The organism is Megasphaera sp. MJR8396C (assembly GCF_001546855.1).
In the GTDB taxonomy this organism is placed as follows: Bacteria; Bacillota; Negativicutes; order Veillonellales; family Megasphaeraceae; genus Megasphaera.
Genome location: NZ_KQ958201.1, coordinates 9189 through 63923, shown reverse-complemented (window position 1 = coordinate 63923; position 54735 = coordinate 9189). Strand labels below are relative to the sequence as shown.

Genomic DNA, 54735 nt, shown 5'->3' with positions numbered 1-54735 from the left:
CCAGCCAGATCGTAACACGTAAAGTCGAAATTCTCGAATAAGCGAGAGACTTATATAGGGGGATACCTTGGGCGGCGCCTGCCGCTCAGGGTATTTTCCGTATCTGAATTTTTGTAGATTCATTCATACCGAGAGGGGTCCTAATTTTGACATCACCATAAGTAAGGAGTGTGTAACCATGACCGCAACGTTAAGACATTATGTCCGTGAAGCACAAAGAGGCGATGAGACCGCTGTTGAAATCCTTTTTGACCAGTTTAGGCCTTTATTTAGAAAACATCTGGGACAATATGCTCGTCACTATCGATATTCTGAAGATCTTCAATCATCGATACACAGTGCGGCCTTTCTTTGCATCATGGACTTTGACTTAGAAAAGCCGGGAACGGTGCAGCAAGCCATGCAAATGAGCATTCATAATTTTCTAGAACGGGAATCATATCATATGGAAAAATATAATTCAAACATACAAAAAAACGTGGAAGACGAAAACGGTGGCTTAACCGATTTGCCGGAAGGCTGTATGGCACCGATTGCGCAATGTCCGGAGCATCAATACAATGCGGCTGAGCGCCAGGAGCAAGTGTGGGATGCCTTATATTCGTTGAGCGAAAAAGAACGAAACTGCATCATCTGGCATCATATGCACGGGCACTCTTATCGAAAAATAGCCAGAAAATATCACCTTAGTGAGGCGACTATCCGACGAATTGTCGGTGCGGGAATGGAACGATTAGCCCATATCATTGCGAAAAATCCGATATTGGCAGACTGAAAATATAGCGATTAAAATAATTGATCCTATCGATATATATTTTTTTATAACAAAACAAGGCATGCGTAAAGACAACTCACGAGTGAGATTGTTTCTATGTGTGCCTTGTTTTTTTGACGAATAATTGGTGACGCGATAGAGGGATTTCTTTTAAGAAGATAAGTGACTCACATGACTGGTGATATCACAAAATGATGATTATTTAATCATAAACCATACAAATAGTTAACTGAATATAAAATATAATTAACTTAATGTGAATTAATAAACTGAAATATATACTTAATTCACGAAATATGATATAATTAGTTTACATGATGTGAAGAAAGGAGCGGCGACATGGGAGATTCTTTTGCAGAACGGCTTCGAAAACAACGAAAAGAAAATCATCTTACCCAGGCCGACTTGGCGGCAAAAATTGGTGTATCCAAAGCCGCCGTGGCCATGTGGGAAAAGGGTACCCGTATGCCTGATTCTGGCAGGCTCGTACGGATAGCGGATTTATTTGATAAACGCCTCGATTATATGATGGGGAGAACCGATGATGAATCTTCCTTAACGGATGAAGACACGAAACCACAAAAATGGGAGCTCGAGGATCAATTCGTAGCTATTATCAAGATGTACCTCTCGCTGGACAATTTTGGACGTTCTGCTATTGAGAATCTGGTACGGTCAGAATGTCTTCGTTGTCATAACCAGCAAACGATTAAAGATGCTTCGGATATAAAAATATCCTTGCAGATCCGATGATGATGAAACCTTCAGGGGCATCGTTAAAATAGAAAATACAGCTTTACATGAACGGAAGATAAAGATCACCTCCTATCGGAAGTGGAATTTTACAGCAAGAGAGGTAACGAGTAATGGGAAAACAATTGACTGAGGATGAAGTGCGCGATAAGGCACGGGATATTCTTGGCTTTGCGGATAAAAAAGGTGTTCGAGCGGGTGTTGGTCAGCTTACGACATTCAATCAACTTGGGTTTACCGGTGTGGCCGATAAGCCCGACGGATGGTACCTGCCTGATAATCATGCAGATACGGCTGTTGTGCTTGAGACGAAATCCTCAAAGATTGCGCTTGGTGAAAAACAAGTGAACGAAGTTCTGAAGAACGTCAGAATCCTTGAGGAACAGTATAATCATGTCGTAGGCATTCTGTATAATGGTGACGATGTGCGCGTGTTTAAGGGGACTCAAGAATATGAGGGGGAAGGTACGAAAGAACTTCAAAATATTGAGTACTATGCGGCTCTGTTTACGGTTGACCACATCGACAAAGAATATATATACTCGCTAACAGCGAAAATTAACAACTGCCTTCATTTTGAATTTGGTATCAAAAATCTATATCACCGAATGATTTTTACTGCTTGCGCCCTTGTCGCGAGACGATATGATGCTCTGATGGTCAAGGGGATGGACTATCAGATGTTTACGAACGCCATTCAGTCCTCGCTGAATAAGGCCTTAATTCGGGATAAAAGTCAGAATCAGAAACTGGAATTACTTCTCGACGTGTTTTCTGAAATTCGTATGAATCTCAACGTCAATAGTGAAGATGAAAAAGCTCAACAGCATGTTAAAGATTTGATTGGGCAGTTCATCGATTGGGTAACTGCGATTTCCGATTGCCTTAATTCTGATGCATGGCGCGGTGAGGATGTCATGGGCATTTTCTTCAATGAGTTCAATCGCTACAAGAAGAAGTCCGAAGCTGGGCAGATTTTTACGCCCGAACATATAACGGATTTCATGTATCGGATTCTTGAAGTCAATAAGGACGACAAGGTACTGGACGCTACCTGCGGTTCAGGAGGCTTCTTAGTCAAGGCTATGGCCAACATGATCTTTGAGGCCGGCGGAGCACAAACCAACAAGGCGAAAAAAATCAAGCAATCTCAACTCTACGGCATCGAGTTTGACCGTGAAATTTATGCCCTTGCTTGTGCAAACATGCTAATTCACAAGGATGGCAAGACCAACCTTGAGCAGTTGGACGCAAGAACCGAAGAGGCCGGCAAATGGATTGCGAAACAAGGTATTACTAAAGTTTTGATGAATCCGCCATACGAGAAAAAGTACGGCTGCATGAAGATTGTCGAGAATGTATTGGACAATGTGCCTGAGCATACGATGTGCGCATTCATTATGCCGGACAAGAAGCTTGAAAAGACATCGAAGGGGCAAATAAAGCGAATTCTATCACATCACCGCTTAAAGAAGGTTATAAAACTGCCGGAAGACCTGTTCTTCAATGTCGGCGTCACGACCTCTATTTTCGTATTCGAGTCGGGAATTCCTCAAGAAGGAAAGGATTTGTTTGCTTGCTACATGGAATCGGACGGATTGGCAACGGTCAAGAACAAGGGACGTCATGACATCTATGGAAAATGGTCTGATATTGAGGATTATTGGGTGGATATCGTCGAGAAACAGTCCGGCGACGAGACGTGCCAATGGGTAAAGTCTGGCGAACACCTGTCCTATCAGGTCCCGCAAAAACCATTCGAGATATTCGAGGAAGACTTTAGGAAGACGGCAATGGATTATCTGATGTTCCAAAAAGGGATTGACGCCAAGGCCTTTGGCGATAAATTGCTAGAGACTGCTATGTATTCGAGTTGTATTAGTGAAGGTGATGGAGACGTAATGATAAGCCTGAAGAAGGTCGGTGATGACAGTGGCGAAGATTAATACGAGCAAATGGAAAAAGTTCGAGATTGGACATTTGTTTGAAATAGGTCGTCCTGTATCTCGCAGCCAAGCAGCATATGAAGAGGGGGATATCCCATTTGTGGCATCTGGAAACTTCAATAATGGAGTTGTGAAATATTGCGAGTCAAAAAATGGAGAAGTTCTTGATGAGAAAAATTGTATCACGGTCAGTCCTCTTGATGGTTCGGCTTTTTACCAATCGGTTGATTTTCTGGGGAGGGGTGGAGCCGGTTCTGCCATTCTTATACTTCGGAACAAACATATTAATGAGAGAAACGGTTTGTTTTTGTCAACAGCAATCCGATCTTCTTTGACAAAATACACTTACTCTGATCAATTAAATTCACAGACGATATCTTCTGAAACTATTAAACTCCCCGTCGATTCTCATGGAGATCCTGATTGGGACTACATGGCTTCCTTCATGGCGGACGTCATGAAGGAAGCTGAGGCTTGCCTTGAGCATCTGAGGCTTGTCGATAAGAAGAAGACGGTTGTTGATATATCGCAGTGGAAAGAGTTTGAAATTGGCAAATTGTTTCCTAAGATAATGAAGCCGCCTGTACTTCATGAAAGACAGGTTGTAGAGGATGCTGGTGGAATCCCTTATGTTGTAAGAACAAAATTTGATAATGGTATTAAGTACCGGGTTCAGCAAAACGATGAAATGAAGCCAAGTCCGGCAGGAGTTATTTCATTTGGAGCAGAGAATTCAGCTTTTTTTTATCAGCAAGAAAAGTTTGTATCCGGTCGTGATATTTATTACATAGATACAAGCGCTCTGAATGAAGGAGCTTGCCGGTTTTTGACTGCCTGTTTGCAACCAATAGCTCGCAAATATTCCTACAATTATGGATTATTCCCCGATTTATTAAGGTCTGAGAAAATTAAACTTCCTATTGATAGTGAAGGAAATCCTGATTGGGCCTACATGGATTCATATATGAAGGATGTCATGCAGGTTACAGAATCACACGTGGATGCCATGAGCAAAGCAATTCTTTAGGATGATTATTAAATGCAAGTGAAACGAAAATAAACGCAGAAAATATGAATACGCTTGTAAATAGCAAAATAAAACCGCAGAAAGCCATTGATACGACTTTCTGCGGTTTTATCGATATGGAAATATTCAAGATTTTTTGTGCATTATCAAGATTTTTAACTATGCAAATTCTTCCAGGCCTTCGGCACCGGGATGAGGAAGGCGAAAATGGAGCCGATGATGGCGCAGATCCAGAGGATTTGCAGGGCTGTTGTGAGGCCCCACTGGTCGGCACCCCAGCCGACGAGGGGCGAGACGAGGCCGCCGATGGTCGTCGTTAAGCCTAAGGTGACGCCTGAGGCGAAGCCGACGTTTTTCCCGAGGTAGGTCTGTCCTAAGACGACGATGGGGCTGTAGGCAGCAAAGAGGGAGAAGGCGACGGGCAGGAGCAGGATGGTCGCCGTGACGATGTCAGTGCTGTTGACAAAGAAGAAGGTCGACGGGATCATGAGCAGCATGGCGCCGCGGAGGACGCGGATGAAGCCGAAGCGGTCGGCTAAGATGCCGCCGAGGAAGGTGATGACGACGCCCATGGAAAAGAGGATTGACAAGGCCAGGCTCCCTGTCGTCGGGGCGGCATGGAGGACGTTGATCCAAAAGAGGGGGATGAAGGCGTTGCAGACCGTAAAGCCGATGGAGCGGACGAAGATGACGACCGACAGGCGGCTGAAGGGACCCCATTCGTTTTCTTTGACTTCGCCGGGATGGGCTTTTTGTTCTTCTCGTTTTGCTTCTTGGACGAGAGACAGGATATGGGGCATGCGGTGATAGATGATGAGGGCCAGGATGGTATTGACGACGCCGAAGATGGCAAGACCTCGGATATCGAAGGCATAGGCGCAGGCACCGGCGACGATCGGTCCTACGGCAAAACCGGCGTTGCCGCCGACGGAAAAGGCTCCCAGGGCTTTTCCTTTTTGGTCACCGGCGATGTTGTTGACCATGCGGGCTGCTTCGGGATGGTAGATGGAGGAACCGAAGCCGCTGAACATGGAGAAGAGGAAGATGAGCCAGTAGTTTTGGGTAAAACCTAAGAGGGTCAGGCAGATCCCGCAGAGGATGGGTCCTAAGGGGACGAACCAGGGTTTTGAAATCTTATCGGAGTAATATCCGAAGATCGGCTGCGACACCGAGGATAAGAGCATGTTGGCAAATATGAGGGTCGCGCCGGCCTGGTAACTTAAGTTGCAGGTCGTGATGAAGTAGGGCAGGAGGGCCGGGATAGCGCCTTGTGCCCAGTCTACGGAAAAATGGCCCATGGTAAAGAGATAGACATAGGGACTTTGTTTTTTCATGAAGGTCTTCCTTTCGTTTTTTTTTCGATATTATTATAACATAGATTGTTTTCTTTTTTTTGACGGGATATAATAGAATATATTTATCGTTAAAGGAGTTGTTTGTATGGCATCGAAAGAAATGTACGCCCTCGGTTCGCAGGCTTCGGTCATCCGCGACCTCTTTGCCTATGGCCAGGAACAGGCAGCCGTCGTCGGCAAGGAAAACGTCTTTGATTTTAGTATTGGCAATCCGACCGTTCCGGCACCGGCTTGCGTTCGGCAGGCTATTGAAGATATCTTGCGTGAACGCGAATCAGCAGCTATTCACGGCTATACGGCAGCCGCCGGCGATGCACCGGTCCGCCAAGGCTTGGCCGATTTCATGAATAAAACCTACGGTGCCGATGTACGGGCCGATAATTTCTATATGACCTGCGGGGCAGCGGCTTCTTTGGTCATCAGCCTCAAGGCCATCGTTGAAGACCCTTCCGACGAAGTCATCTTGGTCGCTCCTTTCTTCCCGGAATACACGGTTTTCGTGCAGAATGCCGGTGCTAAATCGGTTATTTTGCCGCCTGATACGGAGCATTTCCAGATTTCTCTCGATGCCATGGAAAAGGCGATTACGCCGCACACGCGGGCCGTCATCGTCAATTCGCCCAATAATCCGTCAGGCGTCGTCTATTCGGCAGACACCTATGAAAAGTTGGCCGCTCTCCTTGAACGTAAATCGAAGGAAATCGGTCATCCGATCTATCTTATTTCTGACGAACCGTATCGCGAAATCATTTACGACGGCCTTCCGATTCTGTATGTCCCGAAGTTTTACCGCGACACCATCGTCTGCTATTCTTACAGTAAATCCCTGAGTCTTCCGGGTGAACGCATTGGCTACATCCTCGTTCCCGACTGCGTAACTGGGTCTAAAGAGGTATATACGGCGGTCTGCGGGGCCGGGCGTTTCATGGGCTTTGTCTGTGCGCCTCATCTTTTCCAGGACGTCATCTTGAAGTGCATGGGCCAGACCAGCGACGTCAATGTCTATGACCAGAACCGGAAACTATTATATAATGGTTTAAAAGAGATGGGCTATGACTGCGTCTATCCGAGCGGTGCTTTTTACCTTTTCGTCAAATCGCCGGAACCGGATGCCAAGGCTTTTTCGGACAAGGCTAAAAAGCTCAATCTCCTCATCGTACCGGCTGACAGCTTCGGCTGCCCGGGCTACGTCCGTATTTCCTACTGCGTCGATCCCGACATGATCCGGCGGTCCTTTGCGGCATTCGAAAAACTTATGGCGCAGTATAAATAAAATGTAAAGGATTTGGAATAATTTTCTTGACACGTTCTGTATCTGTGGTATACTAAACAAGTCGTTAGGAAATGGGCCTATAGCTCAGCTGGTTAGAGCGCACGCCTGATAAGCGTGAGGTCGGTGGTTCGAGTCCACCTAGGCCCACCATTTCTTTATGACTGACAATTGGGGAAGGCAAGGTATCCCATACATGGGCCTATAGCTCAGCTGGTTAGAGCGCACGCCTGATAAGCGTGAGGTCGGTGGTTCGAGTCCACCTAGGCCCACCACACAGACCATCGTTTGGAATTATTCCGGAACGATGGTTTTTTTTGAATCATGGGAAGGAGGGACTTAATGACTGAATGTGAACGGCAGCTCCAGGAAATGGCCTTGTCCATTCAGGAGGCAAGGCGGGAAGCCGGCTGCGATATAAAGAAAGCCGTGCCGGAACCGTCTCTCGATGCCATCCCCAACCTTGGCGGCGAAGCCCGGTCCGGTGACTGCCTGGTCAGTATGCTGGCCAGCGGCAGTAAAGGCAATTCGGCTTATATTCGCTGTGGTAAGACAAATATCCTCATCGATGCCGGTATCAGCTGCCGCCGTATTGAGCAGGGCCTCAAGCGTTACGGATGCAGCCTCGGCGACCTCGATGCCGTATTTATTACTCACGAACACTCGGACCACGTCGGCGGCATTACGACCCTTTTAAAGCGGACCGACATGCCGGTCTATACGACGGCTGAAACGTGGCAGGCCATGGGTCGCAAGACCGAGGGCTTTGATCATCGCTTCGTCCGCTTGACGCGGCGCGTGGCCTTGAAAGATATCGAAGTGACGCCTTTTGCCATCTCTCACGATGCAGCTCGGCCCGTCGGCTACAGCCTGCGTCACGGCGATGCTAAAATCACTTTGGCGACGGATTTGGGCTTTATTAGTCCAGATGTAGCGGCGGCGGCAGCCTATGCCGATATCCTCGTGTTAGAAGCCAATCACGATGAAGAAATGGTCCGAAACGGCCCGTACCCCTATGCGCTCCAGCAGCGAATCTTAGGGCGTTGGGGACATTTATCCAACAAGACGGCGGCGTCCTTCTTGGCGTCGCTTCCGACCAAGGGCCTCATGCGGGTCCTCTTGGCTCATCGCAGTGAGAAGAACAATACACCATCACTCGCGCTTCATACGATGCGCACGGTCCTCTCTCAGTACGGCCGTGTCGTCGGTCAAGATATTTTATTGCGGCTGGCCTGCCAGGACGGCAGCGTCCGCTTTCAGGAAAGGAGTAGTGACTAACTATGCAGCACAAACGAATCCTTACGGCCGTCGTTGCCGTAATCCTCATCGCCGGCGGTGTCTTTGGCGGCTTTAAGCTCCGCGATACCTTTTTTTCACCGACCGGGACCTACCAGGGGACGACGAACCAGCTTGAAGAACCTAAAAAGTCTGAATCCATTTCGAGTGCCCGCAATACGGCTGTCGTTCAGGCGGCTAAGAAAGTAAGCCCGGCTGTCGTCGGTATCACGACCAAGGTCTATAACCGCGACATGTTCAACCGTAAAGTCTTGGTTGGCGAAGGCGTCGGCTCCGGCGTCATCTTTGACAAGGCCGGTTACATCGTTACCAACAACCACGTCGTCGGCACGGCCAAGACGGTCATCGTTTCCTTAGCGGACGGTCAGAGTACGGAAGGTACCGTCGTCGGCCGCGATGCTAAGACGGACTTAGCCGTCGTAAAAATCAATATGGACAACCTGCCCGTTGCTGAATTTGGCGACAGCGACTCCCTGCAGGTCGGCGAACCGGCTATTGCTATCGGCAACCCCTTGGGCCTTGAATTCCAGGGAACGGTTACGGTCGGCGTCATCAGCTCCCTCAATCGTACTATCGGTGCTGAAGGCCAGAGCATGAAGCTCATTCAGACCGATGCGGCGATCAACCCCGGCAACTCCGGCGGTGCCCTGGTCGATGCGGATGGTAAGGTCATCGGCATCAACAGTGCCAAAATTTCTCAGGAAGGCGTCGAAGGCTTAGGCTTTGCCATCCCAATCAATGCGGCTCGTCCGATTTTACAGGACCTCATCACCAACGGCAAAGTCGTCCGCCCGTACCTCGGTCTCTACGGCCTTGACCAGCAGATGGCAGCTCGCTTCGGCATGCAGCTCAATGCCCAGGGTATCTACGTCTACCGCGTCGTTCCTGGTGGTCCTCTCGATCAGGCCGGACTCCAGCACGGTGACGTCATCGTTAAGTTAGACGGCACGGATGTCAAAGACTTTGCAAGCCTCCAGAGCGTCATGGATAAACTCAAAGTCGGTGACTCGGTCAGCATCGATTACACCCGTAACGGCATGAACCGCGAAGCGACGGTCGTCCTCCAGGAAAGCCCGCAGACCGATTCGTCTGACGACGACCAGAGTAACTGATGAAGTACCATCTTATCACTATCGGTAAAATTAAGGAGAAATACCTGACGGCCGGCATCGATGAGTTTTTGAAGCGCCTTCGGCCTTACGGTGAGGTCACGGTAACCGTCCTGCCCGAAGAAAAGATGCCCGACAACCCATCGCCGGCCCAAAAGGCCCAGGTCCTCGACAAAGAAGGGGAAAAGATGCTGCGCCACGTCCATGAAGGATCGCACCTCATGGCTCTCGACGTAGGCGGAAAACTCGTCTCGTCGGAAGAACTGGCGGCGTCCTTTTCGGACCTTGCCCTCTACGGCTGCAGTGAAATCTCCTTCATCATTGGCGGACCCTTCGGCCTCAGCGACATCGTTCGCAGAAAAGCCGATAAATGCATCTCCTTTGGCCGCATTACCCTGACCCATCAGATGATACGCCTGATCCTGATCGAGCAGATCTACCGGGCTATTAAAATCTCCCGGCACGAACCGTATCACCTGTAAAAGCTTCTGAAAGTCAAACATCCCTCACTACCGTAATGGACAGTGAGGGATGTTTTTTATGTAAAACCCTTGCAGATAATATCTGATAAATGCAAACAAAAACATGATGAAAAGCGTCTTCCATGAAGACAGACAATGGTCGTTAAATCTCCATAGGATGCGGAAAGTGGATTGTACGAGAATGGATACGCCGAGTATCTGCGAAAGATACGTAAATTGATATTTTGACGGGATGATCCTGTTTCAAACACATTACCGGACAACTCATACGACTCCTCAAACTGTATATAATCTTCGGGATTCATCGCTTTTTCCCCAGCTCTGATGTCGCATCATTTCGACAGTCTCCGGGGCGTGGTTGTATGGTGACTTATAAAAATGAGCGCCCGTAGGAATACAAAGCTACCTATGAGCGCTCACCGATTATCAATGATTATTTTGCCAGTTCAATTCGTACCTCGTAACTGCCGCTCAAATTTTTAAGAACGGACAGTTCGCTATCTACTTTTCCGAGATTGACTTGATAACCGTAACTGTCGGAATTTTCCTCATTATCAAAGAGGATGGTGAACCAGTTGCCGTCCGTGGCAAAATCAATGTCACCGTTCAACCAACCGTTATGTTCGTCCTTCGGATCGTAAGGAAGCGCGTTACCCATAACGCCGCATACGTCAAATGAGTAACGGTTTACTCGTACTTTATAAGGCAGCATTTTAATCAAGGCTTTTGCTGCTTTGCTGTCATTCAACGTGGCGGGGACAAGGATGTCTCCAAAATAGATGTTTACCTTTGTGCCGTTTTCCAGCACCCTTGTTGCGATTTGTGGATTCTCTGTTTGAGATACCGCATTGTCTCTTGCATACTGCATTGTGTTTTTCCTTTCTCCATAAAATCCTTTAGTATTCCTTCCTTTTGCAACATGTTGTACCAGGGCGATTTGTTGACCTATTTCAGTAGTCTGTCAGGCCAAGGCACAGTACAAAAGAGAACCTATAATTTTTATTTCCTTCGCCTTTAGCGGCTTCTTCTAGGACGCGCTGAAGTCAGCATATGGGCTGCCTCCACATTATTTCAATGCGTCCTCAAAGAATTTCCGCAGCTTGTTAAAGGGAATTTTATCCATTCTATCATACAAGTCTACATGATCTGCTCCCGGTACAATTACCAGTTCCTTCGGCTCATTTGCCGCAGCATACACATCTTCAGAATAATAGCGGGAATGTGCGTTTTCGCCGGCAATCAACATGATTGGGCGGGGCGAAATTTCTTTGATATTCTCCATCAGTGAGAAATTAAAGAAGGAAAACGGGGTGGTCTGCGTCCAAGCCGCCGCCGAATTTATTGCGTTCTTATGGTAGCCGCGCTCTGTGCAGTAATAGTCGAAAAATGCCTTGGAAACGGGATCAATATCTTCCGGAAGAGTATCTGGAAATAACTTGCTGACTTTAACTACATTGCCGTTTTCATCAAATCCAAGCTCATGTGCGCCCACATCGAAAGAACCGTTCTCAGCATCAATCCAACGCTGTCTGCTTAAAAATTCTTTGATTTTTTGCCTGTCTTCTGCGGTGTAACTATCCTTGTAGCCTTTAGAAATGCTTCGGCACATATCATACATGGATGCCGTTGCTACCGCTTTAATTCTGGTGTCGGACGTAGCTGCCGTAATCGCCATGCCGGATAAGCCGCAGATTGCCATTGCGCCAATTCGCTCACGATTCACATAGGGAAGCAGCCCTACAAAATCTACAGCCGCACTGAAATCTTCCGTAAAGATTTCAGGGGAAGCCACATTTCGGACTTCTCCGCCACTCTCGCCGGTAAAGGACGGGTCAAAGGCAATCGACACAAAACCCATATTGGCAAACTCCTGTGCATATAGGCCGGAGGATTGTTCCTTGACGGCTCCGAACGGTCCGGATACGATAATTGCCGCGTTCTGTTTATCTTCATAGCCTTCCGGCAGATAAAGGTCACCACAAAGCTCAATACCGAATCGGTTCTTAAAATGAACCTTCTCGCATTTGATTTTTGGGTAGATTTCAAAAACTTTTCCATTTATATTAGCCATAATGTTACCCTCCAATCAATACAGACCATTCTTTTTCAACCATGCTTCGATTTTTGCCTTTGCATCTGCACCGCCATCCTCGTAGAGATTCAGGCTGTCAAGCATTTCTGTCCCTTTGACAAGTTTTTGAATGTTGGAGACGGTATGGCCCAGACCGCCTCCTCCGTTGGTGCAGAACAATGCGATCTTTTTACCAGAGAAATCATTCTCCGAAAGGAATGTAGCGACCGATGGGGCAATCGTATTGAACCAGTTGGGAGTTCCCAACAAGATGGTGTCATAGGAAGCAAAATCGGAAACCTGCTCCGCCAATGCCGGGCGGTAATCTTCACGGGTTTCTTTGCGGGCCTGGCGTTCGGTAGTATCATAGTCGCTGGAATAGGCATCTAGAGGCCGGATTTCAAAGAGTGTTCCTCCGGTCAGATCCTGGATTTGCTGGGCAATGCCCTTGGTGTGTCCTGTGTAGGAAAAATATGCAATCAAAGTGTTCATAAATAGTCCTCCTGTTATTTTGAATTTAATTTATTTGTTATCGCTTAAAAGCGTTGATTTGATTGAATACCGAAGACGCTGCGCCTGATGCCGTGAGCTGTTTGCTCATGTGATCATAGGGACGGTTTATTCTCATGGATTTTCCCTTGAAAATGTTCATCTCGGTATTTCTGTTTCTCAAGCTTGCTGAGCTTGACACTACCAAAAATTAGATTGGCAGGATTGTCGAACATTGACATTCATGTTCATGGCGAATGTTTTTTGAAATAGTTATATCTGTTATTTTTTCATTGTGTAGACCAGATAATCAAGGCAGTCAATCATGTGTTGGTTAGTATGAACCTGATCCAAGAGTACCGCTCTGTGCAATGCAAGTAGTCGGTATTGCTCCTGCCGCCGGCCTGCCTTTTGCAATTCCATATATTTTTGGATTGTAGCCTCATCGAAGCCTGCGTCTTTCAGATTACGAAGAAGCCTTGTTCTCTCTGGTATTTCGTTCACTTCAGCACCTCCTTCATGCTTTAATTGTAGTTGCAAAACCTAGAAATAGCAAATAGTTAAATTAAAAACCGTGATTTGCTTTACGGGCATATCATGAACGAGTATAATATGAATGTAAGGAGGGGTATTATGGAAATTAGAGTGCTTCGCTATTTTCTGGCAATTGCCAGGGAGGGCAGTATCACAAATGCTGCTAATTTTCTTCATGTAACACAACCCACGCTTTCCCGGCAAATACGCGATTTGGAAGAAGAATTAGGGCAAAAATTTTTTACGCGCGGCAGCCACAACATGACTTTGACGGCTGAGGGAATGATATTGAGGAAACGGGCCGAAGAAATCATTTCAATGGTTGATAAAACGGAGGCGGAATTTTCCTCTATGGAAAACCTGGTTGGCGGTGATATTTATATCGGTGGCGGCGAAACAGACGCGATTAAATTGATAGCGAAAATAGCAAAAGAGCTTCGGGCTAGCTATCCAGACATTCATTACCATCTATATAGTGGAAATTCAGAAGATGTAACCGATCGTCTTGATAAGGGCCTGTTGGATTTTGGAATCTTAATCCAACCTGCGGATATTTCAAAGTATGACTACATTAATATTCCGGCAAAAGATACATGGGGTGTTGTCATGAGGAAGGACAGTCCTCTTGCCAGCAAAGAAGCAATCCGAAAAGAAGATTTACTGAATGTCCCGCTGATCTGTTCCAGGCAGGTAATTTCCGGGGAACGACGCGGAAATGAATTTGCGGAATGGTTTGGTAAAGAGTTTGACCAGTTGGATATAGTGACTACCTTTAATCTGGTTTATAATGCTGCTATTATGGTTGAAGCCGGAATCGGTTATGCCGTGACCATTGATAAAATAGCGAATACCGCTGAAAGCAGCAACCTTTGTTTCAGGCCATTAGAACCGAGATTAGATTCCGGATTAAATATTATCTGGAAGAAATATCAGGTATTCTCATCAGCGGCAAGGTTATTTTTAGAGCAGCTAAGGGAGACGTTTGCAGAGGCTTAGTCACGACTGTCAATATCGTGTCTTTGGGCTATTAAAATCTCCCGGTACGAACCGTATCACCTGTAAAAGCTTCTGAAAGTCAAACATCCCTCACGACCGTAATGGGCAGTGAGGGATGTTTTTGCGTTAAAAATCGTTTCCTGTTTCTCAACTATGTGCATACGAATGGGACTCACATAGAGCCTATTGAAAAAAATTCTTCGCGACAACAAAAGTATAGAGTGACTAAACCATAGCTCCATGCTGAGTGGTTGTTGCAATTTTTGCAACAACCACTTTTTTCTTTGAATATGGAAAAAGATAAAAAATAAGGGACATGTCGTAACATGTCCCATCCAAAACCATATATAATATGATTTTCAAGTTAGTTATAGTATAAGATAGGACGAGTTAGTTGTCAATAGGTGGGAAAAAATATTGAACAAGTTTTAGCGTAAAGATGTAAGCGTGCTTGATATAATCATTTTTTGAAAAGTATTCGGGATGCTCTGTCATTCTCCGGCAAAATAAATCGTATAATTCTCTACGTCGCTTCTTTTGCAACCCTTCGCTTTTCACAAAGTTATGATACCAATACAATAAAACTGCAAAGTCATGTATAGGGATAATTTGCAAATAATTTTTTCTGGATGAACGCCGAATAGTAGGTATTTGAGAGACAATATTACTGATATCGTTTATAGTTCGCTTAGGGGGAGCTGTCTCTTTATTTTCTGATAATCTTAATTTGTAAATTAAACAATTGCTATGAGCGGCAGCGTTACGCATATTTCTTATGGGATTTAATAAGCTACGTTTTGGTAGCTTTCGCTTTGGGTATAGCTCTGTATATTTTTTATATAAATTACATAACTCACCAAAACTAATCAGTTCAAAGAGAGCCCATACAGGAAAACTAAGATTATCACGATGTTTTTCAATCAAGTCATGCGCATAACTTGATTGAGATTGATTTAAAATTTTTTGACGACAACGGTAATTTTTATCAAATTCTTTGATAATCGTGTAGCCGTTTTCATCTGAATTTTGCTCAATATCACGTAACAGCATAACTTTAATCTGATGTTCTATATCAAGGCTCATTTGTAAAATTAAATAACGTAAATGCATATCAATAATCGATAATTCTTTAAGATATGCAAAGTCTAAATTTTCATATTTTCCTGAGTTGGTCCCTCGTTGATATTTAACATAATTTCCCCTATATGAAGCAAGTTTAAAATAATAATTATGTTCTTGGAGAAAATGTTTGGCATCGTCTTCGTTGACAATGCTAAATGTGATTCCTTTATCTTTCATATGCTGAATGAGCTCATCAACGGATAGTTTCTTTTTTCGACATAAAATAGAATTAATAACCGATTGGTCTTCTTTAGAAAGTGATTGAAACTTATTCCATAGATTATCTGCGGTTAAATTTATCATAAACTACTCCTCGCAAATCGAAAGTACTTCCTGTCATATTAGGCTTAGTCGCATCGGCACGGCTCATGATCAATTCAGCCGCTGTCTGTCCAATTATACCATATATCAGCTTATTTTGCGTTTCGGCAAAGACGTGTTGAGTTGCTGTATATGTTTTGTCGTAATATTCTGACGGGGAAAATCACTCGCGGAGTTTTGGTAAATTTTCTTTTCACTGGCCCGAATATCGCGGATGTGGGCGAGAAGTTCATAGAAGTAGTCCGGTCGGCCATCTGGATTTTTTAAACGTTTATCATCTAAAATAAAGCCTTTTTGCAGGTATTCTTTTAACGTTGTATTGGCCTATCTGCGAAATTGCGTGCTGCGGGGAGCGCGAATACGGAAACCGATAGCTAAAGTGGCTTCAAGATTAAAAATGTTTTTTGTAATTATTGATATCTTGTTCAGTTATAAAATAATATTTTACAACTGAACCCTTATCCAGCTCATATTCCTTATAGCATCGTAGTGAATGGTGGGGAATAATTTTTATTAAGGGGGTCAAAAAGGGGTCAAAGGCACCTGACTTTTGGAGGTCAAATAAAAATAGCCACCGCACAAATGCGATGGCTATCAGCTTTTTTTATGGTGGACCATCAGGGGATCGAACCCTGGACACCCTGATTAAGAGTCAGGTGCTCTGCCAGCTGAGCTAATGGTCCATGTCTTAAGTTGTCGGTGCTGACCTCGTGAGCACATTTGTTATAATACACCAAATGTAAAATAATTGCAAGCTTTTTTTTTCGTGAATTTTTCCGGAGGTTGCTGACACGTCGGTTGGGATGCGTAAAAAAGGGTGCAGGGCACGACGGCTGTATCAGAAAAATTTGTCCGTCGTCACGGCCTGGTAGCGTTATTCTGTAAGCGGGCTTAAAGGGTGTCTTGGCGCAGGCAGGATAATTCATTTCTATATAGAACTATATAATTATCAATAGTAATGTGACGGACAGGCTTCGATATTCAATCATAAGACGGGCATGGGACACCTGACAGTCCTTGGCTTTGGTGTTGAAAGATGTTTGATTACCGTAGTATAAAGAGTATGAAAGGGTGACGTTGATGGCAATTTTGGATAATGAGGCAGGTTTATTCAGTCAGGCCAGTGAGAAATTGTATGAAGGTGCTTTTGACGAGGCGTTACGATTGTATGCCACATCCATGCACGATGAGGATGTGTATGGTTCTATGAAGGGCTATTGTGCCATGGGGATCACCTTTTACTTGAAAGGCGATATTCCCATGGCTATCAAGTGTTATACCGTTTGCAGTCGCTTTGCTGTCTTGCAGTTTCCCGAACTCTTGCAAGATTATCAGGCCATGCTGAAAGGGGATGCCGAGGCCAAAGAGCGCTTGCTTACCCGCTGTTTTTATTTGGCCGGCGATTGGGGCTGGAGTGCGTCTCGGGCGCGGATGGCTGAAAAGAATGAGTCCCCTGATGACGATCATGAACGACTGTATCGGGATCTTGTGATGGGAAGACGGGGTGAAGACTCGTTATCACAAGACGAGAAGCTCCAATATGGCCAACGTATGCTGGAGTGCCGGAAGATCGGCTACGACTTTATGTTTGACGATTTTCAAAAAATGATCGATGATCGGGAAAGTACAACGGCGGAAATGAAAGCCTGGATCGCTGAGATTTTTGAGGTCGTTAAAAAACTAGTCATTGCGGCCCATACGAGTGATTCCGACGATGAAGCGAAGGCGCCTGCCCCTTGAGGTCGTAGAAGGAAGGGGATGCAGCGTTTTCTGATTTGTGAGGTTGATTGTTGAGACGGAGAGGCATATGACGAAGGGCTGGAATCGTGGCAAGAAAATGGAGATGGCCGAAAAGGCCGTTAAGACCGTGGCCGGTGTATCTGTCGGGGCCGGGAAAGCCAGTGTTGATTTACTAAAAAATACACGGGGCGTCTTGTATCGAAAGAAGGATTTTGAAGCCTTGCTGGCAGAGATTGAACAGCAGGCGGAAGCCTATGCCAAGGTGCAGGAGGCCTTGAAACGGGTGGAATTATCCGGTGAAACGCGAAAGACTTTATTCCTCGATTCACTGGGCCTTGCGACAGGCAGTCTCCTGAGCCGTTTCCTGGGCTGGCATGTGCCAAAAGATGTGCAGCAGGCCTATGAAATGGCTTATCCGCAAAAGGCGGCGGCCATGGATTTTAAAGAGGCTGTGCACCAATTGGATGATGACCAGCTTAGCGGATTTATCAGCGGCGTCAAGGGAAAACTCTTTGAAATCAAGTATACGGACTATCTAAACGACGGACGTCTGCCTCCCGGCTACCATGCAGAAATGGCTCAGTCGGCGACCGAGCCGGGGTGGGATATTGCCATTCGAGACGGCCAGGGGAATGTCGATGAGGTGCTGCAGCTCAAGGCGACGGAATCGGCCGAATACATCGGTCATGCCTTGGAACGATATCCCTACATCGATGTCGTATCGACGGAGGAAGTATATAGCGAAGTGACCATGGGCGACATGGCAGAACACGTCATCAACAGTGGCATATCGAACGAAGAACTGACGCAGTACGTCCAGGATACAGTCATGGCCGGCGCCGATGTGGGTCATGAAAGTTTCCTGCCATCCATCATTCCCTATGCCATTATCGCCTACTCTGTGGCTAAACAGAAGGAACTGTCGGATTACAAGAAAGGGAAAGAATTCGGTCGTCGCTCGCTGCTTTCCTATGTGTGCCATGTGCTGGGCATTACCGTCGGGGCTTTTACCCATACGTGGTGGCTCATTCCCGTGACGTCTGTCGGCCTTCGCATTGCCAATCATCACGGCGCTAAAAAGTACGAGGCCTATCAGGCCTTAGCTCGCTATGCCAAATATAATCGCCGCGTCCTTCACCGTTATACCAAGGAACCGCGGTGGCGCAGGATTCTGGGTGATTCGCTGTCGTTTTAGAAGCAGGCCTTGAATCAGGCAGGGCCACATCAACTTTATAATATACAATATCTTAAGTACATGGTGATCATCGTCTGCGTGATGGATTTATGGCGCCATGTACTTATTTTTTATTGTTTTTACGGATTCTTGATTTTGTCAATAAGGCGATTGTATAATAATAGTGGCAAATAATATCTGTTATTGATTTAATATATGGTGACTTAAGTGTGAAAGTGAGCGATGTGCATGATTAGTTATAATGGCAAAGGCGGCCTCGATACGCTGGCAGTCGGCCTCGATAAGAGGCTGCTCAAGCTGCGACAGCTGCCTCAGGATGACGTCGTCCTGATCCGGGCCTATGTAGAAAAACACCCGGAACTTTTACAGTATACGTCTCTCCACGTATTTCATTGCCTGTCGAACGGGGAGCCGAAAACGTATTTTCTCATCGGCCTGGAAGGCAAACCGGTCCGGTATTCGACGTATGAAGATTTTCGTATGGCTCAGCGCCTGATGGCAGCGGCCATGAAAGAAGGCGTCCGCGAACTGGCTATCATGGCCGATACGTTGGACATGGATATGGCGTCCCTTCTCGACGGGCTCTTGTACCGCAATTATGAATTTACTCATTATAAAAGCGATAAACACAGCCGTACTGTCGGCAGTATCAATATTCTGTCGCACAGCATGAGGCCGCAGGAATTTAATTCCATGTGCTATCGCTACACGTCGATGTATGAAGGCGTCTATGAAGCCCGCGATTTGATCAATATGCCGTCCAACGATTTGACGCCCAGAAAGTTTGCCGATATCGTAGCCGATACGCTGAAGGGCGACCACATTCTCATCGAATCGCTCAATAAATGGGCGCTGGAAAAACGGCATATGGGCGGTATCGTCGCCGTCGGTAAAGGCAGCATGAATCCGCCCCAACTGGTATCGATTGCCTACCAGGGCGACCCCAATAGTCGGGAAGTGCTGGGCATCGTCGGAAAAGGCGTCACCTATGACAGCGGCGGCCTGTCCTTAAAGAGCCATAAGGGCTTGGAATTTATGAAAGACGATATGGCCGGGGCGGCAGCTGCCGTCGGCGTCATTCGGGCCCTCATGCTCCTGCGCTATCCGGTCAATGTGCTGGCCGTCTTGCCCCTGGTGGAAAATATTCCTTCCGGCATGGCCTATCACGTCGACGATATTTTGACCATGTATAATGGAAAGACCGTTGAAGTCAAAAATACCGATGCCGAAGGGCGGCTGATTTTGGCCGATGCCTTGACCTATGCCCAGGAAAAAGGGGCGACGCGCCTCATCGACCTGGCGACCTTGACCGGAGCCTGTGTGACGGCACTGGGAACGGTCCGGACGGGCATGGTCGGCAACGACCAGGAATGGATGAACCGCTTCTTTAAAGTCGCGACGGAAGCCCATGAAAAGATTTGGCAGCTGCCGTCTGATGAAGAATATGAAAGCCTGCTCAAAAGCAGCGTAGCCGACATGAAGAACGTCGGCGGCCCGGAAGCAGGGGCGATTACGGCCGGTCTCTTCTTAAAGCAGTTTGTAAACGAGGGAACGCCGTGGATCCACCTCGACATCGCTGGTCCTGCTTTTCGGGAAAAGGCCGATGAAACGGGATTTATCGGCGCCACCGGCGTCGGCATTAAATCGATTCTGCACTTACTGCAGGGAGGTGTACAGTGATAGTCGATCTGCATATGCATACGACCTGCTCTGACGGTGTCTATACGCCGGAACAGTTAACCCAGATGGCCGTCGATGCCGGACTCGACGTCATCGCTATTTCGGACCACGATACGGTAGCTGCCTATGACGGAAGTCATAAGTTTGCTGCTGGTGTCCGCATCATTCCGGCCATTGAAATAAGCTCTGAATGCGACGGCGAAGATGTCCATATCTTAGGCTATGGCATCGATACGACGGACGAAGCCATGCTTTCCTACTGCCGTGAATTTAAGCAGCGGCGCTTCGACCGGGCCATGCAAATCGTCGACCGCTGCCTGGAAAACGGCTATGAAATCGACCGCAAGGTCGTCGAAGACATGGTCCATAAAGGCGGCACCGTCGGCCGTCCCCATATTGCCCGCATGCTCGTCGAAAAGGGGTATTTCCCCGATGTAAAGACGGTCTTCGATAAAGTCCTCTATCACGGCGGTCCGCTCTACGTGCCCTATACGCGCCGGACCATCGATGAATGTGTGGCCCTCATCCGAAAAGTAGGCGGCATCGCCGTCTTAGCCCATCCGGGACTGTTGAAACGGACACTGGATGAAGTCCTGACCCATGATTTCGACGGCGTGGAAGTCTATCATCCGAAGAACCGCGGCCGTTTCGAAGAATTTTTGAAACTGGCCCAAGACCGCCATTGGTACATCAGCGGCGGCTCCGATTTTCATGGAACCATCGGCCGTTTCCCGGAAAAACTTGGTATCTTTACCGTTGATTCCGAAAAGGTACAGGCTTTGTTGTCTCACGCAACCTAATAAGGCAGGTGATACAGATGGAAGTTGTCGGTTTTATTGGCGCCAGCGGAACGGGGAAGAGCCATCACGCCCTGGTCGTCGCTTACGATCATGAGATTCAGACGATCATCGATGACGGACTCCTCATCGATCACAACCGTATCGTCGCCGGCCGGTCGGCCAAGGATGAAACGAACCGCCTGAAGGCCGTGCGCCGCGCCGTATTCAATAACCCGGACGATGCCGCTGCCATGAAGGCGGCCTTAGCCAAGGCGGCTCCTGAAAAACTGCTCATCCTGGGGACTTCGCGGCACATGATCCACCGTATCTGCGAGTCCCTCAATCTTCCCGAGCCGTCACGGTTCATCCGCATCGAAGACGTCTCAAGCTCATCAGAGATCGAAAAGGCTCAAAATATCCGCATTAAAGAAGGCAAGCACATCATCCCCGTGCCGACGATGGAGTTGAAACCCCATTTTCGCGGCTATCTTCTCGATTCGATCCGGTCTTTCTTTTACGATAACAACGGCAAGAAATTGTCGCCCTTTGAGCGTTCCGTCGTTCGTCCCGTCTTCAGTTATTATGGGAAGCTGACTTTTTCCAACGACGTCCTCGAAAGCCTGGTCCGCCATGCTCTGAGCCAGAGTGAAGGCGTGACCAAGATCAACCGACTGAAGGTGGCCATCAATTATAATTCGACGCGCAATGGCCTGGCAATCATCCTGTCGCTGACCATTGCCTACGGTCAGAATATTAAGAAACTCATGAGCCGTATCCGCCGCGATATTCAGCACGAAGTGGAATATACGACGGGCATGGCTGTCGAAATCCTCAAGATTACCGTGCGCGACATTTCGCCGCAGCCTTCGGAATTGCAAGAGGAATCATAAATTGTACGACCTGAAAGGGGCTGCCATTGGCGGCTCCTTTTTCTTGACAGTCTGAATCGGCGGACGGTATAATAAGGTGAAGCATGTGACTGACGGAAGTGGAGTTACCACGGGGAGCATGATTCATAACAGCCGACCGTCTGGGCGAAACGTTCCAGAAGTGTCGGTATTTTTTATTTTGGGTCATAATTCAGGAGGAATCACAATGAACGAACTGAAATTAAAATACGGCTGCAACCCTAACCAGTCGTCGTCCCGGGTCTATATGAAGGATGGCAGTGCCCTTCCTTTTACGGTCCTCTGCGGCCGTCCCGGCTATATTAATTTGCTCGACGCCTTAAACAGCTATCAGTTGGTCAAGGAACTGAAAGAAGCGACGGGCCTTCCGGCAGCGGCTTCCTTCAAGCACGTCAGCCCGGCCGGTGCCGCTGTGGCCTCGGATATGAGTGATACCCTGAAGAAAATATATTGGGTCGACGATCTGCCACTGTCGCCGTTGGCTACGGCCTATGCCTGCGCCCGCGGTGCCGACCGCATGAGTTCTTATGGCGATTTCGTAGCCCTCTCCGACGTTTGCGACGTCGAAACGGCAACCCTCTTGAAACGAGAAGTATCGGACGGCGTCATTGCTCCGGGATACAGCGATGAAGCCCTGGCTATTTTAAAGACCAAGAAGAAGGGCAATTACTGCGTCCTTCAAATCGATGCCGATTACAAACCTCAGCCTGTCGAATCGAAGGAAGTCTACGGCGTCACCTTTGAACAGGAACGGAATGAAGCCAAGATCACGGCCGATTTGCTGACGAAAATCCCGACGAAGAACAAGGATATTCCGGCGGCAGCTCAGCGCGACTTGATCATCGCCCTCATCACCTTGAAATACACCCAGTCCAATTCCGTCTGCTACGTAAAAGACGGCATGACCATCGGTGTCGGTGCCGGTCAACAGTCCCGCGTCCACTGCACGCGCCTGGCTGGCAATAAGGCCGATGTATGGTGGCTCCGTCAGAACCCGAAAGTCCTGAGCCTGCCCTTCCGCGACGACGTCCGTCGTCCGAACCGGGACAACGCCATCGACGTCTACATTTCCGATGATTATGAAGACGTATTGGCCGACGGCATCTGGCAGGATCTCTTTACGGAAAAACCGCAGCCCCTTACGCGGGAAGAAAAGAAGGCCTGGATTGCTCAGCTTCACGGCGTAGCCCTTGGCAGCGACGCCTTCTTCCCCTTTGGCGACAACATCGAACGGGCTCATCGCAGCGGCGTCGACTATATCGCCCAGGCCGGCGGCTCGATCCGCGACGACAATGTCATCGAAACGTGCGATAAATATGGAATTGCCATGGCCATGACCGGCCTGCGCCTGTTCCATCATTAAAAAACTAATTACGCTTGCGGCAGAAGTAAGATAGGGGGTGTTCGCAGGCTCGGAGGGCCCGTGGTGACGGTGAGGAATCGGCACCATGGGCCCTCGTTGTATGTAAAATTCTTGCTCGATGATGAGAAAGGGGCATCGGCTTTTCTTCAGATAATTTTGCCAAGGTCCCTCTGTTGGCGATATAATGGACATATATTATATAGATACATAAGGAGGCATTCTATGGAACAATATAGATCGGTCTGTCCCTATGACTGTCCCGACGCCTGCGGTCTCGTGGTCAGTGTAGAAAACGGGCGCGTCATCTCCGTAAAGGGCGACGAAACCCATCCTTTCACGCAGGGGACCATGTGTCCCAAGATGGCGCACTATGAACGGACGGTCCATTCGCCGCGGCGGCTTATGACGCCGCTAAAGCGGACGGGTCCTAAGGGGAGGGGGGAATTTGAGCCCATTTCCTGGGATCAGGCTTTAAGGGAAATCGCAGCTTCGTGGAAAAAAATCATGGCCGAGAAGGGACCGGAAGCTATTTTACCTTATTCCTATGCTGGCACCATGGGCATCGTCCAGCACGACGCTCTGCACGGGTTATTTTACTACTTAGGGGCATCGGAACTCGATCGGACCATTTGCGCCCCGGCCAAAGGGCAGGGCTACAAAGACGTCATGGGAGGCACCTTGCCGACGGCGCCTCAGGAAGCGCAGCACAGCGACTGTATCTTCTTGTGGAGCATTCACATGATGGCCACCAACATCCACTTCAAACACGACGTCGATGCGGCTAGAGCTAACGGCGCTGCCATTTGGTGCATCGATACTTATCGAACCAAGACGGCGGACCTGGCCGATCACTTCGTAGCCATCCGTCCCGGCACCGACGGGGCTTTGGCCTTGGGGATGATGTACGTCCTGGTCCGTGACGGCTTGACCGATGAAGCTTTCCTTTCTGCCAACGTTCTTGGTTGGGAAGAAATGAAAGAAAAAGTCATTCCTCGCTGTACGCCGGAAGAAACGGAAAAGATTACCGGCGTCCCGTGTGCTGTCGTCGAAGAATTGGCCCATGCCTACGGTAAGGCCAGAGCGCCTTTCATCCGCCTGGGAAGCGGCCAGTCCCGCTACCGCAACGGAGCCATGACGTCGCGGCTCATCACTTGCCTGCCGGCCCTGGTCGGTGCCTGGGGAAAACGCGGCGGTGGAATTCTTACTTCGGCCGCAGCTTCTAAGGCTTATGACAAAGATATCGTTACTCGGCCGGACTGGAAACAGAAGGGGACCCGCCTGGTCAATATGTGCTGCATTGGACAAGCCCTGACGGAAGACGACCGTATCAAGAGTCTCTTCGTCTATTCGTCAAATCCGGCCTGCACGGCACCGGACCAGAACGCCGTCCTCAAAGGGCTTTCGAGGGAAGACCTATTCACTGTCGTCCACGAACGCTTCATGACCGATACGGCCCGCTACGCCGACATCGTCCTGCCGGCGACGACGTCCCTTGAACACGATGACGCTTATTATTCGTATGGCAACTATACGATTCAGTGCGGCTATGCCCTCATCGATCCCATCGGCGAAAGCCGGTCCAACTGGCGTGTGGCCTGCGACCTGGCCAAGGCTCTCGGCATTACCGATCCCTTTTACGATCAGTCGGAACGGGATCTCGTCGATAAGCTCGTCGATTCAACGGTCAAATGGCCGCTGCCCGTCGATCAGGACTGTCTGCGGTCGGGACGCCCCACGGCCCTTCCCCTGCCGGAGGACTATCAGACTTCCTTTGCGACGCCGTCAGGCAAGATTGAAATCCGAAACGATGCGCTTACGCCGGCCCTTCCCGACTATATGCCCCTTGATCCCGATGAGGGGAAACTGGCCTTCGTCAACGGTGCCGATATGCGCATCCTCGACTCGTCCTTTAATGAACGGGATGAACTGACGGCCAGCCATACCATGGACCTCTTCGTTCATCCCGATGATGCCGACTTTTACGGTCTTTCTGACGGCGACAGCGTGACCCTTGCCAATAAAAGGGGACAGGCCGACTTTACCGTACGCGTTACTGACCGCACCGTACCGGGCCAGGTCGTCAGCGAAGGCGTGTGGTGGCGTGAACGGGTCAAAGGCGGCGGGGCCTCGGTCAATGTCCTGACCAGCCAGCGTTTGACCGATGAAGGGCGGGGCAGTACCTTTTATGACGTCCGCGTCAATCTGACAAGTAAAAATACTTGACAGAGTACACCGATTCCGGTATACTATCAAAGTACGCTGTTTGAAAGGCGGTGAAGCCATGCTTGAAGACGTAGTACGCATGGGACGGCTCCTCGATTTGTATGGGCCGTTATTGACGGAAAAGCAACAGACCTGTATGGCATTGTATTTCGATATGGACCTGTCCTTGAGTGAAGTCGGAGAAGAACTGCGGATTTCCCGCCAAGGCGCTTACGACATGCTCAAGCGTGCTTCCCAGCTGCTGGAAAGCTATGAACAGCGGCTTCGTTTGCTGGCCCGTTTCGATTCAATCCAGAACACAATTGATGAAGTCCAGGATTTGCTCGACCATCAGGGATACAGTGATATTGAAAGAGCAAAACAACTTTTACAGGAACTTTATTTATAAAAGGAGGCCTCCTCATGCCATTTGAAAGTCTGTCCGAACGATTCCAGGCGGCCTTTAAAAAGCTTCGCGGCAAAGGGAAGCTTTCTGAAGAGGATGTCAGTGAAGCGCTGAAAGAGATGCGCCGCGCTCTACTCGAAGCGGACGTCAACTTTGCCGTCACCAAAGACTTTATCAAGAAAGTCAAAGAAAAAGCCGTCGGTGAAGAAGTCTTCGGCAGCTTGAATGCGTCGCAGACGGTCATCAAAATCGTCCGCGATGAATTGACGGAACTCCTCGGCGGGACCCAGAGCCGCATTACCATTGCACCGAAACCGCCGACCATCATCATGCTGGTCGGTCTCCAAGGGGCTGGTAAGACGACGACGGCAGCCAAGCTCGCCAAAAAGTTGAAGTCTCAAGGCAAGAGCCCGCTCATGGTAGCAGCCGACGTCTATCGCCCGGCAGCTATCACTCAGTTGCAGGTCCTCGGCCAAGAACTGGATATGCCCGTTTACACCGAAGACGGCAGTAAAGATCCAGTAGCCATCGCCCAGCACGCCATTCCCTATGCGACCAGCCATTTGCGCGACGTCGTCATCATCGATACGGCCGGGCGGCTTCATATTAACGAAACCTTGATGGATGAATTGATTCATATTAAAGAAAACGTTCATCCTCATGAAATCCTTTTGGTCGTCGACGCCATGACCGGTCAGGATGCCGTTACGGCAGCCTCGGCCTTCGATAAAGCCCTCGGAATCGACGGCATGATCATGACCAAGCTCGACGGCGATGCTCGCGGCGGGGCCGCCTTGTCTATCAAGGCCGTCACGGGCAAACCCATCAAATTCATCGGTGTCAGTGAAAAGCTCGACGGCATCGAAGAATTTCATCCCAATCGCTACGCGTCGCGTATCCTCGATTTAGGCGACGTCGAAACGATCATCGAAAAAGCCCAGGCTGCTTTTGACGAAGAGTCTATGGAAAACATGAAGAAGACCATGAAAAGCGGGTCTTTCACCTTCGATGATTTCCTCTCCCAGCTTCAGATGATTAAGAAGATGGGCAACATGAGTAGTATCTTGGGCCTCATTCCCGGCATCGGGAAGTATAAGAAAGAACTCGACAAGGTCGACATGGACGGCAAAGAATTCAAGCGAATCGAAGCCATCATCACATCCATGACGGCTCAGGAACGGTCGAGTGCCAACCCGAAAATGCTGATTAAGGACAGCCGCAAGCGCCGCATCGCCAAGGGCAGCGGTACTCGTGTCCAAGACGTCAATCGCCTCATCAAGCAGTTCACCGAAATGCAGAAGATGATGAAACAGGCGAAGAAAGCACAAAAGAGTAAACGACGGGGTTTTATGCCGCGTCTGCCTTTTTAAATCGATTTCCCGACCTATCGTGGAAATAAGATATTCTGACAAGGAGGTGATTTTCAATGATTAAAATTCGTTTGGCCCGTTTAGGTGCTAAAAAGAATCCGATCTACCGCGTCGTCGTCGCTGATTCCCGCAATGCTCGTAACAACGGCCGTCCGGTTGCTACCCTCGGCATGTACGATCCGTCCAAAGACATGGATACTCGTCTGACCGTCGATGCAGAAGCTGCTGTAGCTTGGCTCGGTAAAGGCGCACAGCCGACAGATACGATCCGTTCTATCTTCAAGAAAGCTGGCATCATGGCCCAGTTTGAAGCATCCAAAAAGTAAGTGAGGCTGGATACTATGGAAGAATTGATTGCGTGTATCGCCCGGTCTCTGGTAAAGAATCCGGATGCGGTTACAGTTACCAAGATTCAAAAAAAAGGCCTCGAAGTCTATCAGCTTCATGTCGCACCCGAAGATATGGGCAAAGTCATTGGCAAGCAAGGTAAAATTGCGAAAGCATTGCGCCTTGTTGTCAAGGCTGCGGCAGTGAAGGCGAATAAGAAAGTATCAGTGGATATCGTATAGGAGGTACCATGGATCAGATTACATTGCGCATTCCCGTTGTCGTTAAGGCCAAAGTTACGCAGACCCTTAAAGACCGTATCCTCAAGAATGCCGATCAGGCCCTGAGTGATATCGATCGGGAAATGCAGAACCTGGAATTCCAGGCTAAACGCATGATGACCGAACAGGCCAAAATCGATGCCCAGGGACTTATTTCCCTGCGCGCGCAAGTAGAAGAACAGAAACAGCGTCTCGCCTCGGCTCGGGCAAAAGCTCAGCACGACCGCGAAGAAGCAGAACACCTTACAATCGATTCCGAAATCAGACAAGGTACACTCGAACAGACTGTCGTTGTCAATGTCGGCGATGATTTGGAAAAATTGATGGGAACTGAAATCTTGCTTGAAGACGGCAAGATCATTTCTATCCGCCAATAGAATACGATGGCTGACTTAGATTTTTTTACAATCGGTCAAATCGTTGCCCCGCACGGCGTGCGGGGTGATGTTCGTATTTATCCCGATACGGACTTTCCGAACCGATTCCTCAAGATGAAATACGGTTATATTGACGGCAAAAAATATGAAGTCCAATCCGCTCGTCTTCATAAGCGGGTCGTCCTCATGAAATTTGTCGGCGTCGATGATCGTAATGCCGCTGAAAAGCTCTTGAAAAAAGACCTTCAGGTACCGCGGGAAGACTTGGTACCCCTTAAAAAAGGGCAGCATTACATTTACGATCTCATCGGCTCTGTCGTATACGATCTTGAAGAACATGAACTGGGAAAACTTACAGACGTCCTGCGCACGGGCAGCAACGATGTCTACGTCGTCACTGCTGATGACGGAACGGAAACCCTTTTTGCGGCCATTCCCGACGTCGTCAAATCCGTCGATGCCGAAGCGAAGCGAATCGTCGTCGATCCGCCGGAGTGGGTGGACGAATGAGAATCGACATTATCTCACTCTTTCCGGAGCTGATCGAAGCCTTTTTTCAGCACAGCATCATCGGCAGAGCCCGGGCAGCCGGTCTGTTGGATCTGGATGTGACCAATCCTCGTAACTTCACGTATGACCGTCATCACATGGTCGACGATACCATCTACGGTGGCGGCTGCGGCATGCTCATGAAGGCGGCTCCGCTCTATGCAGCCGTCGAAGCCGTGCGGCGGCAGGTTCCGCGGCGGCGCATCATTTTCATGGGTCCTGCCGGAAAGCCCTTTGATCAGGCGAAAGCACGCGAGCTGGCGACATACGACCAGCTTATTTTGCTATGTGGCCATTATGAAGGCGTCGACTACCGCGTCGAAGAGGACCTGGCCGATGAAACCATTTCCGTCGGCGACTACATCCTGACCGGCGGAGAACTGCCGGCCATGACCGTCACTGACGCCGTAGCCCGCATGATACCGGGCGTCCTCGGCGCCGCATCGGGAGCTGCTGACGATTCTTTTTACTCGTCGCTCCTCGAATGCCCGCAGTATACGAAGCCGGCCGTCTTTCGCGGCATGGCTGTGCCGGAAGTCCTGCGAAACGGCGATCACGCCAAGATTGAAAAATGGCGCCGCCAGTCGTCCCTTTCAAGGACCTTGGACCTTCGGCCGGACCTTCTCGAACACTGCGAGTTGTCACCGAAAGATGTGGAAATACTGAACAAACTAAAGGGAGACAAGCGATGAAAAAATCTCCTTTATATGTAGGATTGGTTCATTATCCCATATACGATAAGAACTTTAACGTCATTACGACGGCCATTACCAACTACGACCTGCATGATATTTCGCGGTCGGCCAAGACCTATGGCATAAAAAAATATTTCATCATCCACCATGTACCAGGACAATTGGACATGGTCCGCAAAATCATGGGCTTTTGGGAAAGTGATACGGGCCGGAACTATAACGGCTATCGCACCCAGGCCTTTGATATCGTCGATATCCGCCCTTCCATCGAAGCGGCTGTCGATGCCGTGACGGAAGTTGAAGGCAAAAAGCCTTATATCGTCACGACCGATGCGCGGACCTATTCCAATACCATTTCCTATAAGGCCTTGCGCCAAAAGCGGGAAGAAGAGGACACGCCGATTCTCCTGCTCTTCGGTACGGGTTATGGGATGACGAAAGAAACGATGGAAAAATTTGATTTCATCCTGGAGCCAATTTACGGAGCTGGGGAATATAACCACTTATCCGTCCGCTCGGCAGCAGCGATCATCTTAGACCGCCTGGCCGGCGAGGCTTGGTGGACATAAAGGGAGGCATTTGAATGTCTGGACATTCTAAATGGGCAAATATTAAACGTAAAAAAGGGAAAAACGACGCCATCCGCGGCAAAATTACGACCAAAATCGGCCGTGAAATCACCATTGCCGTCCGCATGGGCGGTCCTGACCCGGTCGGCAACATGCGTCTGAAGCTGGCCCTCCAAAAAGCAAAAGAAAACAACATCCCGAAAGATAACATCAAGCGGGCTATCCAAAAAGGTGCTGGCGCTACGGAAGGCCAGAACTACGAAGAAATCGTATACGAAGGCTACGGCCCGGCAGGCGTTGCCGTTACGGTCAACGTCCTTACGGATAACCGCAACCGCGCCGCTGCTGACGTTCGCCATGAATTTTCCAAATCCGGCGGCAACCTCGGTGCTACGGGCTGCGTAAGCTGGATGTTCCATAACACGGGCCTCTTCGTCGTCGCCCGCGATCAGGCTGACGAAGACAAAATCATGGAAGTTGCTATTGAAGCCGGTGCTGACGACGTAAAAGTCTCCGATGAAGACTACGAAATCATCACCGCTCCGGAAGCCTTCGATGCCGTTGAAAAAGCCTTGGCTGACAACAACATCGAAGCCGATCATGCATCGATTACCATGATTCCGGAAAACACGATCAAATTGACCGGTGAAGATGCTGAAAAAATGGAACGCTTCATCGACGCCCTCGATGAAATCGACGACGTCCAGGACGTTTACCATAACGCAGAACTTCCGGAAGACGAAGAATAAAAATCAAAACAGCGCATTGCCTCATTCTCAGGAATCTGGCAGGCGCTGTTTTTTTGCGTCTATGAAGTTTTTGTAATGGCTAATACAATTCGAAACTTCGTTTTCGAGACGGTATGTCCGTGATTTCCAATCATATTCGCCCCGATTAGAATCGCGAATCGCCATTGGCCTATTGTCCCGGAAACACGGTGTACTTCTTATTATGAAGACTTCAAGGTCTCCCAATAGTAAAAACTGCGCTTTTTATAATTTCAATTTCACGAGATTGTAAAAATGGCCATTTTTACTATTTCATTTTTGGGAAATCGTAAAAAACGTACAATTTATAGTGCTGCTATAATATAAATTGCTCTTGTGAACCCCTGATCTCAAGACTCTTTTTATAAAGGCTGAAAAGGTTTAAGTAGTCTGAATTGATTCATAAATATCAACTCACCTTGAGCAGGATTTTACGACCGGCTGTCGAAATTGTGATGTATATGGAATCATGGAGACGGGCCTATTTTTTTGCGAAAGAGGTGGATGATGGTGTTTCGGAAAATTGTCTTGTTATTGATGATGCTGGCCTTTTATAGTCTGAGTGTTTTCGCTGGGAATATGGTCGAAGTGGACCGGGCCGTGCTGAACATTCCCAAGACGGCCAAGTTATCGACGCACGTTGATTTTTATGAAGGTAAGGAGCGAGTGCGCTTTGCCGGCGGCCGAGTATACGGCGATAAATCCGTTCATTTTATGTGCGTCAATAAGAAGGGATCCACGTTGTGGTCCATGGATACTCCGCTGGGATCTCCCGATGCCTATCGAGCCTTTACCATCGTACAGTATAAGGATGAAGAGACGGGACGTTATTTTTATGGAATCCTGTGCTGGAACTCGATGGACACCCGCTATCGAAGCTACTTGCTGGGCCTTAACAAAGACCAGACTAAGATGAATGAATATATCAACAGCGATAATTTCAGAGAGAACCGCGAATTAAGCCTGCAGTCGGGCCTCTTTGAAAAAGACGGCGCCCTCTATGTGTGGTTCATCGATTGGGCCGTAAAGTCAGAGGTTCCGCCGGTCTATTATAAGTTAACGTGGTCGGAAGCCAATCAATGGGTGGGCTATGACTACCTTGGAACGCAGAAGCCGTAAAGCGGCACTGGTATTTGATTTATGTGAAGTGCTTACCTGGGGTTCTAGTATGTTGATAAGGCGATCAGTTAATTGATTATAATAACTTTTCTATATAATAAATTGTATTATGGAGGCGAAGGGCCGTGAAAAGAGATTTATGCAATATTTGTGGAGTATCGGGATATGAATCAGAAGTAGCTAAGAGAATATATGAAATTTTAAAAAATACAAAGCATGATGATTTGAAAATTGATGTGGTTGGAAATGTAATTCTATTAAAAAAAGGAAAAATAGGACAGAAAAAAGTAATGATATCTGCTCATATGGATGAAGTTGGATTTCAAGTTATAAATAAAATATCCGATTATATGTATAAAATAAAACCTTTGGGAAATATAAAAACATGGAATGCATTTCAACAAAGAGTTGAATCAAATAATTCTTTCGGAGTAATAAGAGCGTTTGATGAGGCAAATCTACGAGCGAATAATTATGAAAATATATATTTGGAAATTTTAAATGGAAATGGTGTTGAAACGGGAGATATATTCGGCTTTGAAAAAAACTTTAAAGAAACAGATACTGATTATTTCGGAAAAGCTCTGGATAATAGACTGGCATGCTCTTTGTTAATAGAAATAATTAAAGAGAATATATCTACATCTGCCGACATATATTATGTTTTTACAACGCAAGAGGAAATTGGTATGAGAGGGATTAGAGTTGCGAAATCAACGATAGCACCAGACTATTTCATAAATATTGATGTGTCGGCAGTCGGAAATATGAATAGTATACAAATGTCAAAGGGAGTTGGTATAAAGATATCTGATAGTATGTGTGTTTCATCTATAGAGTTAGTTAAACTATTAAAAGAAATCGCCATTGATAGTAACATTATTTTTCAGATGGAAGTGAGTGATTGTGGGACTAGTGAACTTATCATCACTAATGAATTGGACTACGGAATGGAGGAAGTTGGGATTTCTATTCCATGTAAATATTTGCATTCTGCCAACTCTGTGGTGAAGAAGGATGACTTGATGGAATGTGAAAAGCTGATTCATAAAATGGTAAAGAAGTTCTAAAAAAATATATCTCTACAATGATCAATAAAAGCGAATTTTCAGGTAGGGAATATGCAAAGAGATTGACGAAGTCTTGACTGTATACAATGTGTTGGTTATAATTAAATTGTATAATACAATGTTATGGAGGTGAGTATGTATGAAGAAAGTTACCGTTTCTTGGAAAGTTAAAAAGGTAAAGAATTCCGCAAGAATTAATACGATGTATTGCTTCAAGTCTTGCGAAAGAAACCAAAATTAATTTGGCCGTAAGTTTTGATGAGGGTGTGGTATTCTATATCACACCCTTTTTTACTATGGAGGTAAGTGATTATTAAATAAAGAGCCTCCCTTTGTATAAGTGTTCTTTCATCATCTAAGAATAATAATTGAAATATTATTCACTATTATTTAATATAATATATGATTGAACTTTCATATATTAAAATAAGATAAATGAATCAGGATTGTCGAGTGCAAGCCTGGTTGTCCGGAAACTTTTATTTTATATGATTCTGATTGAAGTATCTGTTGAACCCCGAGTTAATTTTTAGACAGGTTTAAAGACCGAAAAATAGTATATCAGGGATTTTTGAAATATTCGAAATATTCGAAATCCCTACGCGTTATACAAATACTCGGCGAAGTTATGCAAGTATTGAAATGGGTTTTGAGGAATACGCATAAAAAGAGTTGCCATAGCATTAAATACAATCAATGAGACGAGAAACTTAGCAAGTTTCTATACTTATCACTATTTAAGGAGAAATTAGAAATGACTATTGAAAATGAGGAAATATATGATGATGAAGTAGTAGAGAGAGAAATTGATTTGAGTAAAACATATTCATTACCCCGTGAAATTTGTATTGTTGAATATAAAAATGTTTATTTGGCCATATATACAAAAGGGGTATTATGGATTGTACTGCAAAATGATGAAGAATTAACAATATTCAATCTTATTAGAAATGGCGTGAATTTAGAAAATCTCTTTGAAAACTATTCAGAAGAAGCTGTCCTTAATGTAGTTATGCAAATAGAGGCAAAAAAGTTTGATTCTCCTCGGATCAATGAATTTGATGAAAAAACAGTGTATATTTATTTGACAAATAACTGCAACCAACGCTGCAGACATTGTTATATGTATGCGGGTGATATAAAAGTAGAAGAGGTTAACTTCGAAAAATGGATTCCTGTATTAAATACATTGGCTGAAGCCGGATGTGAAGGCGTTACTTTTACTGGTGGTGAAGTGACTGTATATAAAGGTTTTGGCAAATTGGTAGAATATGCACATAATATAGGATTGGCGGTAACTGTTTTAAGTAATGGCATATTATGGAATGAAAAAATGGTTGAATCTCTTTCTCCGTTTATTGATGAAATACAGATAAGCATAGATGGGTATGATGCGAAATCATATTATTCTGTTAGAAAATATGATGGCTTTGATAAAGCTATGAATTGCATTGAGTTATTTTCAAATACTGGTACGAAAGTATCTATGGCAGTAACACCTTTATTTGAAAATTTAGATTTATTTATTGATAAATTTGAGCCATTCGCTAAAGATTTTTTAAATACGCATCCTAATGTTTTTATCAAGTTGAATCATGAACTTATCATGGGACGTGAGGTAAAAACAACAGATGAAGAAAATAGAGAATATAGAACAAAACTTAAAAAATTAGTTGAAAGATTGTACCCAGAATATTATACTGAAACGTTCGTATTGAATTATGAAAATAAAGCTTTAAGACGAAATTGCGGATTTGGTGGTATTAGCATCGCTGCCAATGGTGATATTTATTGGTGTAATCGAATTCATGAATTAAATAGCACGATGAATGTATTTAAGTGCGATATGAATACTATTTTTGAAAAGAGCAAATGGGTAAAAGAAAATACCTCTGTTGATAATACTGCTGGTTGCATGAATTGTGCAGTGAAGTATATTTGTGGTGGAGAGTGTCGCATGAAATATGAAGGCATTCAGAATGTAGAAAATCATTTGGGACTGTGGGACTGCAAATGTGGTGGAAAAGAGCATTTGTATGAAAAAATGATTCGTAGTAATGAATACTTTTTTGAAGGATAGGGAGTGTGAAATTACAGATGTCGGATCTTGTTTTAAATATCAATTTAGATGAAAGTAAAAAAAAGAATAGATTGATTATGGAAACGTATGAGGGAACAATTCCGAATCTTAAGAGTAAAAAGTATTCAGGACAATTACGAAATGTGAATATAAATGCAAAATATACCTTTAACAACATTTCGGACAAGGATGTGCAGATTATACGTGCATTCTTGAATGACGAATTCAATGTACAAATCACAAAGTATCAGTATTTGATTGCCCCTAAAAATATAACGGGGATAGCCGATTTAGAAAAAATAGGCTGTTTGTTTTATAAAGAAAAAAAGACTGGCATGTTTCAGATTGAATTTGTGAAATATGAAGAAGCACCTTCAAAAAATATGTATTCCATTGAGGGGCTTCGTGTTGGTGGAGAGAAAACAGCTCTATATTTAGTCAAAGATGATTCAAAAATTGAAATAAAAGTCAAGGAAATAATCCCTAAGGCATATATAAATTTGGGTAAAAAAGAATTTCCTCTGGTATTGAAATTTGATTATGGAAATTCTATCGTTGATTTTTTTAGCGAAGAGCGTCAATTAGAATCAAAAGGGACTTATCGTGATTTTGGATTTGAAAATAGAATTCGAAAAGGAATTGAGGCGAGTGGATGGAAATTAAAGCGAAATGAAGGTTTTATATTTATTGGTAAGAATATCAATAAATGTATCTATGGACTGATAGAAAAAGGTGTTAGCGTTTATACAAATTCAGAGAAGAAAGTATCTATGGCAGATTTTTCAAATATAAAAATATCATATGACTTGGATTGGTTTAGTATAAAAGGTCGTGTTTTGATAGATGATGACTCTGTTGATATCTCCGAACTGATTGATTTTAAGAAAAAAAGAGAAAATTGGGTTGAATATAATGGGCAAGTAATCATTCTTCCCACTGCATTATCGTCTAAAAAAATTGAAAAAGATTCTGGTACGGGCGAATTACATATTGATAAAAAATATATACCAAGTGCAATTGGAGTAGCATATGATTTGAATAAAGGTAGTGTTCATAATCTTGATAGACTGATTGGCTACAATGAGATAAGTATAAATATAGATCCCCATATTCAAAAAATATTACGAGCGTATCAAATTATTGGTGTAAAATGGCTTTTATCATTGCGGAAAAATGGTTTTGGTGCATGTTTAGCTGATGACATGGGGCTGGGAAAGACTTTGCAAATTATAGCATTCTTAAGTGATGAAAGCTTAAATAAAACGAGAAATCTTATTATTGTTCCTAAAACATTGTTACTGAATTGGAAAAGAGAGATTAGGAAGTTTTCACCTAATACATCTATGTATTTATACCATGGTAGAAATAGAAATATCGATGATCTGGCAAATGCTAAGATTGTGATATCGACGTATCAAACAATTTTAAACGATAAGGCATTGTTTGAAAACATAAGTTTTGATAATTTAATTATTGATGAAGCACAATATATAAAAAATTCGGGAGGTAAGACATATAATGCAATTAAATCAATTAAAGCGTCTATGAAAATTATATTGACCGGTACGCCGATTGAAAATAATTTAGCAGAGTTTTGGGGACTCATGAGATTGATTAATCCAAGCATTATTGAACCTTATAGAAGTGTTTCAAAAGACTCAACTAGATTGGTTGACAAAATAAAAAGGCTAACAGCTCCCTTTTTGTTGAGAAGAATGAAAAAGGATGTGCTGAAAGACTTGCCAGCGAAACAAGAGCAAACAATTTTAATTAATATGGATGAGGAACAACAGCGAATATATGATAAAATACTCAAAAGTATTCAGTATGAACTTTTGAGAAAAAATGATAGATTTGAAATGAGGTCAAATAGTATACTGTTAAGCGGATTGCTATACTTGCAGGAAATATGTTGCCATCCTCAATTATTGCCGATGGAATATAGTGATGGCGTTACAAAATCTGCAAAACTAGACACTTTAATGGAGTTGTTGAAGCCATTATATTTGAATGGGCATAAGGTGGTCGTATTTAGCCGGTTTACTAAAATGCTAGCACTAATAGAAAAAAGTATAATTTTAGAACATATGAATTATTATTACTTAGATGGTTCGACGCAGAACAGAATGGGGGTTGTTGATGCATTTGAAAAAAGCGATAATGGGATATTTTTAATTAGTTTGAAAGCGGGTGGGACCGGGTTAAATCTTATTTCTGCTGACACCGCTGTTATTTATGATCCATGGTGGAATCCTTCAAGTGAAAAACAAGCAGAAGATAGAATATATCGAATAGGACAAAAAAGAAATGTCCTGATCTATAAGCTTATTATGGAAGGGACTATTGAGGAAAAAATACAAAAATTGCAGGCTGAAAAAATGAGCCTGTGTTCTGAAATCTTAGATGGTCATGATGTACCGTTGTCTATGACTGCTGAAATTATGGAAAAATTAATTTTAGAATAGTTTATGTCTATAATGATAGGAGGATCCTTTCGTGTCAGACTAAGTAAAATTGAGATCCTGAATCTGTAATAAAAGGCTGATTTATCGAATACGTTAAGAGTGGTAATAATATATCCGATATAAGGCTATGATATGACTTGTTGGATGTAAGAAGAGAGAAGGAGGATATGAGGAATTATATTGACATTTTTTACGTTGTCGAATGAGTGGATGATTCAGAAATAATTTTTTAAAAAGGAAGAGAAACCCTATGGTAAAATCTATATTCAGGGCTCTGGTTCTTTCGACAGCCCTATTGATCGGGGGAATGGCCTCAGCTTATCATGCCGACATGACGTCTGCCGTCAATCTCGGTATGGTCAAGTCCTACAGCCGTTCGGCCATCAATGTCATCGATGACGACGGTGCCGTTTATACCTTCGTCTATGACAATCGGCCCGACTCGGATTGGGGCTTTTGGAAGCAGGAAGACGACGATCATTGGCATCAATGGGCCTTTGGCGTCCAGCAGCCGTCTCATCTGGAAGAGTTGGCCAGCTGCGGCTTTTATGCCTTGAAAGAATTAGGAAAATTATAGGCTCTTTGTAAGGGCTTGAAAAGTAAGGAAGGAATGATTTCCGATGAATCAGATGGAATGGGATCGCATGATGGATCAAAAACTATATAACCCTTTTGGCGTCGATGATGGAAGTTTTGAACGCGTCCATGCGGCGCAGCGGCGGTTTAATGCCTCCGATGATTTGAATGATAAGGAAGCCTTTGAAGCCTTGAAAGCGTGTTTTGCCGAGGCGCCTGACGACATGATCTTGTTGGCGCCGGTCTACTTTGACCATGGCGACCGCATCCGCTTTGGCCGCCACTTCTTTGCCAATACGGGTCTTACCATCTTGGATGAACATTACGTTACCTTTGGCGACAACGTCTTTTTGGCGCCTCATGTCAGTATTTATACGGCAGGGCACCCCATCGATGCTGAAGTGCGTAATACCAACCTCGAATATGCCAGACCCGTGACCATCGGCTCTGACGTCTGGATCGGCGGTAACGTCGTCATCAATCCCGGCGTCACCATCGGCGACGACGTCGTCATCGGTTCGGGCTCCGTCGTAACGCGGGACATTCCCAGTCACGTTATCGCGGCCGGAAATCCCTGCCGCGTCATCCGTCCCATTACCGAGAAAGATCATGACAACTGGCATCAACAGTGGGATGAATACAAAAAAGCAGCGGCAGCCTATCTTTCGCGATAAGCCTGCTTTTTGGAAGTTACAGGCCCAAAAGGGCAGTGTTTAACAGAAATCATATGACCATACAAACTTCTCTTGCGCAGGGAATTTGGGACGGCTATACTAAACCAGGTATGCGCTGCGATAACGCTTAGCGAAATCAGTTTCAGGATACAGACTGAATTTTGAAGCCTATCCATGTCGAGATACTGCACAAGAAAAGATACATCAAGAGAAATTATATCTATAAAAAAGGTTGTGAAACCATGAAAATGAAACGATTCATTCCTATTTGCTTGACTGTCGGTTTGATGCTGACCTCCGGTGTTTCCTTGGCCAGCCATACGGCAGGACTACAGCCAACTCAGGGGACACGGGTATTTTCCGAGAAACCTCAGAAAGACAGTGTGCCGGCCCTCTCCAATAAGGCGATTGAAAAGGCCATTGCTGGAGAATTGCAAATGACGGCAAGTGAACAAAAAGAGACCTCCTATTACTATCACTATGTTGATCTCAACGACGATGGCATCACCGATGCCCTGGTTCTTGCCGTAGGACCCTATACCTCCGGCAGCGGCGGCAATACCCTGTTTTGGCTGTCCCCCGATAAAAAAGGACATTGGCAGGTTCAGCAAAAATGGACCCTCGTCCATACACCTGTCATGCTGACCGGAAACAACGTAAATGGCTATAAAGGCATCGTCGTTCGTCGTGCCGGCGGAGGAGCCACTCCGGCCTGGATCCTACTGACCTATCAAAATGGCCAGTATACCACCGTCAACGACGGCATCATCCTGCCCTTTGTAACGAAATAATGAGATAAGAAACTCGGTGGAAATTCTCTGATATCAGACACATTTTTCCATGCTAATCAGGGATTCCAGAATACTTTTGGCAGATAATGAGGATAATTTAAGTGCTTTCCATATTAAACAGGGATGATTGAATAAATCATCCCTGTTTATTTTATGCAGTAAAAAGTAAGTATGACTTGAAATGCTGTATAAGTATATAGTGTATAAAAATATAAACAGTGGTATAATAAATATAGTTGATTGAAGACGGCATTAAAGCATATTCCACCCCGCAATAGCAATGATGCCGATTTTCATAGTTTATAGTATCAATTATCAATATAAAACGCTGAAAAACGGCAAAAATAAAATCCGCCCCGCAAACGCCATTTTTGATGGCTTAGTTATGCCATCTGTAAGGGGTGCCGTTAAGAACCTCAATCCCCGTAAGGGGACGGAAACGTAACTACATAATGGCAATGGCCGTTAATCGGTTTATGGCAGTTAAGAACCTCAATCCCCTCAAGGGGACGGAAACGGTAGAATGACAGGCTATCCATGGCCTTATTGGTAAGTTAAGAACCTCAATCCCCGTAAGGGGACGGAAACTTCTTGCATTTTTTTCGTTCTGCTTAATCTGTTTTAGGCGTTAGAAACCATAATCCCCGTAAGGGGGCTGTTTTTGGACGAAAAAAGCTATGGATTTATGTTTGTATACATGGGTCCATAGCTTTTATGTTCTATGGATGGTATTGAATCTTTAGAAACATGGTGTGGGGTAATTTTTGATTACGGTGGCTCATTTACTTTCATTAGAGATTTCGCTAATTGGCTGTGATATGATAGAATGAAGGTATAATCATGGATGGCGGGGTGAGGGTATGGCCTATAACGTACCGGATGTGGTTTTGCAGGATATTTCTCGATTTGCGGAGAAACATGGGATTCGTCGGGTCCTTTTATTCGGTTCCCGAGCCAGAGGGACGCAGACGGAACGCAGCGATATTGATCTGGCTGTCTGCGGCGGGGATTTTGACGGCTTTTACTGGGATATCAAGGAACATGCGCACTCTTTGTTGATGATCGATGTTGTTAATTTAGATGCTGGTGTTTCTGACAATCTGCAACGGGAATTGGAAAGGGATGGGGTCACGCTGTATGAAAAAGTTGGATAATTTTTCAAATTGTCTTCGCATCCTGAAGCGTGCCGATTTCATGCGTGGACGTGATGATGAAATCTATCGGACGGGCATTATCGGTCAATTTAATTTGACATTTGAATTGGCTTGGAAGGCCTTGCAGCAGGTGCTGAGAGTACACGGTGTCGTTGAAGCTGAAACAGGTTCACCTAGGGAGATCTTGCAGCTTGCCTATAAAATAGGTTTTTTAGAAGATGACGAGACATGGCTGCTTATGCTGAAACAACGGAATCTCTCGGTCCATATTTACAACGAGAACGAAATCAATGTTTTATTAGACCTCATTTGGGATAAATTCATTCCGGCTTTCCTTACCTTGGAACAGACCTTACAAGAAAAGATGACTGGCATTCAAGACGATGACGATCGGTCGTGAGCCGCGCTGAGATTTTGCCTCGGACTGGATTGCTTTTCAGGAAAAATTGTACTGGCCATTACAATTCTTGTTATGGAGAAATTCAATTTTTAGATGCGAAAGAGCCATGGATTTATGGTTGTACATGAATCCATGGCTCTTTTATCTTCTTCTATTTAGTTTTCTTTACTGCTGTTGGCCTTTATTTATAAGCCGGTTCCCATTTGTACGCTTTGATGCAGGCTTCGGGATCGGAGACGTCGTTTCTGTTTAATCCTTCTTTTCCGGCTTCTTCGGCTACGGCGATGGCGACGGTTTCGGAGAATTGGTCGAGTTTTGTTACTGGCGGAAGGACGGCGGCGCCCGGTTTACTTGCATCTACGATACCGCCGATGGCGTGGGCGGCGACGGAGATCATTTTATCGGTCAGGAGTTTTGCCCCTGAGGCGATGACGCCGAGTCCGAGACCGGGGTAGATGAGGGCGTTGTTGGCCTGGCCGATGTCGTAGGTGACGCCGTTATAGGTGACGGGATCGGTCGGGATGCCTGTTGCGACTAAGGCTTTGCCGTCGGTCCAGCGGATGAGGTCTTCGGCTTTGGCTTCGGCAAGTTCTGTCGGATTGCTCAAGGGGAAAATCATGGGACGAGCGGCCTGGGAGGCCATTTCTTTTACGACGGCTTCGGTAAAGGCTCCGCTTCGCGTCGACGTGCCGACGAGGATGGTCGGATGAACGGCTTTGACGGCCGCTTCTAACGTCGTAAGGGATGCGGCGTTTTCAAATTCCGAGCGCTTTCTGGCGAAGGGTTTTTGTTCCGGCGTGAGATCGGTCATGTCGTCGAATAAGAGGCCCTGTTTGTCGACGAGGTAAAAGCGGCTCTTGGCGTCGTCTTCTGACAGGCCCTGATCGAGCATTTCCTGATAAATTCGTTTGGCAATGCCGCAGCCTGCCGTGCCGGCACCAAAGCACATGTAGCGCTGGTCGGCCAGTTTTTCGCCGGTAATGGCCAGGGCGCCGAGGACGCCGGCCAAGGTGATGATGCCCGTTCCTTCGATGTCGTCGTTGAAGACGGGATAGGTATCGACGTATTTTTTCAGCAGCACGGCAGCATGGCCGCGGCCGAAGTCTTCAAAGTGGAGGTAGAGGCGGGGGAACATCGATTCAACCTGTTTTACGAATTTATCGACGAAGGCATAGTATGTGTCGTCGTCAACTCGTTTATGGCGCAGGCCGAAATACAAGGGATCGTCGAGGAGGCTCTGGCGATTGGTACCGGCATCGATGACGACCGGCAGGACCTTGGCCGGGTCGATGCCGGCAGCTCCTGTATAGACCATCAACTTGCCCGTCGAGATGCCGACGCCGTTCGTGCCCCAGTCGCCGATACCCAGGATGGCTTCGGCATCGGTGACGACGATGAGCTCGATATCGCGGCCCATGGCCGTATTTTTCAGGGACTCTTCGATTTGTTCCGGATGTTCGACCGAAAGGTAGGCCGCATTTTGGGGCGTAATGAAAAACTGGCTGTATTCCCGAATGCTTTCGGCAATGCCCGGATCGTAGATGATCGGCATGAATTCAGCGATATGCTGTTTGAAGACGTAGTAAAACAGCGTCCGGTTGCGGCTGAAAATATTCATGAGATAATGGCGTTTTTCACTGACATTGGGCTTCGCCTGGAAATTGCCGTACACCTGCTGGGCCTGTACTTCGATGGTTTGTTCCGTCGGCGGCAGAAGGCCGATAAGGCCGAGTTCAGCTCTTTCTTCCATGGAAAAAGCCGTGCCCTTATTCAAAAAGGGATCATTTAATAATTCATAACCTTTTTTCATATGCCTGCTCCTTTCAGAAACGATAAATTTTTTGATTTTTTCCATTGTATCATAGACGACAAAAATTGGACAGTATCATATCTATTTGTTATGGAACTTTTTTCAAGGAATGCAGAAAGACCTCACCTTTGCTATAATTTAGCTATATGGAAAGGAGTGAATGCCATGGATTTGACCAAGACCAGCCGCTTTATCAGCCTCATTTTGCGGCATAAACCCTGGGTGGCCGGCATCGATCTTGACGAGCACGGCTGGGCCGATGTGGAAGAACTCATACAGGGCGTCCGGAAAAAATATCCCCTCGACAGACAAATCTTGGAGGAAATCGTCAGGACGGACAACAAACAGCGCTATTCTTTCAACGACGATAAGACCAAGATACGGGCCAATCAGGGCCATTCCATTGCTGTCGACGTCGAACTTCCCGTCGTGACGCCGCCGGAAATCCTTTACCATGGGACGGGGGAAAAGTACGCCGCCGCTATCGAACGAGAAGGATTGGTGCCGAAGTCGCGGCTCTACGTCCACCTCTCGGGCGATGTGACGACGGCGGAAAACGTCGGCCGCCGTCATGGAAGGCCGGTCATTTTTTGCGTCCACAGCGGCGACATGCATCGGAAGGGCCATGTCTTTTACCGATCCGTCAATGGCGTCTGGCTGACCAAGCGGGTAGAGCCTCAGTTTCTCAGACCCTATTCTTCTGAAGAAGGCTAAGTGATCCATCGGGGCTATTCATAAAAAACTTCGTCTCATTCGGTCAGTCGGAAGCTGGTTTCGATGAAGGCCATGACTTCATCATCCGTAAGGCCTTCGTCGAGGACGATGGAAATCCAGGTCTTATGGTTCATATGGTAGGCCGGGTATATGTTGGGGTGCTTGCGAATTTCTTCGCTTTGCTTCGAATCGATTTTGACGTTGACGATGTCGACGGTTTTTTCGTTGTCGTCCTTATCCAATACTTTTTTCTTGACGTTCATGACCAGGGCAAACCACTTCCCGCTGTCGGCGTGGCGAAAGGTTCCGTACGATTGGTAGGCCTCGGTCTTTTCCCAGGGGAAGTCGGGACGGACCATAAAGGTCTTTAAGATACGCTCCATCAGACGGTTAGCTTGGTCGGAGGCAAAGAGGACGTCCTTACAGCAGGCGGCAGCGATGCCGTTGAGGAGCGTTTCATAGGCATCCCGGACAGCCGATACATAGGCGCCGGCAGCCTCTTTTTGGCGAAGGGGATAGTATTCTTCGTCGTTGATCTTGTCAATGACCGTTCCCGTGACTTGGCCCTTGGCCGATACGGACAGGCGGGCCGTAAAATCATCGTCGAAAAAGTCGCATTCATAGCAGTATTCCTGCCCTTCTTTTTCAAAGCCGAAGGCCAGCATCTTGTCTTCAAGCCATCTTTTTCGGGCAAATATCGTGTCTTCTATGGTATTCATGATGACCAACTCCTTTACATCGCAGCGCCGTCAGGCGGTTATCTTAGGACTATTGTAGCAGATGCCATAAGGTGAGGCGAATTTTTTTAGGGCCGACTGCAAATATTTGTCGTATTATCATCTATTCAACTGAAAATGCAAAAGAATCAACGGACTTAATGGTCAAATTATTTGACGAATAGGTCCGTTTTGTTTTATGATTAAAAAAGTAAAATATTTTGACCAATTATCTGGTGATATTGGACTGATACACTCCGGCTTTTACGGCAGCGTGCGTATGATAAAATCCCTCGTTAGCTGTAAGAAAGAGTTGGACCTAACGTCGAAATGCTCCGAAAGGGGGACAGCCGATGACGGACATCGATCAAAAGACAAAAGACTATTCGCGAATCCGAGACAACCAGATGTCGATTTTTGAAAATTATGCCCGGAAAAAAGGGCTTCAGAGCAAATCCATGCTCATCTTGATGTGGATTTATGACAATCCGGAAGGCATCCCTCAACATGCGATTGCTCAAAAGACGTATTCGACGAAGCAGGTCGTCAATGCGACGATCAAATCCTTTAAGGAAAAGGGGTACCTTCTCTTTGAAGAAAATCCGCAGGACAAGCGGATGAAGCTGATCAAAATGAGCGAGAAAGGACGGGCCTACGCGGCATCGGTGCTGGACTTACTGGAAAAGGCAGAAACGCTGGCCATGAGTGAATTGACGCCGACGGAGCAGGACCTGTTGTTACGCATTAGCCGTAAGTTTACAGACGCATTGGCAAGGACTATAGGTGACTACCATGATTGAATTTAACGATGTGAGCAAAATCTATGACAAGAAACCGGCCTTACAGCACATGAGCCTAACCATCGAGACCGGCGAATTTTTCGTCATCGTCGGGACCAGCGGCAGCGGTAAGACGACGACCTTAAAGATGATTAACCGATTATTGACGCCGACAGAGGGCACGGTCCTCATCGACGGCACCGACATCAGTCAGCTCGAGCCGAGACAATTGCGGCTGAATATTGGCTACGTCCTCCAGACCGGGGCCCTCTTTCCCAATTTGACGGTCTATGAAAATATCGAAATCATTCCGGAAATGAAGGGCTGGCCCAAGGAAGAACGGCAGAAGACGATTCGCGCCTATTTGTCCTTAGTCGGCCTTGACGCCGACCAGTATATGAACCGCTATCCCCGTGACCTTTCCGGCGGCGAACAGCAGCGCGTCGGCATCCTGAGGGCCATCGTGGCTAAACCAGATATCCTCTTGATGGACGAGCCCTTTAGCGCTCTCGATCCCATCAGCCGCAACCAACTGCAGGAGCTCATCAAAAATCTTCACCGGACCTTTAAAATGACTATCGTCTTTGTCACCCACGACATGGCCGAAGCGGTGAAGCTCGGCGACCGTATCTGCGTCATGAGCAGCGGTGACGTCGTACAGCTCGATACGCCGCAAGAGGTCAAAGCTCATCCGGCTCATGAAGTTGTCAAACGTTTTTTCGATGAGGGGTAAATTATGGAAAATTTAGTGAGTACATTCAGTGAACGGCAGGGCGAACTGGTCCAATTATTGTTGGAACACATACAGATTTCGATGATCGCCCTCTTTATCGCCATCTTGTTGGCCGTTCCCTTTGCCATCTTTATCGTAAGGTATAAGAAGGCCTCGGAACTGACGCTGCAGCTGGCCGGGATTTTGCAGACCATCCCGTCTTTGGCCCTGTTGGGGCTCTTCATTCCCTTCTTAGGCATCGGCAAGGTGCCGGCCATCGTGGCCCTGGTCATCTACGGTCTGTTTCCCATTTTGCAGAACACCATTACGGGCCTCCAGGGGATAGACCCACTCCTTCAGGAAGCGGCTGAAGCCTTCGGCATGAGCCGCATGGAGAAGCTGAAAAAATTTGAACTCGTCCTGGCCATGCCGTCCATTATCGGCGGCATCCGTACGTCGTCGGTCATGCTCATCGGGACGGCGACCCTCGGGGCCTTGATCGGTGCCGGCGGTCTGGGGACCTTCATCCTCCTCGGCATCGACCGCAATAATTCAGCCCTCATCCTCATCGGGGCCATTGCAGCGGCACTCTTGGCCGTCGTCGTGAGCGGCATTATCAAGTTCTTAGAAAAGCGCTCCTTGAAAGTCATCGGCCTGTCCTTTATCGTCGCCTTAGGCGTCCTCATCCTGTCGACGATGAATCTCGGCGGCCTGTCGGGAAATACCCTCATCGCAGCCGGGAAATTAGGATCGGAACCGGAAATCTTAATCAATATGTATAAAGATTTGATTGAAGATGAAACGGATATTAAAGTGACAGTGAAGCCGAGTTTCGGCAAGACCAGTTTCTTATATGAAGCCTTGAAAAACGGATCTATCGACATGTATCCTGAATTTACGGGGACGGTCACATCGTCCTTGATTAAGCCGCCCATGACGGGACTGTCCAATGACCCGGCGGCAGTCTATGAAGCGGCCAAAGCAGCCATCTTGAAACAGGATGACCTGGTTCTGCTGGAACCCATGGAATACCAAAACACCTATGCCGTCGCCGTTAAGCGCTCTTATGCTGAACAATACGGCCTCAAGACGATTTCCGATTTGAGGAAAGTAGAAAACACGGCCAGAGCTGGTTTCTCCTTGGAATTTAACGACCGCGAAGACGGCAATAAGGGACTGAAATCGCTGTATGGCTTAAATCTTTCCGTCGTCACCATGGAACCGAGCCTTCGTTATGAAGCCATCGACAAGGGCAACGTCGACGTCATCGACGTCTTCTCGACGGACCCGGAAATCATCACCCATGATCTGGTCATGCTCCAAGACGATAAGGGCCTGTTCCCGCCGTATCAGGGAGCGCCTCTCCTTCGGGCCGACACCATTAAGAAATATCCGCAACTGGTACCGGTGCTGAATAAACTGGCCAACATGATTACGACCGACGAAATGCTCAAGATGAATTACGAAGTCGACGTCGAAGGAAAACCGGCGGCTGACGTGGCCCGAGCCTATTTAGTATCAAAGGGCCTCTTGAAACAGTAAGGCTGGCATGATCTTCAGACGCTGGGATAAGTCATCTGTCTGAATAACATAGGAAACAATAGGAGGTTTTACCATGCAGGATATCTATGTTGTACTTTATAAGGATTATACGGCCCTCGATGCTTTTGGGCCAGTCGAAGTTCTCGGCAGCATCGACGATTTTAAGCTTCATTTCGTGTCCCTGGACGGAGGCATCGTCATCAATCAACAGTCCATCCGCCTGGAAACGGAGCCTATGACGACGATCAAAGAAGGGGGCATCCTGCTGATTCCCGGCGGTTGGGGCAGTCGGACCGAAGTCGATCATGAAGCATTCATCAAAGCCTTAGGGCAGGCTATCGATAAATCGGAACTGGTCCTTAGTGTCTGCACCGGGGCGGCCCTCGTCGCTAAGACCGGAGCCTTGGACGGCAAACGGGCGACGTCGAATAAACGGGCCTTCGACTGGGTCGTCAGCTGTCGCCCCGAAGTGAAGTGGGAGAAACCGTCGCGCTGGGTTCACGACGGGAAGTTTTACACCGCCGCCGGCGTATCGGCCGGTATCGACATGGCCTTGGGCTTTATCGGCGATCGATTTGGAGAAGAGCAGGCCGTCGAAATCTGTACACGCATGGAATACAATTGGAATCGCAATGCCGATGAAGGCCTGTCCATAAAATAAAGGGCATGAATGTTTGGAAAAAGAAGTTCTTTCTGCAAATCCATAGGCATAACTCTTCGTATAGAAATAGACAAAAGGCCGACGGACCTAGTACATACTAGCTCCATCGGCCTTACTTTATTGAGGTCTTATCTTTTATAAATCAATTAGAGAGCGGTAAAGGCTTAATCTTCCCGTTCATTATCCAGCGGTTCACCTGTTTTCACTACTTCTACGGCTTTCGCATAACTTTCTAACAGCAGGCGATAGTTTGTGAAAATACGGCCCCAAATCTGAGCCCAGGCGTCGGCTTGTGGCGTATGCCATGTGCGCTGCAATTCTGCCAATACAGCACCGGCGTCAGTTATAACGACGCCAGCCTGGGTAAGACGCATCATGGTAGCGATAGCGGCTTCGGGTGCATACGTACCGGACGCGTCGGGGACGGCAAATACACGATATCCTTCATTGACAGCAGAAAGGGCCGGCAATGCCATGCAAACGCTTGTTACCGTACCGGCGATGATTAAGGTCTTTTTACCGGTTGCTTTTACGGCGTCTACGAATTCTTTGCAATCCCAAGAATTCACTTCGCCGCGGCGAGCGACATATACCGCATGGGGAGCTGCTTCATGGATTTCCGGAATCAAGGGACCGTTTGGTCCTTGGGGGACAGAAGCGGTGGTAATAACTGGCATATTCACTAACGTTGCCGCTTCAGCTAAGGCAATGGCTCGGTCACGAATGCGTAGGAAATCAACGTCGTTAATACATTGGAATAAACCGCTTTGGTGGTCAATGAGCAACATGGCAGCATCATTAACGTCAATCATTGGGGCTTTTCCGTCGAAGTTTTTGTAAAGTTCCATTTTTAATCTCCTTTCGTCTAAAACCACCATTAACAAATATACCTTACGCATTTATTATAATGACCGATATATTCGAAAACAATATACAGAAATTGAAATATGTCTATAGTTAGATTAAAGGCTGCTAAAAGAATATACAGAAATTGAAATGTGTCTAGAGTTAAATAGGATTTCCACAGAAACCATAGCCACCGTGATAAAATAAAAGATAATAATCTATCTATGATTTCAACAGTAAGGAAATTCACATTGACTCAAAGCGGAAATAAAAAGACAGAAACTAAACGACAACTATCGGACTATACTCGAAACCATATAAAAAACACGTTATTGCTTATGCTGAAAACGAAAGCCTTTCGGGACATTCGCATTACCGTTCTTTGCCGAGAAGCGCATATTGCCAGAGGTACCTTTTATCTTAACCCTCCAGAAGACTCCTTCCTCTTAGGTGGGGGATGAATGGTGGGTGGTTGAGTAGGCTCGATGCCCACGAGAACCACAAATCCACGTGGATAGTCTTGTCTACGTGGATTTTCTAGTATATAGTTAGTATATACTAGAAAAGGAGGTGACAAAATGTATCTAACCCAATCAAATGTCATAAGAGGCCTTTCCAAAGAAGAATACTCCATCCTACGGGAAATGTGCCAGTACAGCAATAATCTCTACAACGTGGCCCTCTATCATATCAGGCAATACTATTTCCAAGAGAAAAAGTTTCTGAAATACGAGGAGAACTACCATGTATGCAAAGAAAATGAAAACTATGGACTGCTCCAGGCTGGCGTGTCTCAGCAGACATTAAAAGTTGCTGACCGTAGTTTTAAATCATTTTTCAATCTCATAAAGAAAGCAAAATCAGGTGAATATCGCTTCAAGGATATCAAGATGCCCCGCTATCGAGAAAAAGGCGGTATGTTCAATCTGATTCTGTCCGCCAATGCCATAAATATCAAGAAAGGATTCCTGACGGTGCCTATGAGCAGAGAGTTTTCCAAGCTGCACGGCGGTAAACAGGTCAAAATTCCATTTCCTAAAAGGCTTGAAGGCAAGACCATCAAGGAAATCCGTATCTGCCCCATATACAATGGTGTGTACTTTAAAATACAGTATTGCTATCTTCAAGAGGAAGAACCTCAAGACGTTTCTGTTGACAAGGTGCTGGCTATCGACATTGGCCTTGAAAATCTGGCAACCTGTGTAACCAATACCGGGACGGCGTTCATCATGGACGGACGTAAACTGAAATCAATTAACCAGTATTGGAACAAGCAGAAAGCCTACTATCAAGGTATCGCCAACAAGCAAGGGCAGAAGAAAACGCATAGACTCTATGTTTTGACTCGGAAACGTAATCATCGGACACAAGACTATATCCGCAAGGTTGCCCGCTACATCATCAACTATTGCATGGAACACCGTATCGGCACCATCGTTTGCGGCTACAATGGCGATTTCAAGCGCAGCATGAATCTTGGGAAGATTACCAATCAGCAGTTCACGCAAATTCCCTTTGGCAATCTGCGTGAGACATTGAAAGGGCTTTGCGAGCGATACGGCATGAAGTACATCGAGCAGGAAGAATCGTACACTTCCACGGCAAGCTGCTTGGATTTAGACGAGATTCCTGTCTACAAGCCTGAACAACCGTATACAGGAGCTTTCAGCGGGAAACGGGTCCATCGCGGCCTGTACCAATTTGCCGATGGCAGGATGGCTAACGCCGACGTAAACGGTGCGGCCAACATACTCAGAAAAAGTAAGCAGAACTTCGATTACGAAGAACTGTGTAGAGGGCTTTTGGACAGCCCCTTGAGAATAAGGATATCCTGACAGTAAACTCCTTCGGGATATGTTGTTAGGCGTTAGTCCATGTATCAAACTTCTCAAGAATCTCCCGATTCTATAAGCGGGAGAGGTTCAAACTACAATACGATTGATGACTTATTAGAGGAAATTATCAACGATAGTCTGCAGCTCATTGATCATATGACGCCCAAGGAAAAGAAATTCTCTCTCAAAAAATTGCAAACCATGTTAAGCCAAACGGATGATGAAGAATTACCGAAAGACCGGTCTCTTTTCCCTCCATGCCATAAATATTTGGAACTTGAAGACTATCGCTTTCTTGTAAAGGATATGGATGTAGCTCCGATTATCGTTGAAAAAATCTATCAGCATGAAAGCCCTAAAATCGTTCCCGTGCTTATGAAAGAGCTGGATATGAGACAAGACGAGGCAGAACTTCTTTTTAAATTTATCGTTAATGGAAGCAGTGCTGTTAACCGAAATTTATTGGCCTTAAAAGAAAACGAGTGGTATCGACTGCAAAAAATAATCTTGCAATTTATTCTAAATGGGCTGAAATGTGAAAAATGGAGTTAAAACAGTTCGTGGATTTAGAACGTGCTTCTTTTTATATGGTTATGTAAGGTAAAAATAGAATATATAAGAGATAACGACAGAATCGTCACGGACAATCGTGATTTTTCTGTCGTTCTTTTTTTGCGAAATATGGGGAAAGTAAAAGTAATTAGATAATGGCCTTTGATGACGAGTAAAATGACTTAAAAATAATATATAAATGACAGAATAATAACAAACTTTACTATTTTTTATAATTTATATATACTTATGATATAAAGTGAAAATAATAACGGAATGGGAAGGAGCTTTTTTATGAACAAGATTTATCGTGTCATTTGGAGTCGGGCCAAACATTGCTACGTCGTCGTATCGGAAATGGCCAAAAGTCGTACCAAGAGCCAGAGCGGCAGTGTCGTGAAAAAAACGGCTTTAGCTGCCATGGTGTTGGCAGGACTGGGCGTGTCTGGCATGTGGATGTCTTCCTATGCAGCAGATAATATTGTCGTCGACAGCGGTACGGCGACGGGCACGACGAATACCGTGACCGATGATAAAACGGCTCGCGTCGTAGGAACGGAAAACACTGTGACCGGCAGTGAAGATGCGAATGTCCTTGGCAATACCAATAAAGTTGAAAACAGTAATAATGCTAATATTGTCGGCAATAACAATACCGTATCTGATACCTTTTATGCTGATAATGGGACTAAGGATGCTCCGGCACCGAGCGTTGATGTTCGTATTATGGGGAATAATAATGAGATTCGAGGCAGCCGGAAACAACACGTTATCGGCGACAATAATACGATAATCGGACGTGATAATGGGACTGTTACTGATTATGGTCATCCTGAAGGTCGTGAATATAATATCTCTGATTTAACTATTGGACGTGGCAATCTGATAAAAAACACATCTACCTATCGCAATGAATGGGATGCATTAACGGTTATCGGTAATAATAATAAGGCGGATTATGATACGGCATCAGCCGGTGGCCCTACTGCCGGCATTGTTATCGGAGATAATCAGAACATTGATACCATTGCTGAGTCTATCGTTATCGGTTCTTTATCACCGGCTGAACGGGATACACAAGTTACTGACCCGTATGGCAATGAAATGGAAAGGTATCAGGTAGGGAGAAGTAGTATTGTTATCGGTTATCATACTTCTAATCTAGCCGGCGAAGGTGTCGTTATCGGGAATTATTCTGAAGCTAATGGATTATTTCAAACCGTAATGGGCCCTCGATCCATCATCAACTATAGTGAAAGTGGTCCTTCCTCGTGGGATATAAGTGGTCAATTTGCATCTGTATATGGAGCTTTTAATACGATTGAAAATAAAGGTACTGATAGCTTAATAGATGCATTGGGTAATAGTATTACCGGTACTTCTAATAAGACGTCTGGTGCCTTTGGTACTATGATTGTAGGAGGGGCTAATACAGTAAGTAATTCTACAGGGCCTATAGATAAAGCAATGACTCAGCAGTGGGCATTTGAGGCTTACGGAGCAGCTACTTATTATGGACTTAACGCTTCTACGGGAAATATTGGTTATGATAATATTCGCTCTGCCCTGAAAGAGCTCTTGGCAAATAATAGTGGGGCTGTATCTGTAGTAGGTAACAGCAATACCTCAGATTATGCGATTCGTTCGCAGATTTTAGGGACATATAATAATTTGCAAGGGGAAGAAAATAATGTAAGCGCTTATAATACCGTAAATGGTTATGCTAATACAGGATCGAAGATTAATCGAACATCTATCGTAGGTACAGGAAATACGATAACAAATGGTGAAGATAATGTAATTATCGGTGACTATCACGTGCTTGATGGTGGTAAACGAAATGTTATCTTAGGTTCTATGGCATCCGAAGAAAAAGATGTGGAAAAAGAATATACCTTTAAGGTTAAGGGAATGGATGATAGAACTGTTACCTATACAATTAAAGAACAAGTACCGCTTAAATCAAATACGAAAAATATCGAGAATGCCGTTATGCTCGGCTATAACACTGATGTAACGCAAAGTGGCGGTGTGGCCTTAGGTGCTGAAGCGGTAGCAAACACGGCGTCCGGTGTAGCTGGCTATGATCCGTCTACGAAAGCAGCTTCCACAGATACAACGAGTACTTGGAAATCGACTTTAGCTGCTGTTTCTGTTGGTGACAGCACCGATAGCGCTAATGTTAAAACCCGTCAGATTACTAACGTGGCGGCTGGTACCGTTGATACGGATGCGGTCAACGTGGCACAGTTAAAGAACCTTGCAACGAGAGTTGATGCCAATTCGATTCATTACTTCTCCACCAAGAGTTCGAAAACAGCGGCCGACACAAACTACGCTAATGATGGCGCTGCCGGTACAGACAGCATCGTTATCGGGATTTCTTCTAAGTCAGACGGAGTCAACAGTACCGTTTTAGGGAATAACACGACCGTTACGGGCGTTAAGAATGGCAGAAACAACAGCATCGTCGTCGGTCATAGCATCGAAGCCGACGGCACGCATAACGCCATTTTTGCAACGGACTACAATAATGGTGACAATAAGCTTACTAAGGTATTCGGTGAGCAGAATACCGTTCTCGGCGTCGGCAACTTAGTCGGCTATACGGCCGTGCAAAATGGTAATAATTGGGATTATACGAAGAATAATTCTGGTAGTGACCAAAATGTGGCTGTCGGGTTGACGAATACGGTAAGTGGCGGCAGTGTTGTCATCGGTACCAATTCGGTAGTACAAGCGCGAGGGACATCCTTCGGGCACGCAAATAATATTTTAGGTGATTTGTATACTGGCGGAGAATGGCGTATTGCCTTAGGTAACTATATAACGGCTAAAGGTGACAAAGCCGTAGCTATCGGTAATGGTGTCAATGTCAATGCATGGGGGGGGCATTGGTATTGGTGCCAATGATCCAATGAGTTTGCCCAGAACGATTGTGACCGGGAAAAATGCTATGGCTATTGGTTCTAGGGCTCAAGCTCAAGAAGAAAATGCCATGGCCCTGGGATTTAAGAGCATAGTAACTGGGAAGAATGCAACGGCTATCGGCGTCAATACCAATGCCTCAGAATCCAATGGCGTAGCCTTGGGTTCGGATTCTGTAGCCAATACGGCAGCTGGTGTAGTAGGTTATGATCCGTCTACGAATGCCGCTTCCACGGACACTACGAGTACATGGAAAGCAACGCGGGCAGCCATATCGGTCGGTGGTGGCACCAGTGGTTATACCCGCCAGATTACTAACGTTGCTGCCGGGTTTGCTGATACCGATGCCGTGAACGTAGCGCAGTTAAAACGTGTTCAGTCACAACTTGATTCCAGCTCGGTTCACTATTTCTCCACTAACAGTTCTCAAACGGGGAGCGGTACGAACTACTTAAACGACGGCGCTACCGGCACGGATAGTATCGTCATCGGAATTTCCTCTAAGTCGAATGGAAATAATAGTACCATTTTAGGGAATAACACGACCGTTACGGGCG

Annotated in this window: 52 protein-coding genes, 3 tRNA genes, 2 pseudogenes and 1 riboswitch; of the genes and pseudogenes, 45 read left to right on the top strand and 12 right to left on the bottom strand. The window is 46.2% G+C overall.

Features of this window, described 5'->3' with window-relative positions:
- Positions 1-178: 178 nt before the first annotated feature.
- The 4 genes from HMPREF3201_RS08090 to HMPREF3201_RS08075 all read left to right on the top strand — a co-directional run bounded on the left by HMPREF3201_RS08090 (position 179) and on the right by HMPREF3201_RS08075 (position 4501).
- Positions 179-775 (top strand): RNA polymerase sigma factor, encoded by a 597-nt coding sequence (locus HMPREF3201_RS08090; RefSeq protein ID WP_062412568.1) that lies wholly within the window; start codon positions 179-181, stop codon positions 773-775.
- Between the two features lie 339 nt (positions 776-1114).
- Entirely contained in the window at positions 1115-1528 is a 414-nt protein-coding gene (locus HMPREF3201_RS08085) for a helix-turn-helix domain-containing protein (RefSeq protein WP_062412567.1), read from the top strand.
- Between the two features lie 113 nt (positions 1529-1641).
- A complete protein-coding gene (locus HMPREF3201_RS08080) occupies positions 1642-3474 on the top strand; it encodes an HsdM family class I SAM-dependent methyltransferase (RefSeq protein WP_062412566.1) in 1833 nt (610 codons plus the stop codon).
- Complete coding sequence (locus HMPREF3201_RS08075) at positions 3455-4501, top strand: restriction endonuclease subunit S (RefSeq protein ID WP_154254709.1); 1047 nt, start codon at positions 3455-3457, stop codon at positions 4499-4501. Before HMPREF3201_RS08080 ends, HMPREF3201_RS08075 begins: the two co-directional genes overlap by 20 nt.
- A 155-nt stretch (positions 4502-4656) precedes the next feature.
- Here the strand turns inward: HMPREF3201_RS08075 and HMPREF3201_RS08070 are convergent, their stop codons facing one another.
- Positions 4657-5835: an MFS transporter gene (locus tag HMPREF3201_RS08070; protein WP_062412565.1), complete on the bottom strand. Its 1179-nt coding sequence runs from the start codon at positions 5833-5835 to the stop codon at positions 4657-4659.
- Between the two features lie 106 nt (positions 5836-5941).
- Here HMPREF3201_RS08070 and HMPREF3201_RS08065 point away from each other — a divergent pair, with 106 nt between their 5' ends.
- The 6 genes from HMPREF3201_RS08065 to rlmH all read left to right on the top strand — a co-directional run bounded on the left by HMPREF3201_RS08065 (position 5942) and on the right by rlmH (position 10013).
- On the top strand, positions 5942-7129 hold the full coding sequence (locus HMPREF3201_RS08065) for a pyridoxal phosphate-dependent aminotransferase (protein ID WP_062412564.1): 1188 nt from the start codon (positions 5942-5944) through the stop codon (positions 7127-7129).
- Between the two features lie 73 nt (positions 7130-7202).
- A tRNA-Ile gene (locus HMPREF3201_RS08060) sits at positions 7203-7279 on the top strand.
- A 45-nt stretch (positions 7280-7324) separates the two neighbouring features.
- Positions 7325-7401: transfer RNA gene (locus HMPREF3201_RS08055), tRNA-Ile, on the top strand.
- Between the two features lie 67 nt (positions 7402-7468).
- A complete protein-coding gene (locus HMPREF3201_RS08050) occupies positions 7469-8404 on the top strand; it encodes an MBL fold metallo-hydrolase (protein ID WP_062412563.1) in 936 nt (311 codons plus the stop codon).
- Positions 8405-8406: 2 nt separating this feature from the next.
- On the top strand, positions 8407-9534 hold the full coding sequence (locus tag HMPREF3201_RS08045) for a S1C family serine protease (protein WP_062412562.1): 1128 nt from the start codon (positions 8407-8409) through the stop codon (positions 9532-9534).
- Positions 9534-10013 (top strand): 23S rRNA (pseudouridine(1915)-N(3))-methyltransferase RlmH, encoded by a 480-nt coding sequence (rlmH, locus tag HMPREF3201_RS08040; protein ID WP_062412561.1) that lies wholly within the window; start codon positions 9534-9536, stop codon positions 10011-10013. The genes HMPREF3201_RS08045 and rlmH overlap by 1 nt, the downstream gene beginning before the upstream one ends.
- A 433-nt stretch (positions 10014-10446) precedes the next feature.
- On the opposite strand, the gene HMPREF3201_RS08035 is transcribed toward rlmH, so the two are convergent.
- From HMPREF3201_RS08035 to HMPREF3201_RS08020, 4 genes are all read right to left on the bottom strand, one after another.
- Positions 10447-10881 carry a cyclophilin-like fold protein gene (locus HMPREF3201_RS08035; RefSeq protein ID WP_062412560.1) on the bottom strand — a complete coding sequence of 145 codons (435 nt, stop codon included), beginning with the start codon at positions 10879-10881 and terminating at the stop codon, positions 10447-10449.
- Positions 10882-11079: 198 nt separating this feature from the next.
- The gene (locus HMPREF3201_RS08030; protein ID WP_062412559.1) at positions 11080-12084 is read right to left on the bottom strand and encodes an alpha/beta hydrolase; all 1005 of its coding nucleotides are present in this window, start codon (positions 12082-12084) and stop codon (positions 11080-11082) included.
- A 15-nt stretch (positions 12085-12099) separates the two neighbouring features.
- The gene (locus tag HMPREF3201_RS08025; RefSeq protein WP_062412558.1) at positions 12100-12576 is read right to left on the bottom strand and encodes a flavodoxin; all 477 of its coding nucleotides are present in this window, start codon (positions 12574-12576) and stop codon (positions 12100-12102) included.
- A 279-nt stretch (positions 12577-12855) separates the two neighbouring features.
- Positions 12856-13077 carry a hypothetical protein gene (locus HMPREF3201_RS08020; RefSeq protein WP_156423331.1) on the bottom strand — a complete coding sequence of 74 codons (222 nt, stop codon included), beginning with the start codon at positions 13075-13077 and terminating at the stop codon, positions 12856-12858.
- Between the two features lie 129 nt (positions 13078-13206).
- Between HMPREF3201_RS08020 and HMPREF3201_RS08015 the strand changes: the two genes are divergently transcribed.
- Positions 13207-14103: a LysR family transcriptional regulator gene (locus tag HMPREF3201_RS08015; protein ID WP_062412557.1), complete on the top strand. Its 897-nt coding sequence runs from the start codon at positions 13207-13209 to the stop codon at positions 14101-14103.
- A 390-nt stretch (positions 14104-14493) separates the two neighbouring features.
- Here HMPREF3201_RS08015 and HMPREF3201_RS08010 read toward each other — a convergent pair whose 3' ends face one another.
- The 4 genes and pseudogenes from HMPREF3201_RS08010 to HMPREF3201_RS08005 form a co-directional block, all read right to left on the bottom strand.
- Entirely contained in the window at positions 14494-15528 is a 1035-nt protein-coding gene (locus HMPREF3201_RS08010; RefSeq protein ID WP_082709419.1) for an Abi family protein, read from the bottom strand.
- Positions 15506-15646 (bottom strand): annotated as a pseudogene (rhuM, locus tag HMPREF3201_RS12055) (RhuM family protein); the annotation flags it as partial. The gene HMPREF3201_RS08010 and the pseudogene rhuM (HMPREF3201_RS12055), both read right to left, overlap by 23 nt.
- On the bottom strand, positions 15634-15831 hold the full coding sequence (rhuM, locus tag HMPREF3201_RS12050; protein WP_255353914.1) for a RhuM family protein: 198 nt from the start codon (positions 15829-15831) through the stop codon (positions 15634-15636). The pseudogene rhuM (HMPREF3201_RS12055) and the gene rhuM (HMPREF3201_RS12050), both read right to left, overlap by 13 nt.
- 322 nt (positions 15832-16153) lie before the next feature.
- A tRNA-Lys gene (locus HMPREF3201_RS08005) sits at positions 16154-16229 on the bottom strand.
- Between the two features lie 397 nt (positions 16230-16626).
- Between HMPREF3201_RS08005 and HMPREF3201_RS08000 the strand changes: the two genes are divergently transcribed.
- The 25 genes from HMPREF3201_RS08000 (at position 16627) to HMPREF3201_RS07880 (ending at position 41083) form a co-directional block, all read left to right on the top strand.
- Complete coding sequence (locus HMPREF3201_RS08000) at positions 16627-17286, top strand: hypothetical protein (RefSeq protein WP_062412556.1); 660 nt, start codon at positions 16627-16629, stop codon at positions 17284-17286.
- A gap of 67 nt (positions 17287-17353) precedes the next feature.
- The gene (locus HMPREF3201_RS07995; protein WP_062412555.1) at positions 17354-18481 is read left to right on the top strand and encodes a hypothetical protein; all 1128 of its coding nucleotides are present in this window, start codon (positions 17354-17356) and stop codon (positions 18479-18481) included.
- 228 nt (positions 18482-18709) lie between these two features.
- On the top strand, positions 18710-20161 hold the full coding sequence (locus HMPREF3201_RS07990; protein ID WP_062412554.1) for a leucyl aminopeptidase: 1452 nt from the start codon (positions 18710-18712) through the stop codon (positions 20159-20161).
- Entirely contained in the window at positions 20158-20961 is an 804-nt protein-coding gene (locus HMPREF3201_RS07985; RefSeq protein ID WP_062412553.1) for a PHP domain-containing protein, read from the top strand. Before HMPREF3201_RS07990 ends, HMPREF3201_RS07985 begins: the two co-directional genes overlap by 4 nt.
- Positions 20962-20978: 17 nt before the next feature.
- Complete coding sequence (locus tag HMPREF3201_RS07980; protein ID WP_062412552.1) at positions 20979-21830, top strand: Asp23/Gls24 family envelope stress response protein; 852 nt, start codon at positions 20979-20981, stop codon at positions 21828-21830.
- A gap of 75 nt (positions 21831-21905) precedes the next feature.
- Positions 21906-21983, top strand: a riboswitch (ZMP/ZTP riboswitch).
- A gap of 52 nt (positions 21984-22035) precedes the next feature.
- Complete coding sequence (locus tag HMPREF3201_RS07975; protein WP_062412551.1) at positions 22036-23211, top strand: phosphoribosylaminoimidazolecarboxamide formyltransferase; 1176 nt, start codon at positions 22036-22038, stop codon at positions 23209-23211.
- A gap of 222 nt (positions 23212-23433) precedes the next feature.
- Entirely contained in the window at positions 23434-25434 is a 2001-nt protein-coding gene (locus tag HMPREF3201_RS07970) for a molybdopterin-containing oxidoreductase family protein (protein WP_062412550.1), read from the top strand.
- Positions 25435-25492: 58 nt separating this feature from the next.
- On the top strand, positions 25493-25822 hold the full coding sequence (ylxM, locus tag HMPREF3201_RS07965) for a YlxM family DNA-binding protein (RefSeq protein WP_072272062.1): 330 nt from the start codon (positions 25493-25495) through the stop codon (positions 25820-25822).
- Between the two features lie 14 nt (positions 25823-25836).
- Positions 25837-27189, top strand: a complete 1353-nt coding sequence (gene ffh / locus HMPREF3201_RS07960) for a signal recognition particle protein (RefSeq protein WP_062412549.1) — start codon at positions 25837-25839, stop codon at positions 27187-27189.
- Between the two features lie 56 nt (positions 27190-27245).
- Positions 27246-27515, top strand: coding sequence for a 30S ribosomal protein S16 (gene rpsP, locus HMPREF3201_RS07955; protein WP_062412548.1), 270 nt, complete (start codon positions 27246-27248; stop codon positions 27513-27515).
- Between the two features lie 15 nt (positions 27516-27530).
- Positions 27531-27758, top strand: a complete 228-nt coding sequence (locus HMPREF3201_RS07950) for a KH domain-containing protein (RefSeq protein WP_014015998.1) — start codon at positions 27531-27533, stop codon at positions 27756-27758.
- An 8-nt stretch (positions 27759-27766) separates the two neighbouring features.
- Complete coding sequence (locus HMPREF3201_RS07945; protein ID WP_062412547.1) at positions 27767-28174, top strand: YlqD family protein; 408 nt, start codon at positions 27767-27769, stop codon at positions 28172-28174.
- Between the two features lie 6 nt (positions 28175-28180).
- A complete protein-coding gene (gene rimM / locus HMPREF3201_RS07940; RefSeq protein ID WP_062412546.1) occupies positions 28181-28684 on the top strand; it encodes a ribosome maturation factor RimM in 504 nt (167 codons plus the stop codon).
- Complete coding sequence (gene trmD, locus HMPREF3201_RS07935; RefSeq protein ID WP_062412545.1) at positions 28681-29415, top strand: tRNA (guanosine(37)-N1)-methyltransferase TrmD; 735 nt, start codon at positions 28681-28683, stop codon at positions 29413-29415. Before rimM ends, trmD begins: the two co-directional genes overlap by 4 nt.
- Positions 29412-29987, top strand: coding sequence for an RNA methyltransferase (locus HMPREF3201_RS07930; protein ID WP_062412544.1), 576 nt, complete (start codon positions 29412-29414; stop codon positions 29985-29987). The genes trmD and HMPREF3201_RS07930 overlap by 4 nt, the downstream gene beginning before the upstream one ends.
- Before the next feature lie 14 nt (positions 29988-30001).
- The gene (locus HMPREF3201_RS07925) at positions 30002-30736 is read left to right on the top strand and encodes a YebC/PmpR family DNA-binding transcriptional regulator (protein ID WP_062412543.1); all 735 of its coding nucleotides are present in this window, start codon (positions 30002-30004) and stop codon (positions 30734-30736) included.
- A 528-nt stretch (positions 30737-31264) separates the two neighbouring features.
- Positions 31265-31873 carry a hypothetical protein gene (locus HMPREF3201_RS07920; protein WP_154254575.1) on the top strand — a complete coding sequence of 203 codons (609 nt, stop codon included), beginning with the start codon at positions 31265-31267 and terminating at the stop codon, positions 31871-31873.
- A 125-nt stretch (positions 31874-31998) separates the two neighbouring features.
- Positions 31999-32943: a zinc-binding metallopeptidase family protein gene (locus tag HMPREF3201_RS07915; protein ID WP_062412541.1), complete on the top strand. Its 945-nt coding sequence runs from the start codon at positions 31999-32001 to the stop codon at positions 32941-32943.
- Between the two features lie 754 nt (positions 32944-33697).
- Entirely contained in the window at positions 33698-35023 is a 1326-nt protein-coding gene (locus HMPREF3201_RS07910) for a radical SAM/SPASM domain-containing protein (RefSeq protein WP_062412540.1), read from the top strand.
- 5 nt (positions 35024-35028) lie between these two features.
- The gene (locus HMPREF3201_RS07905; RefSeq protein ID WP_154254573.1) at positions 35029-37488 is read left to right on the top strand and encodes a DEAD/DEAH box helicase; all 2460 of its coding nucleotides are present in this window, start codon (positions 35029-35031) and stop codon (positions 37486-37488) included.
- A gap of 250 nt (positions 37489-37738) precedes the next feature.
- Positions 37739-38065 (top strand): hypothetical protein, encoded by a 327-nt coding sequence (locus HMPREF3201_RS07900; RefSeq protein ID WP_062412538.1) that lies wholly within the window; start codon positions 37739-37741, stop codon positions 38063-38065.
- Positions 38066-38117: 52 nt separating this feature from the next.
- Complete coding sequence (locus HMPREF3201_RS07895; protein ID WP_227166405.1) at positions 38118-38738, top strand: sugar O-acetyltransferase; 621 nt, start codon at positions 38118-38120, stop codon at positions 38736-38738.
- 242 nt (positions 38739-38980) lie between these two features.
- The gene (locus tag HMPREF3201_RS07890; RefSeq protein ID WP_062412536.1) at positions 38981-39529 is read left to right on the top strand and encodes a hypothetical protein; all 549 of its coding nucleotides are present in this window, start codon (positions 38981-38983) and stop codon (positions 39527-39529) included.
- 860 nt (positions 39530-40389) lie between these two features.
- On the top strand, positions 40390-40683 hold the full coding sequence (locus HMPREF3201_RS07885; RefSeq protein ID WP_062412535.1) for a nucleotidyltransferase family protein: 294 nt from the start codon (positions 40390-40392) through the stop codon (positions 40681-40683).
- Positions 40667-41083, top strand: coding sequence for an HI0074 family nucleotidyltransferase substrate-binding subunit (locus HMPREF3201_RS07880; RefSeq protein ID WP_062412534.1), 417 nt, complete (start codon positions 40667-40669; stop codon positions 41081-41083). Before HMPREF3201_RS07885 ends, HMPREF3201_RS07880 begins: the two co-directional genes overlap by 17 nt.
- 181 nt (positions 41084-41264) lie before the next feature.
- Here HMPREF3201_RS07880 and HMPREF3201_RS07875 read toward each other — a convergent pair whose 3' ends face one another.
- Positions 41265-42893, bottom strand: coding sequence for a malolactic enzyme (locus tag HMPREF3201_RS07875; protein ID WP_062412533.1), 1629 nt, complete (start codon positions 42891-42893; stop codon positions 41265-41267).
- Between the two features lie 165 nt (positions 42894-43058).
- Between HMPREF3201_RS07875 and HMPREF3201_RS07870 the strand changes: the two genes are divergently transcribed.
- Entirely contained in the window at positions 43059-43607 is a 549-nt protein-coding gene (locus HMPREF3201_RS07870; protein WP_062412532.1) for an RNA 2'-phosphotransferase, read from the top strand.
- Positions 43608-43642: 35 nt separating this feature from the next.
- On the opposite strand, the gene HMPREF3201_RS07865 is transcribed toward HMPREF3201_RS07870, so the two are convergent.
- A complete protein-coding gene (locus tag HMPREF3201_RS07865) occupies positions 43643-44326 on the bottom strand; it encodes an MmcQ/YjbR family DNA-binding protein (RefSeq protein WP_062412531.1) in 684 nt (227 codons plus the stop codon).
- 350 nt (positions 44327-44676) lie between these two features.
- Between HMPREF3201_RS07865 and HMPREF3201_RS07860 the strand changes: the two genes are divergently transcribed.
- From HMPREF3201_RS07860 to HMPREF3201_RS07845, 4 genes are all read left to right on the top strand, one after another.
- Positions 44677-45123, top strand: coding sequence for a MarR family winged helix-turn-helix transcriptional regulator (locus HMPREF3201_RS07860; RefSeq protein ID WP_062412530.1), 447 nt, complete (start codon positions 44677-44679; stop codon positions 45121-45123).
- Positions 45116-45835 carry an ABC transporter ATP-binding protein gene (locus tag HMPREF3201_RS07855; RefSeq protein WP_062412529.1) on the top strand — a complete coding sequence of 240 codons (720 nt, stop codon included), beginning with the start codon at positions 45116-45118 and terminating at the stop codon, positions 45833-45835. Before HMPREF3201_RS07860 ends, HMPREF3201_RS07855 begins: the two co-directional genes overlap by 8 nt.
- Positions 45836-45838: 3 nt before the next feature.
- A complete protein-coding gene (locus HMPREF3201_RS07850) occupies positions 45839-47356 on the top strand; it encodes an ABC transporter permease/substrate-binding protein (protein ID WP_062412528.1) in 1518 nt (505 codons plus the stop codon).
- Between the two features lie 73 nt (positions 47357-47429).
- Complete coding sequence (locus HMPREF3201_RS07845; protein WP_062412527.1) at positions 47430-48017, top strand: DJ-1/PfpI family protein; 588 nt, start codon at positions 47430-47432, stop codon at positions 48015-48017.
- Positions 48018-48181: 164 nt separating this feature from the next.
- Here the strand turns inward: HMPREF3201_RS07845 and HMPREF3201_RS07840 are convergent, their stop codons facing one another.
- Positions 48182-48865 carry an isochorismatase family protein gene (locus HMPREF3201_RS07840; RefSeq protein WP_062412526.1) on the bottom strand — a complete coding sequence of 228 codons (684 nt, stop codon included), beginning with the start codon at positions 48863-48865 and terminating at the stop codon, positions 48182-48184.
- Between the two features lie 576 nt (positions 48866-49441).
- Here HMPREF3201_RS07840 and HMPREF3201_RS07835 point away from each other — a divergent pair.
- The 4 genes and pseudogenes from HMPREF3201_RS07835 to HMPREF3201_RS11925 all read left to right on the top strand — a co-directional run.
- Positions 49442-50698, top strand: a complete 1257-nt coding sequence (locus HMPREF3201_RS07835) for an RNA-guided endonuclease InsQ/TnpB family protein (RefSeq protein WP_062412525.1) — start codon at positions 49442-49444, stop codon at positions 50696-50698.
- A 39-nt stretch (positions 50699-50737) separates the two neighbouring features.
- A complete protein-coding gene (locus HMPREF3201_RS07830) occupies positions 50738-51250 on the top strand; it encodes a hypothetical protein (protein WP_062412524.1) in 513 nt (170 codons plus the stop codon).
- A 294-nt stretch (positions 51251-51544) separates the two neighbouring features.
- Positions 51545-54163, top strand: a complete 2619-nt coding sequence (locus HMPREF3201_RS07825) for an ESPR-type extended signal peptide-containing protein (protein WP_062412523.1) — start codon at positions 51545-51547, stop codon at positions 54161-54163.
- A gap of 4 nt (positions 54164-54167) precedes the next feature.
- Positions 54168-54735, top strand: a pseudogene (locus HMPREF3201_RS11925) (S-layer protein); the annotation flags it as partial.

Bases quoted from the DNA above. Each gene is read 5' to 3' on its own strand.
- HMPREF3201_RS07880 (WP_062412534.1), top strand. From the start codon at position 40,667: ATGAAAAAGTTGGATAATTTTTCAAATTGTCTTCGCATCCTGAAGCGT.
- HMPREF3201_RS07845 (WP_062412527.1), top strand. From the start codon at position 47,430: ATGCAGGATATCTATGTTGTACTTTATAAGGATTATACGGCCCTCGAT.
- ffh (WP_062412549.1), top strand. From the start codon at position 25,837: ATGCCATTTGAAAGTCTGTCCGAACGATTCCAGGCGGCCTTTAAAAAG.
- ylxM (WP_072272062.1), top strand. From the start codon at position 25,493: ATGCTTGAAGACGTAGTACGCATGGGACGGCTCCTCGATTTGTATGGG.
- HMPREF3201_RS08075 (WP_154254709.1), top strand. From the start codon at position 3,455: ATGACAGTGGCGAAGATTAATACGAGCAAATGGAAAAAGTTCGAGATT.
- HMPREF3201_RS07895 (WP_227166405.1), top strand. From the start codon at position 38,118: ATGGAATGGGATCGCATGATGGATCAAAAACTATATAACCCTTTTGGC.
- HMPREF3201_RS08000 (WP_062412556.1), top strand. From the start codon at position 16,627: ATGGCAATTTTGGATAATGAGGCAGGTTTATTCAGTCAGGCCAGTGAG.
- HMPREF3201_RS07980 (WP_062412552.1), top strand. From the start codon at position 20,979: ATGGAAGTTGTCGGTTTTATTGGCGCCAGCGGAACGGGGAAGAGCCAT.
- rlmH (WP_062412561.1), top strand. From the start codon at position 9,534: ATGAAGTACCATCTTATCACTATCGGTAAAATTAAGGAGAAATACCTG.
- HMPREF3201_RS07995 (WP_062412555.1), top strand. From the start codon at position 17,354: ATGACGAAGGGCTGGAATCGTGGCAAGAAAATGGAGATGGCCGAAAAG.
- HMPREF3201_RS07860 (WP_062412530.1), top strand. From the start codon at position 44,677: ATGACGGACATCGATCAAAAGACAAAAGACTATTCGCGAATCCGAGAC.
- HMPREF3201_RS07840 (WP_062412526.1), bottom strand. From the start codon at position 48,865: ATGGAACTTTACAAAAACTTCGACGGAAAAGCCCCAATGATTGACGTT.
- HMPREF3201_RS08080 (WP_062412566.1), top strand. From the start codon at position 1,642: ATGGGAAAACAATTGACTGAGGATGAAGTGCGCGATAAGGCACGGGAT.
- HMPREF3201_RS08050 (WP_062412563.1), top strand. From the start codon at position 7,469: ATGACTGAATGTGAACGGCAGCTCCAGGAAATGGCCTTGTCCATTCAG.
- HMPREF3201_RS07975 (WP_062412551.1), top strand. From the start codon at position 22,036: ATGAACGAACTGAAATTAAAATACGGCTGCAACCCTAACCAGTCGTCG.
- HMPREF3201_RS08015 (WP_062412557.1), top strand. From the start codon at position 13,207: ATGGAAATTAGAGTGCTTCGCTATTTTCTGGCAATTGCCAGGGAGGGC.
- HMPREF3201_RS07930 (WP_062412544.1), top strand. From the start codon at position 29,412: ATGAAAAAATCTCCTTTATATGTAGGATTGGTTCATTATCCCATATAC.
- HMPREF3201_RS07925 (WP_062412543.1), top strand. From the start codon at position 30,002: ATGTCTGGACATTCTAAATGGGCAAATATTAAACGTAAAAAAGGGAAA.
- HMPREF3201_RS07865 (WP_062412531.1), bottom strand. From the start codon at position 44,326: ATGAATACCATAGAAGACACGATATTTGCCCGAAAAAGATGGCTTGAA.
- HMPREF3201_RS07885 (WP_062412535.1), top strand. From the start codon at position 40,390: ATGGCCTATAACGTACCGGATGTGGTTTTGCAGGATATTTCTCGATTT.
- HMPREF3201_RS08025 (WP_062412558.1), bottom strand. From the start codon at position 12,576: ATGAACACTTTGATTGCATATTTTTCCTACACAGGACACACCAAGGGC.
- HMPREF3201_RS08035 (WP_062412560.1), bottom strand. From the start codon at position 10,881: ATGCAGTATGCAAGAGACAATGCGGTATCTCAAACAGAGAATCCACAA.
- rpsP (WP_062412548.1), top strand. From the start codon at position 27,246: ATGATTAAAATTCGTTTGGCCCGTTTAGGTGCTAAAAAGAATCCGATC.
- rimM (WP_062412546.1), top strand. From the start codon at position 28,181: ATGGCTGACTTAGATTTTTTTACAATCGGTCAAATCGTTGCCCCGCAC.
- HMPREF3201_RS07990 (WP_062412554.1), top strand. From the start codon at position 18,710: ATGATTAGTTATAATGGCAAAGGCGGCCTCGATACGCTGGCAGTCGGC.
- HMPREF3201_RS07835 (WP_062412525.1), top strand. From the start codon at position 49,442: ATGTATCTAACCCAATCAAATGTCATAAGAGGCCTTTCCAAAGAAGAA.
- HMPREF3201_RS08090 (WP_062412568.1), top strand. From the start codon at position 179: ATGACCGCAACGTTAAGACATTATGTCCGTGAAGCACAAAGAGGCGAT.
- HMPREF3201_RS07970 (WP_062412550.1), top strand. From the start codon at position 23,434: ATGGAACAATATAGATCGGTCTGTCCCTATGACTGTCCCGACGCCTGC.
- HMPREF3201_RS07825 (WP_062412523.1), top strand. From the start codon at position 51,545: ATGAACAAGATTTATCGTGTCATTTGGAGTCGGGCCAAACATTGCTAC.
- HMPREF3201_RS08065 (WP_062412564.1), top strand. From the start codon at position 5,942: ATGGCATCGAAAGAAATGTACGCCCTCGGTTCGCAGGCTTCGGTCATC.
- HMPREF3201_RS07900 (WP_062412538.1), top strand. From the start codon at position 37,739: ATGGTAAAATCTATATTCAGGGCTCTGGTTCTTTCGACAGCCCTATTG.
- HMPREF3201_RS08070 (WP_062412565.1), bottom strand. From the start codon at position 5,835: ATGAAAAAACAAAGTCCCTATGTCTATCTCTTTACCATGGGCCATTTT.
- HMPREF3201_RS08010 (WP_082709419.1), bottom strand. From the start codon at position 15,528: ATGATAAATTTAACCGCAGATAATCTATGGAATAAGTTTCAATCACTT.
- HMPREF3201_RS07950 (WP_014015998.1), top strand. From the start codon at position 27,531: ATGGAAGAATTGATTGCGTGTATCGCCCGGTCTCTGGTAAAGAATCCG.
- HMPREF3201_RS07830 (WP_062412524.1), top strand. From the start codon at position 50,738: ATGTATCAAACTTCTCAAGAATCTCCCGATTCTATAAGCGGGAGAGGT.
- HMPREF3201_RS08085 (WP_062412567.1), top strand. From the start codon at position 1,115: ATGGGAGATTCTTTTGCAGAACGGCTTCGAAAACAACGAAAAGAAAAT.
- HMPREF3201_RS07870 (WP_062412532.1), top strand. From the start codon at position 43,059: ATGGATTTGACCAAGACCAGCCGCTTTATCAGCCTCATTTTGCGGCAT.
- HMPREF3201_RS07910 (WP_062412540.1), top strand. From the start codon at position 33,698: ATGACTATTGAAAATGAGGAAATATATGATGATGAAGTAGTAGAGAGA.
- HMPREF3201_RS07890 (WP_062412536.1), top strand. From the start codon at position 38,981: ATGAAAATGAAACGATTCATTCCTATTTGCTTGACTGTCGGTTTGATG.
- HMPREF3201_RS07855 (WP_062412529.1), top strand. From the start codon at position 45,116: ATGATTGAATTTAACGATGTGAGCAAAATCTATGACAAGAAACCGGCC.
- HMPREF3201_RS08030 (WP_062412559.1), bottom strand. From the start codon at position 12,084: ATGGCTAATATAAATGGAAAAGTTTTTGAAATCTACCCAAAAATCAAA.
- HMPREF3201_RS07850 (WP_062412528.1), top strand. From the start codon at position 45,839: ATGGAAAATTTAGTGAGTACATTCAGTGAACGGCAGGGCGAACTGGTC.
- trmD (WP_062412545.1), top strand. From the start codon at position 28,681: ATGAGAATCGACATTATCTCACTCTTTCCGGAGCTGATCGAAGCCTTT.
- HMPREF3201_RS08045 (WP_062412562.1), top strand. From the start codon at position 8,407: ATGCAGCACAAACGAATCCTTACGGCCGTCGTTGCCGTAATCCTCATC.
- HMPREF3201_RS07945 (WP_062412547.1), top strand. From the start codon at position 27,767: ATGGATCAGATTACATTGCGCATTCCCGTTGTCGTTAAGGCCAAAGTT.
- HMPREF3201_RS07875 (WP_062412533.1), bottom strand. From the start codon at position 42,893: ATGAAAAAAGGTTATGAATTATTAAATGATCCCTTTTTGAATAAGGGC.